This is a genomic window from Halobellus sp. GM3 (assembly GCF_052545375.1).
On sequence record NZ_JBQWLT010000008.1, the window covers coordinates 57,672 to 115,342 of the forward strand.

The 57,671-nt window shown below is 58.1% G+C and carries 53 protein-coding genes and 3 pseudogenes (2 of these 56 cut by a window edge); 19 read left to right on the forward strand and 37 right to left on the reverse strand.

Annotation, left to right across the window (positions count from 1 at the left end):
• The 6 genes from ACT3HL_RS13370 to ACT3HL_RS13395 form a co-directional block, all read left to right on the forward strand.
• Positions 1-423, forward strand: the end of a protein-coding gene (locus ACT3HL_RS13370) for a PAS domain S-box protein (protein ID WP_445087325.1). The gene continues 1,206 nt to the left of window position 1, outside the view; 423 of the gene's 1,629 nt are visible here — the last part of the coding sequence; its start codon lies beyond the left edge, outside the window; its stop codon occupies positions 421-423.
• A gap of 184 nt (positions 424-607) precedes the next feature.
• Positions 608-6,190, forward strand: coding sequence for a PKD domain-containing protein (locus ACT3HL_RS13375; RefSeq protein WP_445087326.1), 5,583 nt, complete (start codon positions 608-610; stop codon positions 6,188-6,190).
• Between the two features lie 276 nt (positions 6,191-6,466).
• Positions 6,467-8,143, forward strand: coding sequence for a transposase (locus ACT3HL_RS13380; protein ID WP_445087327.1), 1,677 nt, complete (start codon positions 6,467-6,469; stop codon positions 8,141-8,143).
• 459 nt (positions 8,144-8,602) lie between these two features.
• Complete coding sequence (locus tag ACT3HL_RS13385; protein ID WP_251331585.1) at positions 8,603-9,844, forward strand: tyrosine-type recombinase/integrase; 1,242 nt, start codon at positions 8,603-8,605, stop codon at positions 9,842-9,844.
• 384 nt (positions 9,845-10,228) lie between these two features.
• Positions 10,229-11,113, forward strand: a complete 885-nt coding sequence (locus ACT3HL_RS13390) for a ParA family protein (RefSeq protein WP_112077660.1) — start codon at positions 10,229-10,231, stop codon at positions 11,111-11,113.
• Complete coding sequence (locus ACT3HL_RS13395; protein WP_256309253.1) at positions 11,110-11,592, forward strand: hypothetical protein; 483 nt, start codon at positions 11,110-11,112, stop codon at positions 11,590-11,592. The genes ACT3HL_RS13390 and ACT3HL_RS13395 overlap by 4 nt, the downstream gene beginning before the upstream one ends.
• 254 nt (positions 11,593-11,846) lie before the next feature.
• Here ACT3HL_RS13395 and tnpA read toward each other — a convergent pair.
• Positions 11,847-12,254 (reverse strand): annotated as a pseudogene (tnpA, locus tag ACT3HL_RS13400) (IS200/IS605 family transposase).
• Between the two features lie 44 nt (positions 12,255-12,298).
• On the opposite strand from tnpA, the gene ACT3HL_RS13405 reads away from it, so the two are divergent.
• Complete coding sequence (locus ACT3HL_RS13405; RefSeq protein ID WP_256309252.1) at positions 12,299-13,603, forward strand: transposase; 1,305 nt, start codon at positions 12,299-12,301, stop codon at positions 13,601-13,603.
• A 350-nt stretch (positions 13,604-13,953) separates the two neighbouring features.
• Here the strand turns inward: ACT3HL_RS13405 and ACT3HL_RS13410 are convergent, their stop codons facing one another.
• Positions 13,954-14,499, reverse strand: coding sequence for a hypothetical protein (locus tag ACT3HL_RS13410; RefSeq protein WP_256309251.1), 546 nt, complete (start codon positions 14,497-14,499; stop codon positions 13,954-13,956).
• Between the two features lie 302 nt (positions 14,500-14,801).
• Between ACT3HL_RS13410 and ACT3HL_RS13415 the strand changes: the two genes are divergently transcribed.
• The gene (locus ACT3HL_RS13415; RefSeq protein ID WP_256309250.1) at positions 14,802-16,022 is read left to right on the forward strand and encodes a hypothetical protein; all 1,221 of its coding nucleotides are present in this window, start codon (positions 14,802-14,804) and stop codon (positions 16,020-16,022) included.
• 23 nt (positions 16,023-16,045) lie between these two features.
• Here ACT3HL_RS13415 and ACT3HL_RS13420 read toward each other — a convergent pair.
• A pseudogene (locus tag ACT3HL_RS13420) lies at positions 16,046-16,663 on the reverse strand (TSCPD domain-containing protein); the annotation flags it as partial.
• 338 nt (positions 16,664-17,001) lie between these two features.
• Here ACT3HL_RS13420 and ACT3HL_RS13425 point away from each other — a divergent pair.
• Positions 17,002-17,199 (forward strand): hypothetical protein, encoded by a 198-nt coding sequence (locus ACT3HL_RS13425; RefSeq protein WP_256309249.1) that lies wholly within the window; start codon positions 17,002-17,004, stop codon positions 17,197-17,199.
• A gap of 129 nt (positions 17,200-17,328) precedes the next feature.
• Positions 17,329-17,499, forward strand: a complete 171-nt coding sequence (locus ACT3HL_RS13430) for a hypothetical protein (protein ID WP_256309248.1) — start codon at positions 17,329-17,331, stop codon at positions 17,497-17,499.
• Positions 17,500-17,558: 59 nt separating this feature from the next.
• Here the strand turns inward: ACT3HL_RS13430 and ACT3HL_RS13435 are convergent, their stop codons facing one another.
• The 3 genes from ACT3HL_RS13435 to ACT3HL_RS13445 form a co-directional block, all read right to left on the reverse strand.
• Positions 17,559-18,380 carry an IS5 family transposase gene (locus ACT3HL_RS13435; RefSeq protein WP_256309246.1) on the reverse strand — a complete coding sequence of 274 codons (822 nt, stop codon included), beginning with the start codon at positions 18,378-18,380 and terminating at the stop codon, positions 17,559-17,561.
• Between the two features lie 145 nt (positions 18,381-18,525).
• Positions 18,526-18,936 (reverse strand): hypothetical protein, encoded by a 411-nt coding sequence (locus tag ACT3HL_RS13440; protein WP_256309245.1) that lies wholly within the window; start codon positions 18,934-18,936, stop codon positions 18,526-18,528.
• Positions 18,933-19,277, reverse strand: a complete 345-nt coding sequence (locus ACT3HL_RS13445; protein WP_112077666.1) for a hypothetical protein — start codon at positions 19,275-19,277, stop codon at positions 18,933-18,935. Before ACT3HL_RS13445 ends, ACT3HL_RS13440 begins: the two co-directional genes overlap by 4 nt.
• 158 nt (positions 19,278-19,435) lie before the next feature.
• On the opposite strand from ACT3HL_RS13445, the gene ACT3HL_RS13450 reads away from it, so the two are divergent.
• Positions 19,436-19,852, forward strand: a complete 417-nt coding sequence (locus ACT3HL_RS13450) for a hypothetical protein (protein WP_445087328.1) — start codon at positions 19,436-19,438, stop codon at positions 19,850-19,852.
• Positions 19,853-20,091: 239 nt separating this feature from the next.
• The gene (locus tag ACT3HL_RS13455; RefSeq protein WP_127341295.1) at positions 20,092-21,168 is read left to right on the forward strand and encodes a hypothetical protein; all 1,077 of its coding nucleotides are present in this window, start codon (positions 20,092-20,094) and stop codon (positions 21,166-21,168) included.
• A gap of 24 nt (positions 21,169-21,192) precedes the next feature.
• Here the strand turns inward: ACT3HL_RS13455 and ACT3HL_RS13460 are convergent, their stop codons facing one another.
• From ACT3HL_RS13460 to ACT3HL_RS13490, 7 genes are all read right to left on the reverse strand, one after another.
• Positions 21,193-21,783 carry a DUF6884 domain-containing protein gene (locus ACT3HL_RS13460; protein WP_256309243.1) on the reverse strand — a complete coding sequence of 197 codons (591 nt, stop codon included), beginning with the start codon at positions 21,781-21,783 and terminating at the stop codon, positions 21,193-21,195.
• 167 nt (positions 21,784-21,950) lie between these two features.
• Positions 21,951-22,538 (reverse strand): hypothetical protein, encoded by a 588-nt coding sequence (locus tag ACT3HL_RS13465; protein WP_256309242.1) that lies wholly within the window; start codon positions 22,536-22,538, stop codon positions 21,951-21,953.
• Positions 22,539-22,549: 11 nt separating this feature from the next.
• Complete coding sequence (locus ACT3HL_RS13470; RefSeq protein WP_251331593.1) at positions 22,550-22,783, reverse strand: hypothetical protein; 234 nt, start codon at positions 22,781-22,783, stop codon at positions 22,550-22,552.
• A 46-nt stretch (positions 22,784-22,829) separates the two neighbouring features.
• Positions 22,830-24,329 (reverse strand): hypothetical protein, encoded by a 1,500-nt coding sequence (locus tag ACT3HL_RS13475; RefSeq protein WP_256309241.1) that lies wholly within the window; start codon positions 24,327-24,329, stop codon positions 22,830-22,832.
• Between the two features lie 96 nt (positions 24,330-24,425).
• Positions 24,426-25,628: a DUF6610 family protein gene (locus ACT3HL_RS13480; protein WP_445087329.1), complete on the reverse strand. Its 1,203-nt coding sequence runs from the start codon at positions 25,626-25,628 to the stop codon at positions 24,426-24,428.
• A gap of 75 nt (positions 25,629-25,703) precedes the next feature.
• Positions 25,704-27,074, reverse strand: coding sequence for an XF1762 family protein (locus tag ACT3HL_RS13485; protein ID WP_445087330.1), 1,371 nt, complete (start codon positions 27,072-27,074; stop codon positions 25,704-25,706).
• A gap of 45 nt (positions 27,075-27,119) precedes the next feature.
• A complete protein-coding gene (locus tag ACT3HL_RS13490; protein ID WP_445087331.1) occupies positions 27,120-27,416 on the reverse strand; it encodes a hypothetical protein in 297 nt (98 codons plus the stop codon).
• 32 nt (positions 27,417-27,448) lie between these two features.
• Between ACT3HL_RS13490 and ACT3HL_RS13495 the strand changes: the two genes are divergently transcribed.
• Positions 27,449-28,297 carry a hypothetical protein gene (locus ACT3HL_RS13495; protein ID WP_313690553.1) on the forward strand — a complete coding sequence of 283 codons (849 nt, stop codon included), beginning with the start codon at positions 27,449-27,451 and terminating at the stop codon, positions 28,295-28,297.
• 108 nt (positions 28,298-28,405) lie between these two features.
• Here ACT3HL_RS13495 and ACT3HL_RS13500 read toward each other — a convergent pair whose 3' ends face one another.
• From ACT3HL_RS13500 to ACT3HL_RS13565, 14 genes are all read right to left on the reverse strand, one after another.
• Entirely contained in the window at positions 28,406-29,170 is a 765-nt protein-coding gene (locus ACT3HL_RS13500) for a hypothetical protein (RefSeq protein ID WP_123124688.1), read from the reverse strand.
• An 84-nt stretch (positions 29,171-29,254) separates the two neighbouring features.
• Entirely contained in the window at positions 29,255-29,740 is a 486-nt protein-coding gene (locus ACT3HL_RS13505; RefSeq protein ID WP_445087332.1) for a hypothetical protein, read from the reverse strand.
• A 173-nt stretch (positions 29,741-29,913) separates the two neighbouring features.
• Positions 29,914-30,447 (reverse strand): hypothetical protein, encoded by a 534-nt coding sequence (locus tag ACT3HL_RS13510; RefSeq protein WP_114450753.1) that lies wholly within the window; start codon positions 30,445-30,447, stop codon positions 29,914-29,916.
• Between the two features lie 347 nt (positions 30,448-30,794).
• Positions 30,795-31,139, reverse strand: coding sequence for a hypothetical protein (locus ACT3HL_RS13515; protein ID WP_123124687.1), 345 nt, complete (start codon positions 31,137-31,139; stop codon positions 30,795-30,797).
• Positions 31,140-31,196: 57 nt separating this feature from the next.
• Entirely contained in the window at positions 31,197-32,414 is a 1,218-nt protein-coding gene (locus ACT3HL_RS13520; RefSeq protein ID WP_256309232.1) for a deazapurine DNA modification protein DpdA family protein, read from the reverse strand.
• Positions 32,415-32,537: 123 nt separating this feature from the next.
• Entirely contained in the window at positions 32,538-32,915 is a 378-nt protein-coding gene (locus tag ACT3HL_RS13525) for a hypothetical protein (RefSeq protein ID WP_256309231.1), read from the reverse strand.
• Complete coding sequence (locus ACT3HL_RS13530) at positions 32,912-33,325, reverse strand: hypothetical protein (protein ID WP_123124683.1); 414 nt, start codon at positions 33,323-33,325, stop codon at positions 32,912-32,914. The genes ACT3HL_RS13525 and ACT3HL_RS13530 overlap by 4 nt, the downstream gene beginning before the upstream one ends.
• Positions 33,322-33,657: a hypothetical protein gene (locus tag ACT3HL_RS13535; RefSeq protein ID WP_112077683.1), complete on the reverse strand. Its 336-nt coding sequence runs from the start codon at positions 33,655-33,657 to the stop codon at positions 33,322-33,324. Before ACT3HL_RS13535 ends, ACT3HL_RS13530 begins: the two co-directional genes overlap by 4 nt.
• Positions 33,658-34,052: 395 nt before the next feature.
• A complete protein-coding gene (locus ACT3HL_RS13540) occupies positions 34,053-34,958 on the reverse strand; it encodes an N-6 DNA methylase (RefSeq protein ID WP_256309230.1) in 906 nt (301 codons plus the stop codon).
• Positions 34,955-35,896 carry a hypothetical protein gene (locus ACT3HL_RS13545; protein WP_256309229.1) on the reverse strand — a complete coding sequence of 314 codons (942 nt, stop codon included), beginning with the start codon at positions 35,894-35,896 and terminating at the stop codon, positions 34,955-34,957. Before ACT3HL_RS13545 ends, ACT3HL_RS13540 begins: the two co-directional genes overlap by 4 nt.
• A gap of 735 nt (positions 35,897-36,631) precedes the next feature.
• On the reverse strand, positions 36,632-39,625 hold the full coding sequence (locus tag ACT3HL_RS13550; protein WP_256309228.1) for a VWA domain-containing protein: 2,994 nt from the start codon (positions 39,623-39,625) through the stop codon (positions 36,632-36,634).
• Positions 39,626-39,723: 98 nt separating this feature from the next.
• The gene (locus ACT3HL_RS13555; protein WP_256309227.1) at positions 39,724-41,328 is read right to left on the reverse strand and encodes an AAA family ATPase; all 1,605 of its coding nucleotides are present in this window, start codon (positions 41,326-41,328) and stop codon (positions 39,724-39,726) included.
• 185 nt (positions 41,329-41,513) lie between these two features.
• Positions 41,514-42,047 (reverse strand): hypothetical protein, encoded by a 534-nt coding sequence (locus ACT3HL_RS13560; RefSeq protein ID WP_445087333.1) that lies wholly within the window; start codon positions 42,045-42,047, stop codon positions 41,514-41,516.
• Between the two features lie 5 nt (positions 42,048-42,052).
• A complete protein-coding gene (locus tag ACT3HL_RS13565; RefSeq protein ID WP_123124676.1) occupies positions 42,053-42,640 on the reverse strand; it encodes a DUF7437 domain-containing protein in 588 nt (195 codons plus the stop codon).
• A gap of 238 nt (positions 42,641-42,878) precedes the next feature.
• On the opposite strand from ACT3HL_RS13565, the gene ACT3HL_RS13570 reads away from it, so the two are divergent.
• The gene (locus tag ACT3HL_RS13570) at positions 42,879-44,273 is read left to right on the forward strand and encodes a protein adenylyltransferase SelO (protein ID WP_123124675.1); all 1,395 of its coding nucleotides are present in this window, start codon (positions 42,879-42,881) and stop codon (positions 44,271-44,273) included.
• Between the two features lie 249 nt (positions 44,274-44,522).
• Here ACT3HL_RS13570 and ACT3HL_RS13575 read toward each other — a convergent pair whose 3' ends face one another.
• Together ACT3HL_RS13575 and ACT3HL_RS13580 are read right to left on the reverse strand one after the other, a co-directional pair.
• Positions 44,523-45,713 (reverse strand): hypothetical protein, encoded by a 1,191-nt coding sequence (locus ACT3HL_RS13575; protein WP_390282486.1) that lies wholly within the window; start codon positions 45,711-45,713, stop codon positions 44,523-44,525.
• Positions 45,714-46,413: 700 nt separating this feature from the next.
• A complete protein-coding gene (locus ACT3HL_RS13580; RefSeq protein WP_256309296.1) occupies positions 46,414-47,292 on the reverse strand; it encodes a DUF6166 domain-containing protein in 879 nt (292 codons plus the stop codon).
• 374 nt (positions 47,293-47,666) lie between these two features.
• On the opposite strand from ACT3HL_RS13580, the gene ACT3HL_RS13585 reads away from it, so the two are divergent.
• Complete coding sequence (locus ACT3HL_RS13585; RefSeq protein WP_147270979.1) at positions 47,667-47,861, forward strand: hypothetical protein; 195 nt, start codon at positions 47,667-47,669, stop codon at positions 47,859-47,861.
• Positions 47,862-47,869: 8 nt separating this feature from the next.
• Here ACT3HL_RS13585 and ACT3HL_RS13590 read toward each other — a convergent pair whose 3' ends face one another.
• From ACT3HL_RS13590 to ACT3HL_RS13600, 3 genes are all read right to left on the reverse strand, one after another.
• Positions 47,870-48,886: a DNA polymerase sliding clamp gene (locus ACT3HL_RS13590; protein ID WP_251331616.1), complete on the reverse strand. Its 1,017-nt coding sequence runs from the start codon at positions 48,884-48,886 to the stop codon at positions 47,870-47,872.
• 182 nt (positions 48,887-49,068) lie between these two features.
• On the reverse strand, positions 49,069-49,278 hold the full coding sequence (locus ACT3HL_RS13595; protein ID WP_112077698.1) for a hypothetical protein: 210 nt from the start codon (positions 49,276-49,278) through the stop codon (positions 49,069-49,071).
• A gap of 98 nt (positions 49,279-49,376) precedes the next feature.
• Positions 49,377-50,564 carry a transcription initiation factor IIB gene (locus ACT3HL_RS13600; protein ID WP_390282483.1) on the reverse strand — a complete coding sequence of 396 codons (1,188 nt, stop codon included), beginning with the start codon at positions 50,562-50,564 and terminating at the stop codon, positions 49,377-49,379.
• 252 nt (positions 50,565-50,816) lie between these two features.
• Between ACT3HL_RS13600 and ACT3HL_RS13605 the strand changes: the two genes are divergently transcribed.
• Positions 50,817-50,951 (forward strand): hypothetical protein, encoded by a 135-nt coding sequence (locus tag ACT3HL_RS13605; RefSeq protein WP_445087334.1) that lies wholly within the window; start codon positions 50,817-50,819, stop codon positions 50,949-50,951.
• Between the two features lie 3 nt (positions 50,952-50,954).
• Here ACT3HL_RS13605 and ACT3HL_RS13610 read toward each other — a convergent pair whose 3' ends face one another.
• Positions 50,955-51,185, reverse strand: coding sequence for a hypothetical protein (locus ACT3HL_RS13610; RefSeq protein WP_445087335.1), 231 nt, complete (start codon positions 51,183-51,185; stop codon positions 50,955-50,957).
• Between the two features lie 48 nt (positions 51,186-51,233).
• Here ACT3HL_RS13610 and ACT3HL_RS13615 point away from each other — a divergent pair, with 48 nt between their 5' ends.
• From ACT3HL_RS13615 to ACT3HL_RS13625, 3 genes and pseudogenes are all read left to right on the forward strand, one after another.
• A complete protein-coding gene (locus ACT3HL_RS13615) occupies positions 51,234-52,199 on the forward strand; it encodes a hypothetical protein (RefSeq protein WP_256309290.1) in 966 nt (321 codons plus the stop codon).
• Positions 52,200-52,710: 511 nt separating this feature from the next.
• Positions 52,711-52,977 (forward strand): annotated as a pseudogene (locus ACT3HL_RS13620) (DUF7837 family putative zinc-binding protein).
• A gap of 67 nt (positions 52,978-53,044) precedes the next feature.
• Positions 53,045-53,467 (forward strand): TRAM domain-containing protein, encoded by a 423-nt coding sequence (locus tag ACT3HL_RS13625; RefSeq protein ID WP_112077703.1) that lies wholly within the window; start codon positions 53,045-53,047, stop codon positions 53,465-53,467.
• A gap of 221 nt (positions 53,468-53,688) precedes the next feature.
• On the opposite strand, the gene ACT3HL_RS13630 is transcribed toward ACT3HL_RS13625, so the two are convergent.
• The 4 genes from ACT3HL_RS13630 to ACT3HL_RS13645 all read right to left on the reverse strand — a co-directional run.
• Positions 53,689-54,465: an RPA family protein gene (locus ACT3HL_RS13630; RefSeq protein WP_445087336.1), complete on the reverse strand. Its 777-nt coding sequence runs from the start codon at positions 54,463-54,465 to the stop codon at positions 53,689-53,691.
• A 70-nt stretch (positions 54,466-54,535) separates the two neighbouring features.
• Positions 54,536-55,486, reverse strand: a complete 951-nt coding sequence (locus ACT3HL_RS13635) for a replication factor A (RefSeq protein ID WP_123124667.1) — start codon at positions 55,484-55,486, stop codon at positions 54,536-54,538.
• A gap of 196 nt (positions 55,487-55,682) precedes the next feature.
• Positions 55,683-55,985, reverse strand: coding sequence for a hypothetical protein (locus ACT3HL_RS13640; protein ID WP_114450771.1), 303 nt, complete (start codon positions 55,983-55,985; stop codon positions 55,683-55,685).
• 55 nt (positions 55,986-56,040) lie between these two features.
• Positions 56,041-57,671, reverse strand: the 3' portion of a protein-coding gene (locus ACT3HL_RS13645) for a hypothetical protein (protein WP_256309288.1). Its footprint extends 112 nt past the window's final position; 1,631 of the gene's 1,743 nt are visible here — the last part of the coding sequence; its start codon lies beyond the right edge, outside the window — the gene reads right to left on this strand; its stop codon occupies positions 56,041-56,043.

A 57,671-nucleotide genomic window follows, 5' to 3' on the forward strand; every position in this document is an offset into this window, starting at 1 on the left:
GTGTCGATTCGTGCCGAGAAAGGGTCGATCAGGGGAGTTCTGGGCGGGTACGGCGAGATACTGCGCTCGATTACCGTCTGTGACGGCCGTCTGAATCTGACCGTGGAGTTCCCGCGCCGGACTGATCTCAGTGCCATCGTCGACGCCGTACAGGACCACTGGCCCGAGGTGACCATGTACGCCTGTACCGAGCGCCCCGTCGACGACGACCACCCGAGCGCGTTCAGCGGGCTAACGAAGAAACAGGAAAACGCACTCCGGGCGGCCTCGCTGTCGGGCTTTTTCGAGCGCCCACAGCAGGCCAGTGCCGAGGACGTGGCCGAGACGCTGGACTCCTCGGCCTCGACGTTCCTCCATCACCTGCGCAACGCCGAACGGACCGTCTTCGAGGACGCCTTTTCACACGACCTGAGACTCGACTGAGTCGACCCCGTGCGGTTGTGTTCACGTACTGGTTACCTCGTTGTCACTGTTGCGTATATATGCAAGCCATCTTTACACCGATATGCTGCGTAGTTGCCAGCAACGTGTCTTTGGTACCGTGTCTCTATGGGAGTCGTTCTGTGGTCACGAGCCTGGAGTGTCCTGACGGCCGACGGCAGCACCCATGGACGAGCGGTCGAGCGCGCCCGAGACGGACTGCGAGGCGGCCCCAGTTCGGGCGGTGGTCGGTGTGACTCGCACGGCCGGCAGACTGCTGGCGGTGTATCTCGTCGGCCTAGTCGGCCTGGCGATGCTGGTGACCGGCACTGGTGTCGTCGGCGTCGCATCGGCGGCGGGCAACACGGCTCCGGACTGTAGCACGGTGAGCTACAACGACGGTGACAGTGACGGGAAACTCGACGTCGACACCATCGACCGGCTCCAGTGTATCGAGAACGAGGGGGTGGGCAAAGAATACGAGCTCACGGACAATATCGACGCCAGCGGGACGAGTAACTGGAACGGCGGCGATGGGTTCGCCCCTATCGGCGACTCCGGAACGAAGTTCACGGGGACTTTCGACGGGAACGGACACACCATCACGGGCCTGTACGTCGACCGGTCAGGTAGTGACGATGTCGGCTTGTTCGGATATGCCGGGTCGGGGACAACCGTGGAGAACGTCGGTCTCGAGTCGGTCGATGTCACGGGAGCCAATTCAGTCGGTGCGCTTGTCGGAACGACGGAGGGAACGGTTCGAGAGTCACACGCGACCGGGCCAGTTAGCGGCGACGAGAACGTCGGCGGCCTGGTCGGTGAGAATCTTGATGGGAGGGTAACCCGCTCATACGCGACGGGAAATGTGATCGGCACAGGCAGAGCGGGCGGGCTGGTCGGGTGGACGCGAAACGGGGGTACAGTGGCAGAGTCGTACGCGACGGGGACAGTCGACGGCGACGTTGCCGGTTCTCTCGTCGGTGAAACTAACTTCCAGGTCAGCGTGCGAGACTCCTACGCTACGGGCTCGACGTCCGGCAACACCTACGAAGGCGGGCTGGCCGGATATAGCTACGAAACCGATTGGAGCGACTCCTACTGGGACAAGGGAACCACAAACCAAGGGAGTGCGTTTGGGTACAGTGGTAGTAATACTAGGACCAATCTGCAAGGATTTGGGTCGACCGGCGACAGCTCGCCCGCTCCGGAGATGCAGGGGTCCAGCGCCTCATCGAACATGGGTGGGTTCGACTTCACGAACACCTGGGAGACAGTCGAGAGCGGCGACGCCGATACCACCGGGGACGGCTACCCGATTTTGCAGTCAGTCGACCGCCAGGCCCAACTGGACGCCCAGAACGTCAACGCCTACGCCGGCGGTGACGGAAGCGATGGCGACCCGTACGAGATAGCGAACTGGCACCACCTCGACAACGTCCGCCAGAACCTCGGCGGGGACTTTGTCCTGACGGCGGACCTCAATTCGGGTACCGCGGGCTACAGTTCCGTGGCCAGTTCGTCGGCCAACAGCAACAACGGCTTCGAACCCATCGGTGACTCCAGTACGGGGTTCACAGGCACTTTCGACGGTGACGGCTACGAGGTGTCCGGACTCACAATCGACCGAGCCTCGACAAGTCAGGTAGGCGTGTTCGGCTACATCGGGAGCAGCGGCCTCGTCAGGGGCGTGATATTCACCAGCGTCACCATCACCGGGAGCGATCAGACGGGTGGAATCGTCGGCCGGAACGCTGGTGGAGACATCGTCGAGACGCGGGTGACTGGTTCGGTCAGTGGCGACAGATACACTGGCGGCGTCGTCGGCCTCTCCAGCGGCGTCGTCAGACGAACTGGGTCGACGGCGAATGTCTCCGGCTCAGGGAATCAGGCAGGTGGACTCGTCGGCGAAAACCGAAACTTGATCGAGCAGTCCTACGCGAAGGGTAGTGTCAGTGGTTCGTTCGATGTCGGTGGCCTCGTCGGGAAGAACGACAACGGCGCCAACGTGAAGAACTCGTTCGCGACCGGTAGCGTCTCGGGAACCTCCACACTCGGTGGACTCGTCGGGAACAACGCCGGCTCAGTATCCAACTCCTACTGGGACGCAGACGTGAACGGAAACGGGCAAGACAGTGACAGCACAGGGTCCTTCGACGCCACCAGCCTCATTACTACCCAGATGCAGCGGTTCGCCCCACAAGTCAATATGGGCAATCTCGACTTCGACTCGGTCTGGGTCGTCACCACCGACTACCCGCGACTCGCTTGGGAAGGAGCGACGGCGCTCACCGTCGACAGCGTCGAGGCTACCAGCCCGACCGTCGCCGAGGATGGGTCGGGTACGATCACTGTGACTGCCAAGGAGAGCGGAACTGACGCCGGCGAGGGTGTCACCATCGAAATCGTCGACGACGACGGCCTGGACGGCTTCGCCACGAGTGACACGAGGGTCACCGACACCGACGGGGAGGCGACATTCACCTTCGACGAACCCGACGACGGCACCTACACCCCCGAGTTCGCGTGGGCCGATGATACGACCGTCTCGGCGGAGCCGACCGTCACCGTCCAGAACGCGCCCGAAGTCACCGCTATCGACCGGTCGAGTGGCGAATCGAACCCCACCAACGCCGACAGCGTCGAGTTCGTCGTGCGCTTCTCCGAGGGCGTCAGCGGCGTCGACACGGGCGATTTCACCGCGACGGGGGTCAGCGGTGACGCGAGCGGAGATGTGTCGCAGGTCACCAGTGTGGCTGTGAACGCGGTCACGGTCACGGTCGGTTCGATTTCGGGCGACGGTGACATCCGGCTCGATCTGGACGACGACGACGGCATCACCAACGGCAACGGCGTGCCGCTGGGCGGTGACGGCACCAGCGGGACTGCCGACGGCAGTTACGCCAGCGGCGAGACGTTCACCGTCGACAACACCGACCCCGGATTCAGTGCTGGCACCAGCAACAGCGTGTCGGTCGACGAGGAAAGCACAGCGAGCGATTTCCTCGACGTGGATGCCGGTGACGACGGTCCACCGGGCACGGAAGTCTCGGCGTACACGCTGTCCAGTGCTGCCAGCAGTGATGCCAGTGTTTTCAGCATCGACAGCAGCACTGGGAAGCTATCCCTCGATAGCGCACTGGACCACGAGAGTCCCGCAGACGACGACGGCAACAACGACTACGAACTCACCGTCACCGCGACCGACGACGTTGGCAACACGAACACCCAGACCGTTACTGTCGGCGTGACCGACGTGGACGAGCCACCGACCGCACCCGACGACAGTTCACAGAGCACCGACGAGGACACCACCGTCTCGGTCGCCGACGGCGACAGCGCCGACCTGCTGGTGCTGGCGAGCGACCCCGACGCCGGCGACACGCTGTCGCTCGACACCGTCGACGGAAGCAGTTTCAGCGACGGAAATCCCGTCACGCTCGACTCCGGTGCGACCGTCACGGTCGAGAGCGACGGAGGTTGGACCTACGACCCGAACGGCCAGTACGAGTCACTCGCAAGCGGCGATTCCACGACGGATACGTTCACCTACACGGTCGCGGACAGCGACGACGACACCGCGCAGGGAACGGTCACTGTCAGCATCACTGGCGTCAACGACGACCCCACGGACATCAGCCTGACCAGCACTAGCGTCGACCAGTCCGATGGCACCGACGCGGTAGTCGGGAGTCTCTCGGCCACGGACGTCGACGACAGCAGCCACACGTTCTCGCTGGTCGGCGGGACCGGGGACGCCGACAACGACGAGTTCAACATTGGCGGCGGCGACCTGCGCGCGGACGACGCCGGGTCGCTCACCGAGGGTGACTACGACGTTCGCCTCGAAGCCGACGACGGCAGCGGGGGAACATACCAGAAAGCAGTCACCGTCAGCGTCACCGACGGCATCGCACCGACCATCGCGTCGAGCACGCCGGCTGACGACGCAACTGGCGTCAGCGAGGGCGACGACATCACGATCACGTTCAGTGAGGACATCGCCTTCGGGTCTGGGAGTGTCACACTCCGAGAGGACGACGGCGGCTTCGGTGACCGGGAGGCCTTCGACGTGAGCAGCGACACTGGCAGCGGTGACGGAACGGTCTCGATTTCCGGACGCACGCTGACGATCACTCCCACGAGCAACTTCGCGTCAGACACGGAATACGCCGTCCGGATTGATGCAGGTGCACTCACTGACACCGCCTCGTCTCCGAACGACTTCGGCGGCATCAGCGACGACACCACCCTGAGCTTCACGACTACTGACTCGACACCGCCGACCGCAAGCGCTGGGCCGGACACGACCATCGACGAAGGACAGTCAGTGAGTTTCGATGGGACTGGCTCGATGGACAACGTCGGCATCGTCAGCTACGACTGGGACTTTGACGACGACGGGACGACCGCGACCGGGCAGACGACGAGTCACACCTTCGACAGCCCAGGTACCTACACCGTCGAGCTGACCGTCACAGACGCCGCAGGCAATACCGACACGGACACTGTCGAAGTCACCGTTGAATCGGCTAGCAGCGATGGTGGCAGTAGTAGTGGGAGTAGCGGCTCCACCGACACTGGCGGCGATCAGTCTACTGCCGACGATTCCAGCATTGGGACCGAGACCGTCGTCAGCGGCACCCAGTCTAGCGACGCTAGCGTCTCGTTCACCGTTAATGCTTCCGACGATGACGGCCCAATCACGCTCGACCTCAGCGAGACCGACGCCGACGGGACCGATGGCGAGGACGAGAGTGGCGGGAACGACGACAGCGAAGGCGAGGGTGAGAATACAGTCTCCGTCGACAGTCTGTCGATCACCCCGACAGAGAGCGGATCCCGCGAGTTCAATATCTCGGTGCGCGAGTGGGACGCCGACATCGATACCAGCGAGCGCGCGACAGAGTCCGACGACACTGGGACGGACACAACAGACGTGTCCGATCCGCAGGGAGCAACCGACGGCGACCGCGCCCACACGGATCCACGGACATTTTTGATCGAGACCGGCTTGTCCCCGCTGGGCTACGTCGAAGTGACCCACACCAACCCCGACTCGGACATCGACAGCGTCACGTTCCGCTTCCGAATCCGGAAAGATGCCCTGAACGAGAGCGATGTCGACCCGAGTGGTGTGGCGCTCTATCGCAACGGAACAGACGGGTGGACGCGCCTCCCGACCGACGAAGTCGGTGAGAACTCCACCCACTATGTCTTCGAGGGGACATCGCCCGGGCTGTCGCTGTTCACAATCGCCTCGGCGCAGCCAGCGTTCGAGGTCATGCGTGCCAGCAGCCGGTCGGAGACGCTCACCGCCTCCGAGGCAGTCACTGTCAACGCGACCGTCCGCAACCTCGGCGGTGCGGCTGGGACTTACACGGCCGAGTTACGAGCTAACGGGACAGTCGTCGCCACTAGCGATGTCGACCTCGCTTCGAATTCATCGCGGACTGTATCGCTCTCGTTCACGCCATCGGACCCCGGCGAGTACACGCTGACGGTCGGCACTGTGTCTGCCGGGGCCGTCTCGGTCCAGTCGGACGAGACGCCGGCTGAGTCGACATCAGCAGACCAGACGCTAACCGAGCCAACACCAGCAGAGCAGGAGACCACACAACAGGCCACCGTCGCCACAGACAACTCAAGCCAGACAGCAAGTGCCAACGGAACAAGGGAGACGACGACCGACGCGAGTGGCCCTGGATTCGGCGTTCTTGTGCTGATCGGTGCGTTCCTGATCGTGATCGTCTTCTTCCGGCGGCGGTCGTAACTTGAGTCCATGATAAGACCTGCTGTCGAACCAGGGCTTCTGGCGACCCGCCAACGAGGGTGGTATCGACGTGGCGACACGGCGGACGCTCCTGCGACGGTCACGGCAGACACAGACGGGGAGGCCGACATCGTCACCAATCTGGCGCGGTGTGGACTGTCTTCGGTCTAGTCAGTGTCGCTTAACCACGAGAGGCGATCGGGGAGGATAACAGTCCACCTCTGGTCTGTATCACCACAAACTGAGTCTTGAGTGTGGTGAATCTAGTATCTCGTAGTGCCACCAACTCGTGACTCTCGACGCGCTGTCTATCGACGAGTTGCACAGCGTCCCCATATCGACTGGCCAGCGTACGATTCGACACCGCTGTACGATCGAACGTCGCTCGCTGGACTGGAATCCGATATCCGGACAGTGTCGGAGATGTGGTTCGACCACGAGAGCCACGACTCGGTCGAGGAGTTCGTCTGTGCACTCCCCTTAGCCTACTTCCGGTTCAGTGCCCACGACTGGTATGAGGGGTCGACACGCTACCAGATGGCCACTCTCTTCCGGGTGTTCGTACTGAAAGAACTCTACGGGTGGGAGCACGAAACCGCACTCGTTGGCTACCTCAGGAACCGCCCTGAACTCCGCGAGCAACTGGGTTTCGAGACGGTCCCGGACCAATCTACACTGTGGCGAAGTTGGCACCAGAGATTCACCGCTGACCTCAGGGAGACAGTCGAAACGGCGGCTCGAACGATCCTCATCAAAGCCCAGAATGCGGGCGTTGAGGTTCCGCGTGAACCGGCACGAAAGCTCCGATACGACGGGAACGAGTCTGATGAGTCAGACCCGGACGATCAACCCACGTTGAAGCAGGCAGAGAAGGTCACCGACCACGTCAGCCGCGTCGTCTTCCCGGCATTTTCGCTGGATCGTGGAGACGGCTGTGAGATCCACGAGAACGCCTACTGGGACTTACAGACATATCTCGGACTTCGTGAGCGTCTCGCGGCCAACGAGGGCGCTCGTAGCTTCACCTACGAGTCGACTCGTGAGCGGACGCCGCTAGGGCACGCCCATCGCGAGCAGATTCGGGACCTCTCCATCGCGGAGATTCGCGAGATGTACCGGCAGGCCGTCAACAGGCTCCTGAGCGAAGTCGCGGAGACAGAGGAGTTCTTCCGAGCCAGGATCGTCGCGATCGACATCACCGAGGACGACCCCTTTACCGGTGACCGCACCGGCCGCGAGGACGAAATCATCGGCACGAAGGAGAAAACTGACGAGTACGCCTACCAGTGGGCCACCGTCCAGTTAGTCGGCAACGCCGTCCCGATCGTCCTTGACACGCGGCCAGTTCGGAAGGGTGAGTCCCGCTTAGAAATCGTCGAGGACCTCTTGGATTCTGCCGAGGAGCTGGTTCTCGTTGATAACGTGCTGATGGACCGGGAGTTCGACAGTCAGCACGTCTTGGAGATGCTCAGCCAGCGTGGCTTGTCGTATGTCGTGCCCAAGCGGATGCAGACCAGCGAGAAAGCTCAGGCCAAGCGGTTGCTCCAACGAGATCGGGATCGATACGAGACTGACCGGAAGCTGCATCTTGGCAAGAACGAATGGCACGAGACGACGCTGATCTACCGTCGGAAAGAGGACTCCGAGCACGATGATCACCGGCAGTACTCGGTATTCATGACGAATCAAGGGAGTGGACACCTCACGGAGTACGGCCACCGCTGGGAGATCGAGAGCGGGTACAAATCGATTAAGCGGTTCATGGCTGCGACGACCTCGAAAGATTTCGGGCTCAGGTTCTTTTACTTCGCATTCGCCTGTCTCCTCTACTCAATCTGGCGGGCTGTCGATCTACTCGTCCAAGCCGAGTTGACTGGCGAGTATGAGCACTCACCGGTGATTACAGCGGACAACACGCTGACGCTGCTGAAGAAGGAAACTGGAATCGGGTAGTGAGGAACTCTGTTCGGGTTAGCGTGCCGTCTGAGTGGCTACGCTGCTGGAAATCTCGAAAACTTGTCCATATAGTTGGGTGTATTACAAGAATAGCCGCTTGGAGGGCCATCTGGGGCAGTACCCGCTGACCGAATCGGTTAAATTCACGCATCACAGCCCTGCTAAACCCGCTGTAGTCTCAACTTCCAAGCAGAAATTTTCGATATAGCAGCATACCGTTTATTAACTAAATCTGGATCCCTAAAACACGGTATTTCTGCGTTAGTGGCTCTGTATCGTGCGTTTACCGAGTCATAGTTTCGAGATTCGAGTAGGTACTCTTAGTTCGATAAGAGTACGTACTTTCAAGCAGGTGGCCGCCGTCTACCAAAGCGAATCCCATGACTCCACCCGACATCCCAGGTATTCCCGCCCAGATAGCCCTCGAAGCACGGTTCCACGGAGGCGGTGAGTGAGATGAGTTCTTCTGGCAACGGCCAGGGCCACACGGACGGCCAGGATGATCGGCCGGTCGAGGTCGCGGACGTCGTCGAGGATTACCTCACGGACAAGGGCAAAGGAGCGGAAGGAAAGAGCGGGACGTACAGGAGGGATGCAAAACGCGAACTCGACCGCTTTCTCACTTTCCTCGAACATGAGCGCCCGCGTTCGCCTACGACATTCGAGGAGCTGACTATCCGGGATATCCGCCAATACGCTCGCCATCTCGGGACACAGGATTGGACTGAAAGCACGAAGCAGAACTATTACGCCCACATTTCAGCGTTCTGCGGATGGGCAGTACGCGAGGGATATCTCGACGAGAATCCGGCGTTAAAATCACGGGCGAAAGAGCCACTTCCAGAAGACGACGGACGTAAGACCGAGCGCCAACAGGCGTGGTCACCCGAGCAGCGAACGGCACTCCTGAAGTACGTCGACGAACAGGCACACGAAGCCATCGACGAAGTAGGTGAGAACCGCTACGAGGCGATCAAAGCGTGTCGCGACCGGGCGCTCGTCTATCTCCTGTGCTTCTCGGGCGTCCGCGGCGCGGAAGTCCTAGGCGATGTCGCCGACGCCCGGCGCGGTCGCGACGGTCTCCGGTGGTCGGACGTTTCCCTCGAGGACAACACAATCACCGTCCTCGGGAAGAAGGGTGAATGGAGCGATAGGGCTGTCCCACCGTCTGCGATCCCGTCACTCGAACGCCTCCGGTCAGTACTGAACCCATCGAGTGACGACTGGCCCGTGTTCACGACGCTGTCGTATCCCACCCTTGTCGAGACGTTCAAAGACGAACTCGTTGAGCGGGACTATACGCGCAAAGAGGCTGAAAGTCTGCATCGCGAGCGGGTGAACGATGGGGACGTCTCGATGATCGAACTCTGTGTCGAGTACGATGTCGACCCTCCGGCGTTGACGACCCACAGCGCACGGCGGATTTTGCAGCGACTCACAGAGGACGCAGACATCGAGTTGGATGACGACAAACACGGCTATCTGGCGCCGCACGGCGCTCGTCGGGGAGCTGGCGAGGTGATGGTTCGGGAGTTCGGGTACACGGAGGCTGCACGACACCTAGATAACTCCGAGGAGGTGGTTCGCGAGCACTACTCACATATCGAGGCGAGTGAACGCGCTCAGATGGCTGAGACGGCGTTTCAGAATCAGCGACCTAGCCAGAAAGATGTGCCCGACCAGGACTCCGACGGGTAGCACTCATCTATCCACTGTGCCCCAGTCGGTAGCGATCTTAATGTCTGTCATAGTAGTGCTAACATGTTGAATGTTCAAAATGTAGTTACCGTGAATAATGGAAATAGTGTAACAAATAGTACTAACAGCAATAGCCTTTTTAACGGTAATATCGCTGATAACGGTACTACTGACCATAGTAGTTATAATGGTAATACCGCATATACTGTTAAAATCGGTATTACCGTTATTATTGTCGCATCAGAATAGGCCCTACATAGGTTAAAATGCCGAATTGGAGGAATAGAAGCAGATCAATAATAGCATTATTAACGGTAGTACCGTTCTAAACGGTAATCGTCTGACGAACAATTATAACGGTATGAATTCAATTTGAGGGTAGTTATGACCGACACCTACCCAGAAGTACTCGCCATCTCGTTTCAGAAGGGTGGCACTGGCAAGACATTCACCTCGTTGAACATTGCGGGCGGTCTTGCAGCTCGCGGCTTCAACGTGCTTGCCATCGACCTTGACCCACAGGGCACTCTCACCGCAAACCTTGGGAAGCGAGACCTCTACAAAGACCTGGACGCGCTCTCACTAGATGAAATCCTTTTAGATCCGAAAAGTTGGGATAATGTGAACGACCTCATCCACACCGATCACGAAGAGTTCGATCTTATCCCCAGCAACCAGAGTTATAATGGAAATAAAACACCCCTAGACTCGGCTGATGCCGGCGAGAACCGATTGGGGCGACTCTTAGAACGACTTGAAGACGACTATCACTACGTTGTCTGTGATTGCCCACCGGATTTCTCACCATACGCGAAAAACGCGGTCACGGCCGGCGAGAAGATCGTCGTGCCGATGGAGCCGGAGACGGAGATGCCGCATTCGACAGATCTGTTGTTCGACCAATATGAGGTCCTTGGAATGATGCACGATCTCGAGATTCAGTATCTCGCATTCCTGATGACGGTTAACTCGACGAAGATGACCAACGAGAACAAGCGAATGGTCGAGTGGTTCAATGAAACTTTCGACGAGAAGGGCGTTATTACTGACCATCGAGCGGCGTTCGCGAGGGCCAAAAAGAGCCAGCAGTCAATCTACGCTCACCCAGAATCGCTCCGGAACGACGAAGTCGAACGATACGACGAACTCCTTCAATTGATTCTTAAGCAGACATCACCACCGACGCTCGGATTGGATGTTGAAGCGGCAAAGGCGATGACCGTCGAAGATATTCGCGCTGCGGCGGCCGACCAAGAGGTGGAAGCATGAGTGACGATTCCTCTGAAGACGACTTTGAGGCACAGATGAGCGATGTTTCAGAGCGGGCGCAGAAGCTCGGAGTCTCCGGTTCGGACCCAAGCTCGAGTTCGGGCGCTGAATCGTTGTCCGAAAATACCACGGGTGACACTGAGGAGATAGCCGAAGTGGATTCTGATGATCCATCGGCTGCTCAGCAGGCAGTTGAACAAGAGTCACGCACGACTGGAGGACCTGATACCCACGAATACCCGAACCCAGATAGGGAGCTGGGAGCGCTTGCTGATGTCTATGCAAATAATAACGTATTCCTCTCACCCGAGGTCGTCGACGCCGTTGAGGGCCTCTGGGATGACATCGAGTATGAATGGAAGAAATCTCACGACACGGAACTCAACAAGAACTGGGACTTCTACATGGCCTGCTTCCGGGTCATCTTAGACAATCCCAATCTCATCCGTGGCGAACTTGGTATGGACACTGAGGAGTAATCTCAGCGTTCTCTCCTGGCCAATAATATCACTTGTTTATGTGTTCGGTATATAGGTGTGAACACTCATATTGGTAATAGTGGTAGTAACGTTAGTATGATTAATACCGTAGATACCGCAAACAACTAGGCGGCCAGTGAGTTAGAGACTTCGCGAATCGATATCGAGATCTCGGGTTGTAGAGGTGGCGATAGGAATTCTAAACGAAAAGCAGCGCGAGTTCCCTGCCCCATCGTGGGCGGGGGTGGGGCGCGTCACTCCGGCGCGTGTTCCGTCTCTTCGATATACCGCTCAACCACTTCCTCCGACACCGCACCTGTCGTTCCCACGTAGTACCCAACCTTCCAGAATCCGCCACCCCAGAAATACGACTCCCGAATCTCGGGATACCGCTCCAGCAAGTGCTTACCCGAGTACGACTTGAACTGCCGAGCGAGGTCGGCTGGACTGTGTTTTGGGTCGCACTAGACGAACAGGTGTACGTGGTCGTCTGCAATCTCCAACGCCAGAATTTTGTGCCCGAAGTGGTCGGAAGTCTCACCAAACAACTCTCGCACATCGTCTTCAACCACGTTGAGAACCGGGTGACGGTACTTGTGACACCAGACAAAATGATACTTACAGGAACTAACCGAATGTGCATGACTGCGGTACTCCTCTATCTCTAATCCCTATATTTATGATGAGTTAGAACGATTGTCAAAGCATGGGTGAAGAAGCCACGAAGACGATCCGGACGCGCCTCCACATAGCGTCTGGTGAACGATCGTGGCTTCACAACGCCCGCCTCGCCTCACGCGAGATCTTCAACCAAACCATCCGCCTCAAACAACAAGGGTACAATCGCACCGAGATACAGAAAGGGGTTGACCGCAACGACTTCCTACGGAACAACAAGTGCGCGGTCGTCGGCAAAGCCCTCCAAACATGGGACTCCTACCAATCACTCAAAGACTGGTGGGAGAACCAAGACGACCCTGACGGAGGGAAGCCGACTCCGCCGAGTACGGACAAATCTGGTGCGTATCCACTTGTGATGGCGCACACGGAAGGCTACCGCCTCACCGTGGACGACGACACGAACCGCGTCCAGTTCCGCATCAGCCCGAAACCCTACAAGAACGTGAACGGACACCTGCGCGGCGAACCGGACGCAATGGACGAACTGCGAGACGCCCTCACGTCGGACGAGGTGGATGTTGGGCAGGCCGAACTCCTGTACCGCGATGGCGTGTATTACTTACACGTCACGGTTACACGCGTGTTCGACGTGCCCGAACCCGATACCGCCGATACGGTAGTCGGTGTGGACATCAACGAGCGCAACGTCGCACTCACCGCCTTCGACCGCGAGACGATGCGGACGAAGGGAACACTCGTCCTCGACTACGGATGGGTTAAGCAGGAACGCCAACGCTACCACACGATCACGAAACGCTGTCAGGAACACGGCAAGACAAGTATTCATCGGAAACTCGGTGACAAGGAGGAGCGGTTCACCGAGTGGGTGTTGCATCGGCTTTCCCGTGCTGTCGTGGAGCTCGCAGAGCAGTTCTCGAATCCGGTTATCGTGTTCGAGGATATGAGCGGTATCCGCGACGAAATCAAGTACGGAACATATATGAACCGCCGGTTGCACAAACTGCCGTTCCACAAGTTCGAGAAGTTTGTCTCGTACAAGGCGACGTGGCGAGAGATTCCTACGGATACGGTAGACGCGTACTACAACTCGAAGACGTGTTCGTGCTGTGGTGAACGTGGCAGTCGGCAGGGACGGCGGTTTCGGTGTACGAACAACGAGTGTGATGTAGCGCAAGACCACGCCGACCGGAATGCCTCAGTGAACATCGCGTGGCGCGAGAAGGCGAAGCTCGACGGTGACGAATCGAATTACCGGACTCACAAAACCCAACCGCAGGTTCGGTTGGTGCGTCTGTCCGGGTCGGGGCGTGTAAGCCGCCCAACCTCATCCCGCTCGCTTGCCGAGCAGGGAGTGTTAGCGCACGACTGAGGGAATTAGAAAAGCCTCGGGCGCGGTGGCCCGAGGCTGTTTACGTGAGTCCCACAATCATCAGCTGAGTCTCGTCGATCCTCCCCTGGAACAGCCTATCGGCTGTCGATTGGGCCAAAGGATATACCATGTGAGTCAGTATATTCAACTCCGACAGGACTACGACACCCGGTCAGGAACGTCTGCGCGGACGAGTGACAGGTTCGCTCCCGTTAGAATGAGAGTGGGCTTCGTCACTCAGGCACTTCTTGGAGGGTGTTCCCCTGTGGCCGATGCTTTTGGAGGAGCACAGGCCACTACGCAGCAGACGTCTCCGGTAAGTGTCGTAGTTTTGAACCTGTTGGCATAATTTAAGAGAGATCTGGTAAGAGTATCCTACTCTCGTCGAGGTCGTATCCTTCTGCAATGCTGACCTCCAGGAGGACCTCTACGAGGAACTCGAGGTCATGGATCTCCTGGTCGAGCTGGGCGCGTTCGAGTTCGCGAGCGAGGAGGGCATCGAGAAGATGCTGTTTGAGGATAGTGGCTTCTGCTGACCGAATCGCGTGAATCTCTTCGTCGGTTAACGCTGATTGAGTGGTATTGGGGAGCTTCCCATCAGGTCTGGGGACGAGGCCGGCTTGAATGTCAGTACGAACGCGTCGGTAGTGTTTGCAGCCACCTTCCGGTGGCTCATCGAGGCACGTACAGGTTCGTTGGAGTACGTCGACCTCGTAGATGCCCCCGGACGCCGATCGAACCTCGTAGATGCCACCCTGTCGGAGCAACGAGACGTCCATCTCTTGAGTCTGTGCCCGGCCCTCACGTCGGATTGCGGCGTTCTCAATAGACGGTGTCGATTCTTCTACTGGGTTGGAATCGGATGCTGCTGTTGCCATCGGGATATCGGTCTCCATGGGACGACGACACGTCGAGATGCTACACACGACTGGCAGGTGCCTCTAGTGTCGCCCCTCTACGCTCCGGGGGGAAAACAAAAATGGCGGGTAGAACCAGCCGGTTCGGCTGGAGGGGTGATTTGTCCTACGTTACAATCTCGGCTATATCGTTTGGATAGTTACGTAGGACAGTCGCCTACTGCGGCGAACGGACGGGTTTTCGGGGGGTTGTCGGGTTGATACCCCGAGTGCTATTTTACCGCATGGCGCGAATTAGAACGTGAGCGATACCAGAAAACACCCCCGCGAAGAATCCCTTCATGCCATACCTCGCCATGCGGCCGAACGGTGATCGGGTGCTCTCCTTAGACGTCGACGGCGACGACGACATTCTCTGTCCGCTGTGTGAAGAATCGCTGTTCCTCCGCCGATCGCATTACAACAATGGACGCTTCGTCTCGAAACACTTTGTCCACCACTCTGGGTCAGAGTGTCCGGGCGAGTCAAACCTCCACGCTAGATTCAAGACGATCGCGGCGATGAAACTCCGCGAGATTTTCGAGTCAGCAACCGTCAGTCACGAGTATACCATCCCGGGGACTGACCGAGTTGCGGATGTTGTCGCGACGTTTTCTGCGGAACTCTATCCGTTCGGGAAAGGCTTCATCGTCGAGATTCAGCACAAGCACGACGACAAGGAGATCGGCTCGCTCTCGTGGGACTACCTGGAAGCGGGATATTCGGTGTTCTGGGCGTATCAGTCTGACTTCGAGGGCCACGACATGAAGTTCGCCGAACATCGCGTGAAGAAACCGTGGCCCGATGCCGTCCCAATCGTCGAAGGTCTCGACGGCTACGCAGAGAGCGTGCGGCGGTTGATGAACCCGCCGGAACAGCCTGAGGTGAAGATGGAGATTCCGTTCCCAATGGAGTACCTGCGGGCCCACGCCCTCGAAGTGATCCCGCCGCTTCGGGGGTACTACAATAAGGGCGTCTCACCTGAGGGATGGAAGAAGGTTGACGCAATTTCCCTCCACGGAAAGGGGCGCGAACGGGCGTGGGTCAACGTTCTCCGCTCACCCGCGAACCACATCTTTCTCGAGTGGTGGAAGAAGGATACCGAGCAGGGCAATTCGGAGTACATGATCGTCCACATCGGGAGCGAGTTTCCCGAGAGATTTGAAGCGTTCATGGAAGAAACAAAGGAGTGGTTTGACTCGGGGAGTGCAGACCAACAGGTTGCACACTGGGTCGGTGGCGCATCGCTGAGTTTCCGAGGGACGGAGTTGTGTGAGAGCTGGATCTCTATCGCCAAAGTGCCATACTGTCCAGTGAAAATCGTGGTCGCTCGACGCGACAAGAAGGGAAACACGCGGACGTGGGCAGTGAATTACCGAAAGGGAGACCTCGGACGTCTGGCGGCGCTGCGCCACCCGATCCGACGGCTCTTCGGTGAACCCGAGAGGGATGCAAAGGCGGCGAAGCCGTCGTCGGATAGGAAGCGGTCAACGAGCAACCCGCCAGAGATGGTATGGGACTAGCGAGACGAACTGTTTTGACTACGTTACGAACATTCTGACCAGCCGCAGGCTCGGCAGGTTTTGCATCCCTCCGAGTAATACAGGGATATTGACCCACACTCTGGACACTCGGGAGATTCGCCGGCTTCGAGGAGTTCAGCAGTGCCATCTTCCTGCTTATCGTCTTCCCGGTCACTATCGTTATCGTTGGCGCCCGTATTCAAGTTCGCATCGTGATCAGCGACCGTGCCACCGTCGGCAGTGTGTGCGGCTGTGGCGTCTTCTTCGACTGCTTCCGCGAGGTTCTGCTGATGGGGGTAGTCGAGGTGGGGATCACCCTCAAGATAGCGCGCCATCGCGAGGCCGATGGCGTCCGGGATGGATTGCGTCTTGTCACCTTTATCCCACCCAACCTTCGGTGAGCGAATGCCTCGGAGTTCGCTGGCGATCTCCTCGGGATCAAAACCAGAACGGAGCCAGGTTGAGACAGTCTTCGCGAGTGCCTCGGTAAAGGAAGCGGTGAATCCGCCGGAGTTCCCGATATTCGCGAAGAGTTCGAACGGCCGGCCGTCGGCGTCCTCGTTGATAATGACGTAGAATTTGCCGTAGCCGGTCTGAACGCGCTGCGTGACGCCAGTGAGAACGTCTGGACATGGTTGCTTCACGGCCAGTTTTCAGGGGATTTGGAGTCGGTTTCGGTTGGTTCTGTGGTGTCAACCTGGTTGTATTTCATGGGGTTGAGTTCTGTTTTGTTGTAGGTCGTCTGATGATGTTTCGCTGTGACGACGGTCGACATGTCTCACCGTTCACCTAGGCAAAGATAGGGGCAGAATGGCTCTGTTGAAATCCTCTTCTTTAGACATGTGTTCCCGTGAATCTACTGTACACTACACATGCATATTGAATGCGGATCGCTGGCTGTCACTCGGATAATCAAACATCAAATCTGTGTGAAAACCTTCGGGGTTAATCCGTTTTCAGAACCGAAGTATAGCAACTCATGACAGAGAACAACATTCCAGAAGATGCATACCGTAATGACCCTGTTTCTACCGATGAGGACGTTGCCCGACTCCGCCTCCAGCTCAAAGATCACTCTCTGGAGCAATTAGAGGCCATTGGGTTAGTCGAATGGGACAGAGAGGCCAACATCGTACGTAAAGGCCCAGATTTTGGAGATGAGAAATTGACTGAATAAAGGGGAAATACAGAGTGATACGTGGCCTCTCAAACTACCTGCAACAGTCGTTCGCTGAAGACTGCGGATTAAACCCGCCATGGTGCACAATGCCCAGATATTATCCTCCTGTGCGACAATCGGTTAATAATGAGAAGACAAGGACCGACAACGAAAGAAGAACTCCGTCAATCTCTGGATGAAATCATCCAACAGGCATATAATAATGGTGTAGACCTGAACGACGGTGCATATCCCCTTCAACATGATGATCCAGATACACCAGACTTTGAACTCATGCTCTTTCAACTGAAATCATAGCGCTTCGGAGCAGACACTCCGTCGCCTCACAGTGTGCGGTTTATCACTTGCACTGGTCGTTAGATTGCTTGGTCAAGATTGTGGACAATACACGCAAGTGCGAGTTCACGGAACTGCTTCCACCAGCGTCGTGAACGGACGAACGCGCCGTACTTCCGCTTGAGCGTTGAGTTAACTGTCTCTGATTGACTCCGTTGGCCGTAGAGGTCAGCGTCTAAGCGTGTATTCCATGCCTTGTGAAGCGATGTGAACTCACGATGCTTGATTAGTGGCCGAATCTCGTGTTGACGGGCAAGCCGTCTGATCTTCTGGTCGTCGTAGCCTTTGTCACCGAGCAGGATGTCGATAGTCTCGGGGTTGCGTTTGATCAACGAAGGAGCGATCTGGCTATCGTGTTTTCGTGTCGTCGTCACGTGTAGATCAAGGATTGCGTTCACTTTGGAATCGACTAGCAGTGTTACTTTGAGTTGCTGAATCGTGAGTTCGGCTCGTTTCGTGTAGTGTTTGGAAGCGTGACTGCGGTCGAATCCCGAAGCATCGATCCCCGCAACGCCATTGGTCGGGAGCAGTGATACAGAGAGATTGAGAAGCACTCGCCAGACAGCCATATCAAGTCTATCGAACGCTTTGCACAGTGTCGATGGGGCAGGCAGTTCAGTGAGATTGATCGCGTTCCGAATACGGGGCATCTCGATGAGTTCGTCGAGAAGTGTTCGATACGTCGTATCCTTTCGAACTTTGAGACACAGGAGAACGATGTGCTGATGGAGCGTGTAGTGTTGCTTCGAGAACTTCGAGGAGTATCGAGATACGGCACGTTGCGCTAACTGAAAGGCTTCCTCGACAAACCGGAGCAACCGAGACTTTGGGAGGGTCTGCATCTACTCAAGCTATCGACTGAACCTGTAACTCACTAAGGATTTCAACAGAGCCGGCAGAATGAGGTTAAGAACATACGGAGAAATCGCCGGATAGGGCGGTTCTATGTGCGTATCCCCACGGGATGTCGGGGGTGACAAACGAGAGTTAGAGCTCATCCCACGTGGGTGGCGCGGGCGACGAAGCAATCTCGTCGTCTGACTCATTCCCGAGGCCGTGGATGTACGCAAGCAGCTCTTCCGGTGGCGACATCGGTGAGACCGTCTCGGCATCGGCGGTGGACATGTTGTCTCCTTCGTGTTCGCCTTCCGACTCCTGTTCCTGGTCCTTTTCTCCGGGCGGGATCTCGCCGTTTTCCTCGTAGATGGCGTCAATTTGCTCGGTGAAGTGGCGGACGATACCCGGCCGATCACGGTTCGCCCGCTCGTGTTCGAGGTATAGTTCAACGGTCGCGACCTCTTCCATCATCTCGATCGCGGGCGTGATGACCCGCGTGTTCCGTGTATCGAGGAGTTTCTCGGGCGGGAGCTGTTCGAGGAGCGATTCATCGCCACTCATGCTTGTCCTGGGAGTGTCGGTGGCTCGAAGCGGTTCCACTCGTCGAGATGGGAACAGATGTCTGCGACGACGTATTCAATGGCTTCTACCGTCGACGAGTCGAGAGGTGGTGTCTCGACGATTACAGCGAGCTCGAGGGCATCCTCGAATCGGATGTGAGGGTGTGCGTCGTAGAGTACTTTGACGACAGCCTTCGCAAGTGTGTCTCCATCGAGGGATCTGGGATCGTCGATAGCGTCTCGGGCGACGGCGGTGAGATGGTGCACACGGCGGGTGGCGGCGATACTGGCGTCGATGTCGCTGCTGGTGGAGATGCGCTGTGCGGTCGTGATAGTGTTCATCGGAATGAATCCCTCCACCGAAGCGGGGGACGACAAACGAGGAGTGGTGATCCGGCCCTACGTTACATTATTAGTACGAAGGTAGCGTAGGATAATACATGCCCGAACCTGACCCCGACGCTAGCGCTCCCGCCAGTCCTGAAGAGCGGGGCGAAGCAATGCCTACACCCCCGGAAGGGCTAGCAAAGCGCGTGTGGGAGCCCCTGCAGGTACAGACCGTGTACGATCTAGAGCGAGTCATCGACTACTGCGATGAACTCATCGAGCACAAGGAGCGACCGGTGTCTCCGGATGAGAAGGTCGGAGCGGGTGAGGTCGCAGTCGAGAAGCCACCGCAGAACCTATCCCGCGAAAAGCGGCGTGCAGCGAAAGAAGAGTTTGAGGAAATGAGTACGGAACAGCTAAAGGAACTGTCAGACGAGGAGTTAACTCGATATGGACACCTTCAGAAACGGAAGCTCCCGTGTGGGCCAGGATGCGATGGTTGCCCACATGGTCCGTATCGCTACACTGTCTATCGGGATCTTCGAGGAAAGGTGACCTCGAGGTATGCGGGGAAGGCTGATGGCGAGTAGCACGATCGCGTCGACGAGGCCACTTCTGAGGCTGTGAACATCTTGCTGAGCCCGTCGGATGTCGTCCTTTGACTCGCCTCGATGGTGTAGTCCCTTCGACGTGCTGAAAGGCTGGTACAAGAAGAAGCGTTGCGTAGCTATTACGCAACTCGGTTATTTTAACTTTCATCCGGTCTGATATACTACCACAAAACGGCAACTCGACATGATCGTCTTCAGTTCCTTGTTCAAAATCTGCCATGCCTGATGCAACTGATTCGGAACACTGTCCGAAGTGTTCATTCGACCAGCTAGAGGCATTATACCAGATCAACGTTGAAGCGAAGAAGTACGCTGAGTCGGCAAGCAATAATTACTCCGGGGGAGCTAAAGCGCGAGCGCGGCATCACAGTATTCGGAAAAAGGCACTGTATGCGTTCAAACAGTCAATTCTCGAATCGTTAGTTGAGCGAGACTGCGTCGATGAGGTTCGCCTTCACAAAATCGACAACAGAGAATACTACTGCCTGTATATTGGTGAGTTCTCGTTCCATTCTCCGGTCGATGACTGGAGCGATCCGCCAGCTGATGACTTGTCTGCATCTCCGACGGAGTTGGATTCATTTGAGTCCGCAGCCGGTAGTCGAAGTGACTCTCTTTCGGAGCGTGAAGCACTCACTCGTCTGAGCGATGTGTTTGGGACGCCAAACGACTATCTTTCAGCGCCGTTTGTTGAGTACCATCACCCCGAATTTGCTGGCTGGTCGTATCTCCCGGGGGCGATTGAAGAAGGTGACAAAGTTGACGGGCGTTTCGGTCGAGATACACAGAGTCCGTATGAAGAGTTTCTGTTTGTCGCTGGGGACGAATTTGACACGCAGAACGGACACTGCCGTATTCGTGACCGATACGAGGCGTGGCTGACACCACTCTGGGACCAATCTCCAATCACCCCAAGACCAGTCTACGACGTAGAACTTGATGGAGAGTTGCGAGAAGGCGTTCGACAGCGACGGCTTGTTGATGACTGGTATATTCTCGCTGAAACTCTGCATGACCCGCTTCCCGACGTAGAAGGGAGACAGGCGGAACTCGCAGGCAGCTCCTATGAACAACCCGTCGAGTTCGACCTCGGTGATATTGTCGAAATTGATCCTGACAGGGACGAAAGCGGGCCATATTACTGGAGGATTGTCCAAGCGTCCATCTCCTACAACTTGGTTCTCTGCAAGTTCGAGCCCGTTGGACCAACTGAACACTCCGAACCGTCACTTGCAGTCGAGGAGTTTGCTGATGACGTTGTCGCAGTCCATGATTCCCCACCAGCCTTGGAGTGACTCAGACAGACGCCCCGTTCGTATTCAGCCGTGGGTTGCAGTATCGACGATACGCCCGGAGTCACGACACGCGGCGAGCCACCCATTTTGGTAGCCGATCCCCGCGAGGTCGTCGAAGGGGAATCGGATCGTTACGTGATCGGGTGTAATGTCGGGGAGTTGCACACGGAGCGAGTGTTCATCCTGGTCGGTGGCCTCGAGGTAGTCACTTCCAGCAAGCGCATATAGCTCCCAGACGATGTCCCGACCGTCCTTGGTCGTCTCGGGCCACTCCACATTAGAGAGCACCGTGCGGACGTCCTCGACCCACTGAGCGGTGTCCACATCGTCGTCGGTGATGGCGACATCGTAATCGTCGATGACGCGGTCGGGATCAAGCAGTCCGAATTTCGCAGAAAGGATCCACCAGCGAGCACAGAGTGTCTCAGCGAAATCGCGCTTGAGGCCGAAGTATGTCGAACGGTATTTTTCGCGAGCAGGAAGCAAGCCGTCGTGTTTCGCGTCGCCACACCCGACGAGGGCAGCTCGGCGAACGAGGAGACCACTTCGATCACTATCCTCACGGCCTCCACCGTCAGTCTGAATCGTCTCGATTGTGGTCTGTCTCGTTGGCATCTGTCGTCTCGGAGCGGCGTGAGTCACCCCCGCCACGAACCTGTGTGCATCAGTCGGTGCGATTTTGACACCCGCTGGGGATGAATCTACCTCCGCGGGACACTCAGCGTCATTAGTAATCGGGTGACTCTGATTGTACCTAGGATTCGCTTGATATGGGAGCCGGATTAATAGTGGACGTCGACTGGCGTCACGTAGAACGAGGTCTCGTCGTTCCCTGTATCATCGGTCGCAATCTCGTCGAGAAGTTGTTCGTATTCGGCTTGGCTCCGAATCGCGGTTCCGTATTCGTTGTAGAGGTAGTAGACCGGGCCGGCGTATTCACCGACAGAGTACATCGCATACCGGACGTCGATTGAGTAGGAGTCGATGAACTCCTCTTCGCTTCGGGTTGGGCCGAGAGGGTTCCACGGTTCGACGTCGGCTTTAATACGGGGGCTTTCGAGGAGTTCCTTGTCGGTGTACTCTTCGAATCCCTTGCGGATGACGGCCATTCTTCGAGCGAGTTCGCGAGTGGTTGATACCCAGGCGCCCTCGAGAAGATCGTTCCCGATCTCGGAGTCGGCACGAGCGGAGCCCTCTTCACGGAAGATTTCAGGGAGTGACTCGCTCCAGCGACCACCATCGGTCATGAGTGTGCCGTAGTCGAACGTCGGGTAGAGCGGCGCGTCAACGCCCTCAAAGAGGCCGTGGGCGATGCCGGTCGCGTCTTCGGCGTCGTAGGCTTCGGAGACGACTCTGATGAGCATGTGCATAATGAATTTGGTCAGGGGTAGAGGGCGAATGCGGTATCGTCGGCGTCGATGCCGAATATCGCGCCAGGAGCGTTTCCTTCGGGATCAGTAGATGGATAGAGGATCGTCCCGGACTCGAGTTCGAGAACGACTGTCGATTGCCAATCATGGGCTTGCCAGCCTTCGCGTTCAAGTTCTTCGCTGGTCATTTCACGAACGTCGGCGATGCGCTGTCCGGCGATATTGTCGTCTGTGGTGGATTCCATTTTGAGTGGGCCTCCACCGCGTGGGGGCCCGACAAACGAGCACGAGTTAGTCCGCCGCGTCCTCGTTCTCGTTTTGGGAGTGCTGCACGGGAATCTCGAATATGATGTGACTCTCCGTATCCGTGGTGAGTTCGTCCACCTCGGTCCAGGTGTACCAGGCTTCTTCGAGGAGATCGGTTCGGTTGGGTGTCTCGGAGATGGCGTAGACCGAGGCGCTAATGCCTTCGGTGGCGAAGCGAATATCGACGGTGAGTTGGTCGGTGTCGTCAGGTGAGACACCCATCTGACGGGTTTTGCTATCCGGGACATCGTCACTGCCGCTGTCCTGGTCGTCGAGATCGCCCCGGTAGCGGTGGGGGAGAACGTGGTCGGGGATATCGTTCTGCTCGATCACCGCGTCCTCCCGCTCATCGAGTGTCTCCGTCAGGTCCGTGAGCTTCTCCTCGGCTGTCTCGATTGCGGTCTTCTTCCGGGCGTAGGTCTCATCCATGAAGTGGTACTTCCGGGTGTCGTCGTAGAAACGGATGCCCTCCGACCGCTCCCGTCGCTTGGTCCCCAGTATACCGTAGCCCGCCAGATAGTCAGTCCGATACTCGGCATGGGTGTCACTCACGGTCTGCTCCCGGAGCCGAAAGCGCCCGATTGTTTCAGGCCAGTCGATATCTTCCTGCTCGGCCTGCTGTTCGGCCCGGTCGCGCTCCTCGGCCCGAACCTCCTTGATGTGCGGAACGAGTTCGTCGAGCGCGTCCTGGGCGCTCTCGTGGAACTGCCCGCTCCCGTCCCGCCGGGTCCCCACCGGGTCGACGTATTCGATGTCCCACTCACCGGCGCCGGATGAGACGTCGTCGTCCCGAAGCCACATTTCGGCCAAGTAGCCGTCCGGATGCTCAACGAGGATCGAGGGCTCTTGCTCGGCGTCCTCGTGCTCATCGACGATTGTCCAGTGTTCGGGAACGTCCAGAGAGTCAACGATCCCCTCCATGACCGTCTGTTCGGTCACACTCTCGACGCCCTCGAGCTCATCGACGTCGCCGCCGGCATCCTCGGTTGCCTGGGCATTGACGTCGATGGGGAGACCGTGGCGGGTGATTCCACGGGCCTTTAATTTCGGTATCGTTGTCCGGATCGATTTGGCCGAAGCGTCCCCGATTCCCGGCCACTCCGATAGGTCCTCGGTGTTATCTTCGACTTTCAGGACGTGACTGGCACCCGAACCCATCTCTTTGATCGAGTTGGCGACGTTTCCAGTGACTTCGAAGGCTCGAGTGATCGTGGAGGGGGTCCATGAGCCGTTGGCCAGCGCATCGAGCGCACTCTCCCGAGTTCCACCATCGAGGTATTCCGGGTCCTCGGTCGCCTGGCTGCCGGTGAGATCCGTCTGCCCCTCGATCACCTCGGAAGCGAGGCTGGCCTGCTCGCCGGGGTTAGCAGGCGGGTCGCACACGTCGTTTCGGTTGTCGACGAACTCGTCACTCCTGTCCACGACCTCTCCAGTGGAGTTCGTCGAATTGTTGCTACTCGCGTCGGTCGGCGGTGGTGAGGGCATTCTGTGGGCCTCCGCCGTGCGGGGGCCGGACAAATCGAGCCCTACGCAACATACGGACACCGACAGTTCGCACCGTAACGTAGGACCGGGCGACCGTTACGGCCGCTCGTCCACGACCTCGTCCCAGAGCCCTTCGTGGTATTCGACGTAGTTGCGCTCGGTCTGTGTCCGATATGCGAAAGTGCGCCCGTCTTCGTAGGTGACGATGATGGCCTGCTCGATGGGATAGGGGCCATCTTCGTCCTCGTAGTCCACTAGTTCTGCCCACTCATCGGGTGACCCAAGCGGATCGGGATCGCTGAGATCCCCTCCGTTGGCAGCCCAGATCGGGTCGTCCGGTTCTTTGACGGCGGGCTCGAGGCGTTCGATTGGCGTCTTCCCCTCGGAGGGCCACACTCCACGTTCCTCCCAGAATGCTCGCATCTCACGGAGGCTTCGACGGACGGTCTCGCGGATGGTGAGGAAGTCAGCGTCTTGCCACCCGTCGCGTGACCAGGATTCGCCTTTGTAGGCGATACCCTGCGGGCCGTTCCAATCGAGACCGATGATGTCCGCAGGCGGGTCCCCTGTGAGATTCGGTTGGGTGAGCTCCTGGATGACGCGCCATTGCTTCGTCGGGCTGGCTCCAAGGAGATGCACACGGTGACCGCGCCAGTTGGCGATATCCGAGAAGTGCCACGCTTTGATATTTGAACGCCCCATCGCGTATCCGAGGACGAGCGATTCCCCGGGGATATCAGCGTTGGCGACGATATCGATGGCCTCGCGACACTTCGGGACGATGATGATGGTCGCGTCTGGGTAGTCAGATTTGAGTTCGCGGGCGGCGTCGACAAACGTGTGTGCTTCCTCAGGAGTGCGGGCATCGCCAACGACACCGATTTCGGGCTCAACCTCACGGAAGCGGGTGAGATACCGATCGAGGTCGGGCCGATTGAAGTCGTTGTCGAGCATGAGGATCGGGACGTCAACGTTGCGGAGATGGCTATCCTGAATCCGACAGTCCTCGCGAGCGCCGGTAACGAATCCGAGGGCGTATGCCTCAGTCGCAAACGGGGCTCGATGAAGGAACCCAATGTACTCGGCACGACGAGCGACTTCGATAGGAAGCGCGTCCTCTTCGCGTTCTCGTTCGGTGTTGCTGTCGGCCTCGATCTCGGACCGGTGGTCGGAATGCTCGCCTCCCGATGCCTGGTGTCTGTCCTCGAGTGTGTCAAGAGTCGCCGGCGAGAGGTACGGGGAGAGGTCGAGTTGGCCGTGGCCGATGCTCTCGGCTGAACTGGTATTGGAACTCACCATAGGAATTGGATGTCTGGATGGTCAGCTGGCGGCGCACGGCTCCGCCGCCGACAAAACTGGCGGACGAAACCTCGCCTACGCGGAAGACACAGAAGGGGAGCTCGACGACGATGATGCTCGTTCGGATGGCTCCACGGATGGGTCACGAAGATGGTCGTAGTCTATCTCGAGGCCAGCGATTCCCTCGACTGCGGCGGTCGCGACGTTTCCGGTGAGGCAGTTCTCGACAGTCGCGTAGCCGTGGAGCCGAGCCCACTCACAGGCGTCGGCGATGAGTCCCCGGAGAACGTTCACCGGGTAGGCAAGGGCGTCGGTCTGGGCGCCCGCTGTGGACAGCGTGACGGCTTCGGTGTTGTCCCGAGGGTTCTGCTCCTCGGAGTGGTCTCGAAGGCAGAGCGCGGCAACCAAGGCGTCTTCTGGAGTTCGGTAGGCGAAGCACGCGACGAGCGGTGCGGTGTCGTCAGGTTCGCCACAGTCGTACTCATCGAGGAACGCCTGGGCGTCGGTGGTGAGGGTGGTTTCTCGACGAGCCGGGTGCTCCTCGCGGGTCTGGACAAGTTCACCCTGGGCGACCGTGCGGGGAGAGGCACATGCGGGTCTGACTGGTGTGTTCTGGTCGGTGAGGCGGGCCTGATCGGGACTGACGCGACCGGCGGGCCGTCGGGCCTCGATCGAATGACTGGCGAGGACGTATCTGTAGCGACACTTCCGGTACGTTCCACCCCCGGCGCGGCCCTCACGAGAGTGCCATTCACTCCGGTCAGCTATCGTCGTCCCGAGGAGCTCGAACCCAGCGGCCTGATACATGGTTCCCTCGTTGCCGTTCTGGACACCGGCGTACGTGAGCAGGCGATCGTATCCTTCGAGGCGACTCCACGCACAGCAGCGTGAGAGGAGCCACGATCCGGTATTCGCGGGCCGGTCGGGATGGGCAGCGAAGCGATACAGTTCGACCGTCCGACCGTCGGCGTTGTGTCGCCCCCGCGGGCGTCCGAGGACCGCCATCGCAACCTCTCGGTCCTGGTAGGTGGCAGTGAGTGCGATTCGGAAGGGCGTGGTCACTGGGTCGTGCTGATACGCGACGTCGGGGTGCTTCAGGAAGCCGTTGACACGCTCACGGACTCTGGACCCACGCTCAGCGCGGAGCGATAGGTGCCCCGTTGACGACGCACCACCGGGCGAGACGAGACGGGGGTCACAGTCGCGGTATGTCCGATAGGCGTGGTAGGCGGCAAGGGAGTCGAATTCCGTCTCGAGTATGACGATCTCCCCGGAGTCGATCATCGCATCGGTCTCGTCTTGGTTGGGGAGGCGACCGATACTAAGTGGGCCCCCTGGCGGGACGTACCAGTTGAAGGATCCGATGGAGTCGTCCCCAATGCATCGCCCGATAGCGTTGAGGTAGGGGAACGCGATGATGTCGCCGGCGCGAAGCGGCCGTATCACTCTGGACGAGGGGTGGTGACGAGTACTCACGGGAAAGGAGAGGCGTTAGGCGGATGCCCAGCCAAAGAACAGGTACGTGTCTTCTTCGACGTGAATACATCCAGCAGGGCCCCACTTGCTGTCGATTCGAGAGTCCTGTTCGTCGATAAGCTGGCTGGCGTACTCGGCGGGGTCGGTGTCGCCTACTTCGTCGTCGGGAATACGGGTGAACGAGGTTTTCTCCGCGATGGTCCCGGTGTATCCACCTTGGCCGTAGTGGTACTGGGCGTCCTCGACGGCGTCGCTAAACGCGCTCTTGACGTCCTCGCCGTTCGCTCGGGTGAAAAACGTGTGAGCGCCCATCAGCGGTCTCCCTCTAATTCGTCTTCACTGAGGTGAACCGCCTCGGCGTCGTCTGGAACAAGTTCCTCATAGGTTCGGAATTCCTGGCAATCGACACAGAAGACTCCGTTCTCACCGATATCGGAGTCGGTGATGGGGCCATTCTTTGTCACTTCGACATCGATATGTCCGTTCGCAAAGCGATGCACAGCTCCGAACTGTACTTGATGGATGATCCACGAGAACCGTCCGTTTCCACAATCTGGACAGACAAGCAACTCCGATTCGGAGTTCATCTAACGACCTCGTATATTCGCCGGTTTGTACTGCGGCTGGTGGTTGCCATCTTGTTTGGACTCCTCCACCGTCTCGGGGGCCACAAACAGGGTAAAATCGATCTCGTATGTGAAAGGAGTCATAGAATCGTTCACAGCCGATTTACTGCGGTGCAAGCGGTAGAAAATGTTGAATCATATATGATTACAGAAGCCGCTGCAAGATACAGAGGACGGGTTCCGCACGCAATCTTGAATACAGGACACAGAGTGAGATGCTACATGAACAACAACATTTCGCTTGACGGACGGACAATGGTCGGAGTCACGAATACTGACGACGGAGAGGTGAGCGGGGACACGAAGTTCCATTTTGAACAGGACGGTGAACGAATCTACGCCCACTACGAGGGTGGTGATGTGGTGGATGGACACCTTGTTGGAACTGTTGAGGGCAACCATTGGGACATCCGATACACACAGATTAACCGGAACCACGAGACTGCAACGGGCCACTCTGTCGGGGTCATCGAAGTTCTAGAAGATGGCCGCCTGCGAGTTGAGGATGAGTGGAAATGGGAATCACAGAGAGGCAGCGGTGAAACGGTACTCGAAGAAGTCAAATAAGGTAGCACTGAGTGTGCAATGATACAGCGCGCGTATCTTGCACGCGAGTCTTGACAAGACTTGGATAGACAGAGAGCGCGGAGCTTTCTATGACAGGCTCTCTCGTAATCAACCGTCAGTAGTAGGATGGACACTCAGGGTGAATGCCGGGACGATCCATAGCTCCTCGTCAGTACTGCCGTACTCGGGCTGAGTGTAGTCGCTGGGATCATCAGGGACGGTGTAGCTGTCGATGAGGTCTATGAACTGCCCGGCGCGGCAGATTGCGGTTCCGTCCTCGTCGTAGAGGTAGATGTCAGGTTCGGGTTCGAAGTCAACTTCAGGGCCTTCAGAGAGGTGATCACCCCAGTTGGTGCGGTTGTGGGCTTTATTAAATAGTTCGAGGCCGCGTTCGCTCGCGACGGGCACGGCTTCAGGGAGTGCGCCCCAGCCGATATTGAAAGGACGGATATCCGGGTCGTCAGCTTCGTGGAGGAGCTCAAAGGTCATCCCGTCGAAGCCGGCGGGCTTCTTGGGGGCGTTCTCTCGAGCATCGAATGCAAGAGTGGCCTTGACGATCGCCTCGAAGCGAGATTTCGCCGGCACGACGGCGAACGCGAGTGCGTCAATTCGTTTCTCGTAGGTCACGGAGACGTCGTCGTGAATAGGTCCATAGGGATTCTCCGATTCGAGTTCCGTGTCGCGCTCACATTCCTTGCAGAGGGCCCGATCGGGATCGACGGGGCGATCACACTGGGTACACCGCGGGGCTTCGTCGACGGTGAATTCGCCGGCGTCATTGGGGCCGTAATGCTCGTCTTCAAAAGATGTGTCTCCGAAGTCGTCCTTGCCGTAGAATCTCCGGTCGTCGTCCCAAGGGCTTTCGGCGTTCATGGAGGGATTCCTCCCTCCTTCATAGATTGTTCTCTAATATAAACGAGCGCAAGCACTAGCGGCGAGCTTGAAGCAAAAGGGGGTTCATTGATAGGGTACGCGAGACGCGTCCTGGCAGCGAGAGTCCGCTTGTTGGCGGCGCTGGTCGGCCTCGAACATGAAGCGAGCGCTGGCTTTGTCCCCATCGAGGGTGCGCTGATCGACGGCGGTATCTGCAAACAGCGTCCTCTGGCGTCCGGACGCGTCCTCGGGAACCGTCTTCTCACCGTTCTGAGCACGGATAGCGGAGAGAGAACGGTTGTCGACGAACTCGTCGGAGCCGCCGGTCTCGATTCGTGAAGCTCGCTCCCGGGTATCAACGTTGACTCCGTGGTGAAAGAGCGTGGTCTCGAAGGGTTCGTCATCGAGGGCAAACAAACCGGCCTCGTCGATGATCTTCGTCTCGGTATTTTCGGGGTCATCTTGAGCTTCGTCTTCGTGTTCAGTTGTCACGAAAACAGACTGGTGATGCACAGTGAACGAGCGGTGTCGGTTCGGTACGCTGGCGCTGGTGTCGGTATCAGTACTCATAGATTGTAGTCCCTGCAGAACGGGTGATTCGACTGACATGATTCTCACGTCGTGCGGATTAGTGGGGTTGATGAGGCAGGCGATCCCCGCACCGCGTCCGGGGGCGACAAACGAGTAGGCCGTGGGCAGGCCGGTCTTGGATTTATATCGATGAGTTTAGCCATGACGGACCACTATATCCCAAATTCCATCGTGTCTGTAGAATCAAACTCGCCGAGGTTCTCGTTCCCGTTGAGGAGGATGATACGAAGTGTGTCGAAGTCTCCATCGAGGCTCCCCGTCACCGTAACAGGCCCGTACCAATACCCCTCTTCGTCGCGAACCTCACTCTCGGAGCAGGCAGGGTCGTGGCTGTACGCGAGGTAGATCGTCGCGGTGGGCCCCCTAACATAGAGATGATTGACGCCAAAGTATCCGCACTTGTTTCTGTAGTGGAAGCCGCCCTCTGCCGTGAACGCACCGTCGCCGTCGACGGTGAGCTCGAGGCCGTCCACCCGGTGCATCGTGTGGGGCGGGCTCACGACCCAGTCCTCGATGGTCGAATTGTGGACGGCAACGTCGGCGAGTTTCTTCCCAGGCTCGGGATCGTCGTAATGCGGATTCCAGTCGTTCGTGGCGGGCGAGGTGATCGGCCCGACATAGACGCGGTCAATTGGGTCGAAGCGTTCAGGATATCTGGTGTACGAAGGGGGGAGGTCGCCAGGCATCACGCCGGGACCGTTCGGCAGTCCACCAGGTCTATCGTCGTCAGGGTCAGGCTCGGGCGTTGGTTCGGGGGTTCCGTCGCTGGTGTCGGGTTGGTTCGTCGTCGTGGACGTTCGAGCAGGAGTCTGCCCACCACCGCTTCCGGGTCCGTCTTCGTCAGTCGCGTTCTGCTCGCTGTTGACGGGTTCTGCGCCGAAGACGCCGAGACATCCGGCGAGGCTGGCGAGGCCAACTGTCCCAATACCGCCGAGAACAGTCCGACGGGTTACTCGTCGAGTGCTGCCGGGAGTGACTGCTTTCGGTTGGGAGAGCGGATCTTGAGGGGTAATCATAGAGGGCGGTCCCGCTTCTACACCTGTTCGCGTTCGTCGTCGGACAGTTCTCCTTCTCGTGCTCGTTTCGCTCGGAGCTGTCGAGCCTCACATTCGGTGAGGGCTTCTTCTGGGACACTGAGATAATCGAGCGCCCACTCTTCGACCTCAGGGAGCGTCATCGGGTGAGGGAGTTCGTGATGCCCGACGGGGCGGGCGAGGAATGAGCCATCATCGTCGCGAAGGTCCTCATCATAGTACCCGAGAAAGTATCGCTCGAGGCCGTTCACCCCTGGACCATCCATGATGGTAATCATGGTGAAAGAGTCCGCCTCGAACTCTGATTCGAGGCTGAGGGTCGGATATTTGGAGGTGATATTCACAGGTACAGTAGGACGGGTCTGCTCATAAGTGAGACTGAATCACATCAAATGTGGCGGCTACAGTTCTTTCGAAGGGTATGGCTCGTCTGTCTCGACGCCGTCGGTGTCGTCCACACAGAACTGCCTGTTCCATAGGTTGAACTGGAGTTGCTCGCAGAATCGACACCAGGCGGTATTTTCCTCGTATGGATGCCGATTCGGGTCGATTAGGTTCCCACAGATACACTCAACCAACGGGTCGGCAACGTCAGGACGGCCCGGCTTCCCGGCAGCGAACGCGCTGAGGGGGACGACTCGCAAGCGCCCGGGTTCGGTTGCTGCGTCTGCCGACTCGTCGGCGTAGGCAGCTGCGATGAGTGCGTCGACGGCATCGCCGTAGTCCATGTACGCTTGGAGAGTGCGAATCCAGGCGGGGACGCGGTCGGCCCACTCAGGGTCAGTCACACGAGCGTGAGCGGCCTTCGACTGCCACGATGTCGTATCGGCCGAATCGAGTGCCCAGAGGGTCTCGGCGTCCTCGAGAACGGTCTTCGAGATCCCGAAGCCGTGGAGCGCATACTTCGAGGGGATAGCGTCGCGCAACTCCTGAATGATCGCACGAACTTCACTGGTTTTGTTCGGGCGAAGAATTGACCCGATGCCAAGCGTTGGTGAGGCGAGGCCGTGCTCTTTGAGGTAGTCGAACGACCACAGATACTCTTCGATGTCGTGCCCCTGCAAGACGGCAACGGGTTCGGCGGTGAGACCGGCTTCCTCCGCAGCTTCCAGGCAGTAGACGTGGTCGCGTATTGACCACTCCTGGTGGGTGCGGATATCCCGGTCGGCGTCGCGAAGAAGATCGAGGGCACACGCCCAATCCCGGAGCGTGTACTTTTCGATTTGATCGTCGTACTCGCTCAAGTAGGCAACATAGTCGTCAATGCTCGTCGGGTAATGGTTGAACTTCTTCTGAACGCTGTACCCGCCGGAATCGATGAACCAGTTCGGCCCCTCGAAAGGGCGATTGTCCCGGCGAGCGTAGGATATCATCGCGTATCCAGGGTGTGGGATGGCGTTGAGGTCGACACCAGCAGCGAGAAGCGCTTCCAGATCGTCGAGATCGAGTGCGTCGGGATTTGTGGCGGCAAGTGCAGCCGTCCCGATGGCTTTTCGCGATGATCCGGACCCGACCGTGTAGTGGAACTTGAACCGCTCACTCTCCTGTACTCCGGGCGATAGCGATTCACCATGAGAAGGCGATCGCTGACCGGGACTGGCGGGTGCTTCTGAGGACATCGTCTCTGATCTCGCGCACCCTCCAGCGAGCGACAAACGGAGGCAGTCGGGTGGCTTGGCGACCGAGCAATTCGGGGTTAACGAGATGCACAGTTTGTCGCGGATTGAATCGGAGTCGAAATCTCAGCTATTTGGTTCGTCCAGGAGTTCGATGGTGACGGCTGCCTCAAGATGATGCCACAGTAGACCAGACCGAAACGTCTCAGTAAGGGTTGTTGCGCAATCAGGGAATTGAGCAGGCTCTTGGACGTCGTGGAGATCGTACACCCGAGCAAGGGTCTGGAGCGTATAGGCGATGGCGACGAGATCGCTTCCAAAGGGGTCGCGATCAGTATGGAGGAGATCGTCGAGCGCCGAGTAGCGAGCCTCGAGCAGTTGGTCGGAATTCACTGTTTCGAGCGAGGTTCCCATCTCGTCGAGTTCATCGAGGACGTCGTCGACGAGAGATTCGGCGAGCGGTAGCGGTTCGGGGACCGGTGTTGGAATGAAGGTCTGAGTCATTCGGAGACTGCCTCCCCATCATTAGTGCCACTGTCACCTTTGGCCTCGGCTTTCTCACGGAGGCGAGCTTTCTCGGCACAGTGGTCGGCATACACCCGAGAAAAGCGATTTCGCTGACTCTCGAGGGTCATCTGGGAGCTCCGGGCTCGGCGAACTCGGTCGAACGCGAACGGGTCACGATACTGCAGATGCGTCGGGATACTGACTTTGGCGAGGTCACCCCCGGATGAGACACCGAGTTCTCTAAGATAGCGTCGGAGCAGCGCCTCCGTAGAGCCGATTTTCGACCGCAGTGCTCGAAGCGTGCGCTCGTGACCGGATGAGAGACCATCACGCGCCTCGTAGTCGATAGCATCGAGGTCGATATCCTCCCACCGAGGCACGTTATTGGGCGTAGAGTCACCGGTCATGCACTGGCTTGCGCTTCGTCCGGGATATTCGCGCTCGGTGCGTCTGGGGTGATGGGTGCGCAGACGGCGGGTGGGTCGGGATCGGTGTCGTTGTTGTTCTGAAAGCGACGGGCGATTCGGTCGTGGAGTGTTGTGCGCTCCCGATCGTCGTCCGTGTCATCGTACGGACGGCCGGTAGGGAGGGCGATTCGACCGGAGATCGTCCCGTCGCCGTGAGCGGTGAAGAGGACGTGGTCGGTGGCGTAGCCAAACGTGTTGACCGCGAGTTCGTGGAGCTGTTCTACTTCACTACGGGTGCGTTCAGGCGCGTCTTCTGCGACTTCATAGGTCATGTTTGTACGTCCCTCACCGGCACGGGGGCGACAAAACTGGTCCTACGCTACGCTCGCGTCCGTACTGTAACGTAGGACGCTGAACGCCGGAAGAACGATTCAAAATGCTCCGATCGAGACCTGTTCGGTAGTATCTCCATCTTCCTCGGTGGGCGTATCCGATCGATCTATGTCTTCGAGTGTTTCAGCGCAGATATCGAGTGGACACGTTCCGTAGTGGCCTTCGTCGACAGCGAGGCGGTCACGCTTTCCGTGCGGATGAACGAAATTACCGGCGTGCCCCGACGGGCGCTTGCACTTCGTGCCGATAGGAGCGCTACACGATGAGCACCCTACCTCAAGCACGGGATCGCGGGGCCACGTTCGATCACAGCCGTCGCGATTGCAGGAGATGGTCATACGAACTCGTCGAAACCAGCCTGGGAGGTGTCACTCGGGTCGAGCGTGACATCGAGGTTCGGTGCGAGTGTTGGTTCTTCGGGTGTTGGTTCCGGGTCGACGTCCAGCTCAGATTCGGTGTCCGGTTCCTCTTGTGCGGCGCCGGCGTCGGTGTCGTCGTCGACGAGGGATACACCGAAGAATCGGGCGAGGACGCGGTCACGCTCGCTCGTGTCGAGTTCTCGCACAGGATGGTCGCCCCCGATGAGCTGGGCAGTGCTGATGAACCATACCCGTCGGGCATCGAGTTTCAAGGCGTCACCGAGTAGGACGTACCCGGTCATAGCGTTGAGAACGAAATTGAGAACGGCCATCTTCGCGCAGAGAGGATCTTTGTCGTATCCGAGATAGACGGCTGGAGTCTCTGGTGCGAGGTCCTGGAGTCGATGGGCACTGTCGACGATGAGTCGACCGCTCCCGCACCCAGAGACATCACCGATCACCAGAGGGTCGTCCGGCGTGGCCTCACGGAGGCTATCGGTGTCGGGGAGGTTCATCTGGGCCATCGCTCGGCTCACCGCTCCGGGCGTGAAGTACTGGGCGAAGTGCTCGCTGGTGAGGCCGTAGTGTTCGTAGACGCCGCCGAGGACATCTTCTTGCGTTTCCTCCATCGCAAGGACGAGACCCCCGAGGGCGTTGGCGTGCAGCGTCGCGAACTCTCGAACCGTCTCCTCGTCCCGACCATCATTTCGATACCGGTCGAGCGGTTTCTGATAGGCGTCTTCGTCGCCGGAGAAGCTGGCGACCGCCATACTGATCCAATCGGAGAAGACCCGGTAGGTGGATTTACCCGTCTGCTGACTGATGTCGTCGAGCGAGTCAGTGACGAGTTCGCGGTGTTTGGGTTCCAAGAGTGTCGTCATGGCGACGGGTGACCTCCCGCTGTTCGCGGCTGGTGAGAAACGGCGATCTCGGGACTAGCGAATCGACGAGCGCGGTGAGGGACGTGGATACCCCGGGTGAGAGGGATGAATATTGAGTCGTGGTCGCCACAGACGATGGTCGCGAGAAGTTCGTGTTTACACATCACGCGGAAGGGAGCGGATTGCTTGTACGGGCACGAACAGGTGAGGGCGTCCCCCCACGGGATGAATGGGTACTGGCTCCCGCTGTCGTATTCTCCGACAAGGACGGGTGCGGGGAGTTCGATACCGTAGTCAGCGAGAGCCACTGGTTCGTCAGTGTTCGCGTGTGAGAGCACAGATTCCGGGAGGACGTACACCGAGTCGATGTCATGTTCTCGGGCGATTGCGTCGGGGTTGGTGTCGTCGTCAACGATGACCATCCCCACGAAGGCGTTGTGCTCGAGGAGGTGGTTGGCGTCGGGAGTGGGTCCGATGCACTTCTCGATCAGCGACCCATAGGACGACTCCTTGAGGATCTGGCGGAGATTCGCGCCGGGGATGAGTTCCTGATACCACTTCTCCCGGTCCTTACGCACCTCACGGACGGCTTCGTGAGGGTCGGATTGCTCACTAGCTTCGCGGATACGTGCGGCAAGGTAGGCAGGTGCGTCGACCAGAACAGTGTCATCGTCGGCGTGTTCGTAGAACTTCTCCTCTTCGCGAATCCGTACATCACACGATGCTTCGGCGTAATCGAGGCCCCTCGGCTTCTGTTTTACCCCCCGCCAGGGATGGGTTGTGGGAGTCTCGGCCTTGTATGACCAGGGATTGTAGTCTCCGAGGAGCTGGTCGCGGCGGACAGGCCCACCGCCCATGAAGTCGAGGCGAATCTGGTGTTCGATGGGTTCGACGTTCGGTGGATCGCGATCAACTTTGTAGTCGTAGTCACGGTCCATGTGGGCGAGTGCGCCTGGTGGCAACGCCAGGTGAGGCACACTGCCGTCGGCTGAGTGGATGGTTCGACAGGACATGATTGACGAAGGGCGGAATGTTGAAGTCGGTCGTCTGCTGGACGCCCCACTACCGACGCGGGGGGTGAAAAATTGGCTCGGAAGATGTCCTACATAACAAACCTGGTGTCTACGTAGCGTAGGACAATCTCATAGCGGTTCGTGGAAGTCCTCGTGCTTTTCAACGTAATAGATCCTCAACTGAATGAAATCACGTTGGCAGATATAGAGCGTGTAGTCAGTACTGCCCTATTCAAATGTGGCTGAGCGATAGCTTTGTGACAGCGGCCCAACTCATGTGGAGTTATGAGTAGAGGTGGGGGCGACCCAGTAGGACTAGTTATCGGACTTATCGCCGGGAATGTCGCGTACCTGTTGTTCACTCTGATTTTATCGATGGTTATCGGCGTTGCCCCGATGGACATCTTTTCCGGCCCGTTCTCTGGTGCAGCAAGCAGTCTCGTGATGGGATGGGTGGCTATCGGTGGGTTGCTAGGCGTTGTTGACGTACTAGCTGTCTTCGGGTTCATTTCATCGCTAACCAGTGGCTGGTAGACTGCTCAGTATTGTACATGTTTCTCGGAACGCAGGTGGTGACGGATATGCGCTGTGTATTCAGCAAACTGGATTTATCAGTGACAGAGTTATTAAGATAGAATGTATGGAATCTTCAGCTAATTATCACAACCCCGCTAGCAGACTCGCGAACTGATCGAGTCTGTCGTCGAGACGATCGGGTGTGTAAACGGCTTCTTGGCGTTCGTAGTACCGGGAGAGTTCGGAGGCGCTGTCAGAGAGCGACCCGGGTTGGCAATCGGTCGCGATAGTGAGCGAACACACGGGTGCGTGCGACCGCCGGATCTGGTCGATGACATCGTCCGTCGAAGAGGGGTTGTCATCCGTCACAGTGATTATCAGCGGCTCGTCGCGTTGTGCTTCGACGAGTTCACGGGCGAGGATAACCGCATCCGCGAGGGGCGTCCCGCCACCACACGTCGTATCAAGGAGATTCGCCTGGACGTGGCGCGTTTCTATGCTGAATGGCTTCACGAGACGTGCCTCGCCACGGTAGAAGTCAGTGATGGCGACGCGAATCCCGAGGTTCTCGGCGGCGAGTGCGAACCGGGCAAGGGCTTGCGTTGCGATCTCGATCTTCGGCGGTGACCCCCGCCGCATCGATCCAGATCGATCGAGGATGAGGACGAGCGCGTACTGCTTTTCGTCCCCAAGGGTTCGGGATTTACACACGCGGGGGTCACCGATAGCGAGGCGATGACCGGCCCGCGGATCGTACGCCCCAGAAGAAAGACCACGTCGCACGTTTTTGCGGCGGTCGAGTCGAAGGTACATTTCGAGAGTTTCTGCGACCCGATCAGCCCCTTCTTCGATAGCGCCCCACTCGCGATTGAGGGCGAGATTGTCGCTGATGGGGAGAATCTCGAGATCCTCGAGACTTCCAGGCCCACCGTATTGTCCACCCTCCCCATTGTTCTGATCTTTTCCGTTCTGTGCTTGCTGGCGGGCGGAGCGTTCGAGCTGGTCAGCTAGCGCGGAGAGTTCTTCTTCGAGGGCCTGTTCGTCGATACCTTCGCGCTCGGATTCACGGTGGGCAGCGCGTTCGTCTCCGGCAAGGGCATTCTCGTAGGTGGCTTCGTCTTCGTCGGGCGACCTCGTCGAACTCTCGGTATGGGCAGGTCCTTCCGGGATGTCTTGCCCCGATTCAGAGTCTGATTCTGCTTCGGGTTCTGAACCGGACTCCGATTCCGAACGTGCGTCGGTGTCGATGTCTCCCGCCGCGCTGCTGCTCGCCGTCTCGAGCGTCGGGGTATCCGCTTGGTCCGACTGGCATGCCTCATCTAATCCGTCCGAGGAGTGCTCGTCGTCGGTCTCGCCTTCGCTCGTATCGGGATTTGTACCCTCGTGATTATCCTGGGAATCGCCGCCGAATTTCCCGAGAGTGAGCTGGTCTTGGTTCTGTTGCTGAGTGTCGATGGAACTCGAAGCGGCGGATCTCGGGACGTCACCCATGTCCTCCTCAGGAGATGGTGACTTCGACGGCGCTTCTGTCTCGGTGTTCGTCCTCTGGCCTGGATTCCCACCCTGTCGTTCCTGCTCGCGTTGTCGGGCACGGTCAGCGGCCTGCGCGATAGCTTGAGCCCGACTCAACGGTTCGGATTCTGACTCGGCCTGTCCATCATTCTCTCCACCCGCCTTGTCTTTGACATCTCCCTCACCATCACTGTCGCCTCCCGTGTCCTGAGCGGCGTCAGTTCTCTCCACGTCGGCTTCTGCGTCACGTCCGTCTTTACCATCGCGGTGGTGCCCCTGTGCGCCCTCGCCAATGCTGGGGGCCTGCTCGTCGTTCTGTTCGTCCTCTTCCCCATGATTGTCGATCTCGCCGACGTCGGTGGGGCTGGGATCGTCCGTGACCGGCGGTTGTTCGAAGACGTTTTGATGGGGGTCACTCGTTGCTTCCCGCGATAGCGAGACGTCGGTCGGATCGAAGTCTTCGGGGAGTTGCGTCGGGGGCTGGGTCTGTGACAGCCGCTGTGAATCCTCATCTGTACTAGCGCCCTCTTCAGCGTCCTGTAGCCCTTCGTTTCTACTGGAACTGTCGTCGCCTGCATCAGAGTTGGATGGCATTTCCAGCAATTCTGCGGCCTCGTCACTCCCATCCCCGCTGGACTGGTCTTGATACCCACCTTCGTTCTTACCACCGACCTGTTGGTTGACCTGGACGTCCTGTTCCTGCTCTTCTTCGTCCTCTTTGTCGGCCTCGAGGACGGGCTGAATGTGGTCGGTCCATGTCTGGATAACTCGTCGCGCTCGACGGATCGAGGCGGTCTTGTCGTGGTTGTGAGTGATGTCTGATCGGTCGGCGCTCCGAATCGCGTGTACGTCGTCAGACAGCGTACACAGTTCTGTGTGGATCGCCTCGAACGCATCCCGATCCGCATCACTCTTGAATTGTATGCGAGAATCGTTTTCGTCGAGAAGAACATCGGTCGTTCCCGTCGGATAGATGGCTTCGTCGTACAGACAACTCGTCACAGCGTCCCAGAACGAGTAGCGAATTTCCTCACCGTCTGGGATGTCCTTGGGCGTCTGCGAGTGGAGCCGTCGAGTGAGTTCAAGTCGAATTCCGGCGTTATCGCTGAAATTCTCGCCGTGGATGGCTTCGGACTCGATGGCGCCATCCTCGACGATGTTGATGAGGTCGTGAACCTGGGCATGGTATTTGACATCGACCTCGGTCTCGAGGAGTTCTGATATCGCTGTGATGGCTGTCTTGAGTATGTGGAGCAGTTCGTGAAAGGCAAGGCCGAACTGGTGGGCGTGGTCGGCGGTGAGCTGGTCGTTGAGCGGGATGCGGGTGAGGTCGGCCTCGGTCCCAGTCACCATCACCAGGTAATCAGTGTCGACGCCGGCGAGCAACTGTTCGGCCTGAGCGCGTTCGATTTCGGTCGCATCTGAAGAGACGATAGCATCGACATCGACGGGGAGAACGGCAGCGGTCTGGACGCTGGAGGAAATGACGACGTCGACGGTCAGACCCCTTGGCAGGTGACCGAGGATGAACTCTCGGAGACGGTCGGCCCGCTGCGGAGAAATTCGTGATCTCACAGCGGCCTTGGGTTTGAGATCGTCGACGACCTGGTGATGTTGAATTGACATTTTTGGAACAGGACGGAGGCTGGGACGGGCAAGTAATGGACAGAGTGTGCAGCCCCCTCGTCGTCACGGGGGCGCACAAACAAGCGCCGCTGGTTCCTCTAGAGGTAGTCATTCAGGGTTTCGTAGGCGTCCTCGGGGTACTGGTTTGGTTCGGCTACTCCCCAGAGCACCCCCTTGACGGCGGCCTTCGGGTACACTCCGTCTTCGATGTGTTCACAGAGGATCGTGAGATTCCGCGTCGAGAGCGTGGGCCAGGACTCGTTCTCTCGGGTCTGGTGGGCGAACTGGACAATTTTCTTGAGCGTCGGTCGATCCACGACGGGTTTACCGCTGTTCACCTGCCTATCGAGCGTATCCACTTCTTCCTCAACATCCTGGATGTAGGGCTGCTCGAACGAGCGGAAGCGGCCTCTCGTCGCCGAGTTCATCGGCTCCGAATCCCGGTACTCGCGGGTCGGCGGGTTCATAGTGATGACGAGGCGGGCCGACGGGTGGGGCTCAACGAGTTCACCGTGACTCTTCACCAAGAGCGTCCCCTCGTTCAAGAGTCGGTGTAACGCGATGGCAGCGCCGGCCTGCATGACGGGGAACTCGTTGATGACAATCGTATCGCCGTTCAGAAGGCCCTGTTTCACGGCGCCGTTGCGAGGAACGATGACATCGCCATCCGGGACGAGCGGGCCGAAGAGGTCTTCGGGTTCGGTCGCTCGGTCGACATCGATTGACTGGTAGCCCCGGTTTGTCTTGTGGCACAGATACTTGAGAAGGTAATTCTTCCCCGACCCACGCGGCCCGACCACCCGAATCGGGACGAGGCCACGAGCGAGTTTCTTCGCGATGAGTTCATCGAGGGGGACCTGGAAGCGTGGGTCGATGGGGACGGCTGGTGGGACGACCTCGCCGTTGTCGTCGACCGAGAGCGCGTCATAGGCTGCGTCGGGGTGAGTCGCGGCCTTCGGGACGCTCGGGTAGTCGGGATCGTCAAGAATGTGCAGGCCTGTGGGGACAGGACTCCCGGCGTTGCGGCCGATGTCGGAAACGTACATTCCTCGCTCGTCGTCGGGCTCCCACCCCTCGGAACGGTACAGAGGTTCTCCGACGGAATCTGTGACGAGCGAGAGGTCGGTGACGCGAGCGGCAGCCCGTTCGGTGTCGGGGTCCATCCGCTGGTCGTAGTAGGTGGCGGCGTTCTTCGCGAGGCGGAGTCCAACGGGGACGTGCGTGGCGGCCTCTTTGAGGAGGTTCTCGGCGCGGCTCTCGGTGAGCGTGCTGGTGAGGCCGGCGATGTCGTCAACGTTGGCGTCCGCGAGCGACTCGAAGGCGTCGTACCCGGCGTCTTGGAGGGCGTCATTAATCGTGTCGGTCACGACTTCGATCATGCGGAAGTCAACGTCGGTGTCTTGTTGGAGTTCGCCGAAGGCATCGGTGATGACCTCGGGTTCCGTCCCCTGTGGTGAAACGCCGGTGATGGTGGCGTTCCCGCTCGAAGAGCGATCTAGCGTGTAAATACCGGCGTCGTCCCCCTCGTCGATGAGGTCGGCGGCGTCCTGGTCGGAGAGGTCGACGTAGTCGGACACTCGTAGCGCCACTCGCTCGACAGGGACGTTGCCTCCTTCACGCTGGAGGAGTCGGTTCACGAGGTGTGAGAGGACAACCTGGCCTTCGGGAGTGGTGTCGCCACTCGCGGTGGATGCTGAGGACATGAGTTCTGGTGGTAGAGGCGTTCTATCTGGGTCTTTCCAGCCCCTTCACCTGTCGGGGGGCGACAAAAATGGCGTTCCACCGTCAGAGAGCGTGCAACGGTCGGTTTCTAGAATCGAATTCCGAATAGAGAGACGAGGCACGGCTCTCGATTATTACTCCATTCGTCTAATTGTTGAAAGAGTGGTTATTTAGAGAATTGATATCTGTTCTCGACGGTATCCGCGAAATCGAACGCCTTGACTAACTGAACGTGATTCTCGTAGCTGTGTTGAGAGAGTGCTCGCTCAATCCCACGGAATGCGGCTCTGTCGTTCGTGTAGATCGCTATCGAGTTTGTGAGTCCGTCTTCCAAGAGCGTAGCAGCCGCCCCACCTACTTCTGCATCGGCTTGCTCTATCGTATGCTCGGGACGCTCGGTTGCGGCGGAGATATAGTGTCGAACCATATCCATCGTGGCTGAAACGACGGGGTTCGAGTAATCAACTTCATCCAAGACCTGCACCCAGCCGGATTCTATCGCATCGTCAATTGGAGGTTGGTCGTAGGGATAGGACTCTGGCGTGAGTTCTTCGTATACTCGCTGCGGGACCAAGAGAACGATATCGTGTTCGGTCACTGCTCGCTCAAGCAGGTCAATCGTCTCGTGGCGCTCGAAGCGAATGAAGAGATTCGTGTCAATGAGGTGGCTCTCGACATCGGGAAAGAGGTGTTCCGGCACGGTTACTACTCGCCGATTTGCTCGTCTACGTCTGCATCCAACGCCTCGATATCGATTTCCGTCGAAATCTCGTCCTCTACATCAAGGAGGATTTCCTGGAGTTCCTGGAGGATTGTTTCGGCTTCGAGGACGGGGATCTCCTGCTCTCGAGCCATAATCCGGGCAGTCATCTCCGATTTCGTGTAGGCCCGAGCGTATTCGATGGCCGTCGCCAGACCGCTGACTTCGTGGCGTTCGACGTAAAGTTCGATATTGTCGTTTGAGTCGCGTTGAGCCAGGGCAACGAGAAGCGTCGGGGTGATTTGAAACGTCTCTTCCCCGGTCTGTATGGTCATATCGACCCGACGAGCGCTATATCGGTGCGGCTGAGAGTCCGTCACGCGCTTGAGGACACCGATTTCCACGAGATGCTTGACATCCTCGTAGACCGTGGTTTGAGAACTCGCAGAACGGCTTGCGAGCTCCTCTACAGTGGGGGTGTCGAGTTCGAGTACCCGAGCGTACAGACGTGCCAACCGTTCGTTCTGGATCACGTCAGAAACTGCCAGCATCGTATCCAACGGGTGCGAACCCGAGAGAGCTGATTCGGCCATATATTTTAATTTCCGCGGAATACATAAAGTTGTATCGGTGGGCTAAGTGGTGCTTCCAACCGTTGATTGAGGGGTTTGTTATTCCTCAAACCGGAGAAGAGACTCATTATTTGATAGAACCGTGTGTAAGAGGTAGAAGACGTATGCAGCACGCGCCGATTTGAATCTCTACTGACCGGATCTCAATATCCTCAAAAGTAAGTTTATTAACAAGCAAAATAATACTACTTAAGACAAAATGACGTTTTCATTTGATACCACTTATAAAAATTTGGACCCAAGCCTCTATTCGAGAGTAACGCCGAAAAGTATCGCTAATCCAGAAATTGTAGTTCGTAATGACGGGCTCTGTGCTGATCTTGGATTGGATCCAGCGGAACTCAATGCTACCATTCTAGCAGGCCAAGACCTCTTGGAAGAACCAATCGCCCAAGCATATGCAGGCCACCAGTATGGGAGCTTTACCGTCCTGGGCGATGGAAGAGCGATGATACTCGGCGAACATGTACGCGATGGTGATAGATACGATATCCAATTAAAAGGCTCCGGTCGAACGCCGTACTCCGGGAGAGGCGACGGCAACGCAACTGTCAGCTCGATGCTCAGAGAGTATCTGTATTCATATGCGATGCAGAATCTACACATCAAAACATCGAGAAGCCTAGCTGTCCTCGAAACTGACGAAGCGATCCGACGACGGCGGAAGGAACCTGGAGCCATTCTTGTCCGAGTGATGAACAGCCATATTCGATACGGGACCTTTCAGTATGTTGCAAGCCGAGCAGCCGACGAACTACAGCGATTCACTGACTACGTTATCGACAGACACTACCCACAGCTAACTGCAGCGGATCGTCCATACCTCGATTTCTTTGATGCAGTCATGCAGTCGTCGATTGAGATGGTTGTCGACTGGCTGCGTGTCGGATTCGTTCATGGCGTGATGAATACCGACAACATGAGTATCGATGGAGAAACATTTGATTACGGGCCCTGTGCGTTCATAAATTACTATGATGAGGATGCGGTCTTCAGCTCGATCGACAAGCACGGGCGATATGCCTTCGGCAACCAGCGACCCATTTTGCGGTGGAATCTCGAACGTCTCGCAGAGGCGCTCCAACCGCTGTGTACACGAACGGCGCTCACGTATGATGAACTCGAAAGTAAACTGGACGAATTTGACGATCGATTTGATGCACAATACTACACGATGATGCGAAAGAAGCTGGGGATCACCTCGGATGATGAGGAAGCACTCGTCGATGAATTCCTGGAGTGGCTCCGCAAGTCGAACGCAGACTATACCAATACGTTCCTCGAATTAGAGACGACCGGTACGTTTGATGACCCAGCGTTTGCAACTACAGAATTCGAACAGCTCAGAGATAAACTGGCTGCTGTCGGCCTAGATGAGGAGTTGATGCAGGAGGCCAATCCGCGGTACATTCCCCGCAACTACCTGGTTGAACAGGCATTGGACGAGTATCTCGAAACTGGGACTCTTTCCACATTCGAACGGTTATTGAACGTGCTGGAAAACCCCTATATATCGAAGGATATGGGTTCACAATTCCAGCAACCACCGCCACGAGAATTCGATACGGAGTATACAACGTACTGTAATACGTGAGCCAATAGTACCAAAGTAGGTATACTCATCAACTCGCCATTGCTCAGGCGAGGACACTATCATCGGGCAAACGGCAGTTACTGTTGATGAACTGTTGGGCATCGCCGATTGAGAGAGCAGTATTCACAAATGCAAGACTCGCGCCCTCCATCTTGCACGCGGTGAGAGAATTATCTGCTATCTAATATTTGAGCGTATGATTATGAACTCACGAATCCACAGTTGAATGACCACTTCGTTCACGGTGAATCAGGAGATGTCACCGAGTCGTCGCTGAAGCTGATCCTGCACTCGGTGTGCTTGCTGATCCGAGAGGTCGGCCTCTGTATCGACGCTGATGCCCGGGATATCGACGATGTCTTCGAGAGAGTCACTGAGCGTCTGCTGATTCTCGGGAAGGACATGCTGGGAGTCGTCGTCCGTCCGCCGGTCGTGCTCTTGCATGGCGAGTTGGATCATCATCGCTGGCTTTCTGAACAACTCGCCAGCGACCTCAAGGTACTCCTGATAGGTATCCGAGGCCATCGATCCCTCGTATTCCTGTAGTACCGCGATGAGCAAGGAGAGCTGAAGGTTGAACACAGTTGGTCGCGAGGAGGGCTTTGCGATCGAGATCGCTCGGTCGGCGGCCCGCTCTGCGTATTTGAATGCGATCCCCCAGTAGGTGTAGCAGTCTTCGACGGAGAAAGGGAGGTCCTCAAAGTCGTACGCGATGGCCCGTGTCCGACGAATAGCGGTATCGACCTCGATCATCCGAGTGTCGATGTCGTCGTAGATAGAGCGCCACCACTCGCTAATCGGGACACGGCCCTGACTGCGTTCGTGATCGGCATTCGTGGCTTTCCCGTAGTGCCGCCGTGTGTACCGTTCGCCCATATCGGGAAGGACGGTCCCGCTGTCGGGGAAGAAGAGGACAGGTCGCGCCCAGAGCGTCTGCGTGCCTCGGAAGTCGTACCCGGTCTGGAAGCCGCCGTAGATGATGGTCTCCGATCCTTCCTCGTCTTTGTTGGAGTCCTCATCGGAGTCGCTATCGTTACTAACAGCGATGGTGATGCCGTCTTCTTCGACGTCGTCTTCGATGTCCCCCTGATCGCCGGAGACGACGTGACGGAGGCTCGGGCAGATGACGACCATCTTGAACAACCCACCCCAATCGCGGTAGGACACCCACCCGAAGGGATTGGTTTCGCCGCGCTGCTGGAGTGCACTGATGATGGGGAGATACGCCTCCTGTGGGTTGATAATGGAGTACGAATCCGAGGCGATCTGCCACCGGAACTTAACATCGTAGCCGAGCGCGTTCAACGCCTTTCGGCGGTCGTCGACGATATCTTGATGATCATAGACACGCACGACTGCGTCGGCCTCACTCGCGGCGGCGAGGTCTTCGATCGAACTTCCGGTATAGGATTCAAGTGCGTCGACGTCGAGGCCATGCACACGGCGGATGACGGCAGTGTCGACACGCCCGGATGTCTCGACGAAATCGTTGGTCGCCCAGAGTTCACCGGAGCTCGCCTTCGGGAGGGCTTGGATAGCTTCCTTAAACGAGCGGGAGTTCGCTGCCGAACACCGGGTTTCCGGTGGAACTTCATCGGGATATTCCCGGGAGTCGTTCTCAGTGAGGCCGACGAATTTTCGGTCTGTCTCTCGGGTTAGGAGATCGGCAAGCGGAATGGGCGGGCGGTCGGTATCGGTGCGACTGGCGCTAGTATCGTTCTCGTCCCCACTGGTGTTCTCGGTCTCGTTCTCGTTCGAGTCGGAGCCGGGGGAGCGAGGCTGGCTGGAACTGGATTTGGATTCTGTTGACATGGGTGAGTCCTCGGTATCGAAAATGCCGCGGGAGTACGCACACGGCTGGGAGTGAACGGAGAAAACGCAGAGACGAGACGGCCGATCCCGTATCATGGGAGTTTGCCGCACAGTACTACAGCTACGAAGGGGAGTGGAGCGTGGAGAACCGCTAGAGCCGAGAGGAGAAAGATGGGGGGTGGTGGAGAGCCCGAACAGAATCCGTCCCGGTGGTCGTCAATCGACGCGCGGAACGCTTGGAGTGTTCTGTTTGGACATCCGATCCCCCCACCGAACAGGGGGGAACAAACAGGTGAGAGGGAAGCCGAGTCGGTCAGGCTGCTGTGGGTTACTCGTCTGCCTCACTAAGAGTACTTGTGAACGTCTGCTGGGCGGTGTCGCCCCGAGTGTTGGACATCTCCGAGAGCGACATTTCACGGGTGTCGTGCTCGGGGATGTGCTCTGTACCGCCGAAGTACTGGACGAAGCCGGGGCGAGCGTTAGGGATTTTCTTCGCGGATGCGTCGCTGATCCCCGCGAGCTGGGAGTGATTGCGCCCATAGCAGACCCAGGCTGCGAGTTCGCCCATCGAGTCGAACTGCTTGACGAGCGTACTGCGGGCGTTCGAGGGAATGTCGAGGCCTTGAATTCGATAAAGTGTCCCCGAAGCGACGGCGTCGCTGGCGGGATCTTCCTCACCGCTCCAGATGGCTTTCAGCCGTCGAAGGTTCTCGCGACGGTTCCCCGACTGCCACAGAACCTCCGCGTACTTCTCGGCGAGAGCGATCTCCGCGGCGTACGTGATGGACTCGAGGTCGGCATCCTCGAGATCGGGAACGTCTTCGGGGCCGGGGGCGGTGTTTTCGGGGTAGTCGCGACCGTCGATGGCCTCGACGTACTCATCTGAGCGGTAGTCTTGACGTTTGATTTCCCAGGTATCGTCGGTTAGTTCACGCCGGACGAAGTTCTCCGCGAATAGGTGGTAGTGTTCGACAGCGTAGTCCACGCCTTTGAGCGGGGCGAGGAGTGCGATAGCGAGTTGACTGGCCTTCTCGTCAGAGGCGTCAGGCCCCCAGTCGAATCCGCCGGGAGCGAGTCGGTGGACGAACAGATGCTTGTCGAGCAGGTTATCGCCAGCGTAGACGAAGTTTCCGCCAACGCCTCGTTCGCCTTGGTACGGTTCGTTCTTCCATTTCGTTTTTCGCGAGTAATCGGTTTTTGCTGGCATGAGATTAAGTCTGAAGGTGGGTTATCCATCAGCGGATTGGTGGGACTGCGACGGGTCCGAGGCGGGTCGTGCCTCGGTCGATGGTGTGGGACTCGGTTGTGATTGCTCTAGGTTGGTCGGAGACGAATGGTAGATGAGGTACTCGTCGTCATCGGCAAGTGCCTCGAGAACGCAGGACGCGCAGCCCGCGTAGTCGTCTGGCCAGCTGTCGAGTCTATAGAGTGAGTTCGTCTCCCAGCGACAGTACGGACACTTCCGCTGGGTTTCAGTTCTCGTATCGATAATCGAGAGAGGAGCCGCGTAGCGTCCAGGAGCCATCGATCGAGTAACTACCCAAGAGCCAAATCGCTGTTCGTGGTCGGGTCAGTCCCGGTATGTGCCCCAACGGTGGTCTCGTCGTTTGCTCCGTCAGGACTGAGATCGAGGCAGTGTTCGCCGATGGCGGTCTCCGGTTCGTCCGGGTGGAATACCCGGATAGTGAGTGCATCCTCGGAACGATCGACAGAAACGATGAACGTCTCGCCAAGCCGTATATCTGCATAGGTATCGCCGTCGCTGAGGGAGGTTAGCGAAGTCATTAGTTGGACCGGATTCGGGGGGCAATCATCGAGAGAATCTCGCACTCGCCGTCTGCAAACTCGTATTCGATCATCATTGGAAAGTCCGTCCCGAAGGTGATGCTGATTGCAGCGTTCTTCGGGAATTTCCGGGAGATGTCCTTAACGTAGTCAAGCGAAAACAGCGCCTCCGCGTCGACGGCGGTCAGCTCGGTATACTCCTCCTCCGTAAGTTCTAGGGACACGTCGTCGGTGTCGCCTTGGGCTTCGATGAAGACGGCCTGCTCGGTCTCGTCACAACGGATTTGGATGTGGTCGGAGACCATATCAGCTGCTTTCACCCCCCGCCTGATCTGCGATTCATCGACAGTGAACGACGCGGGGAGATCCATGTCCGGAATTTCGGGTTCCGACCTGATGCTGTCGGGGTCGATACACGCCATCGTGAACTCGACGCCATCGATGTAGATGACGAGTTTGAACGTATTCGTGTCGAACGAGAGTTCGACGAGATCATCCTTCTTCGCGAGTTTTAGGACCCCCTCGAGACGTTCGAGATTGAGGCCCAGAACACCCTCGGAGGCGTCGTAGGACTCGAAAGCCCCTGCGGACAGCACACCGTCGTCCATCGCGACGTTTGCGGGATCGACCGCACGGACCTGAATGCCATCAGGCTCAACATTGAACTTCACCTCGTCGACGATGGCGCGAAGCGTACCGACGAACTCCTTGATGTCACCGCCCATGATGGCGGCCTGGAACTGGCTCGGCGGTCCGGTGCCGACATCGGCCTCTTCTTCTGCGTCTTCCTCGACGTCCTCGTCGGCTTCACCGTCGGTGTTGGATTCTTGCTCCGGTTCAGAATCTGGTTCCGATTCCAGATCTGGTTCGGGCTCGCCTTTGGGTTGGGTATTTTCAGCGGTTTCTGCGGTGGTCGCGTCGTCGACGTCCATCTCAGATTCTACGTCTGAGGATCCGTCGTCGGGTGTGGTCGCTGGCTGTGCGTCCGCGCTTTCGGATTCGGTGTTGGTACTCATGTTTGAGTGGAGTCGTGGTCGCGATACTGTCGGTGATCGAGCTGCTCACGAAGGGAGAAAATCGAACCAATAATAGTAATAATAACGGTAGTACCGTTATGAACGGTAACCGTCATGAACTCTTCTACCTCCCCCCATCCCCGTGGGGTGGGCAAAACCGAGCATGATGGTCGCGATCTCGGTCACTCGGGGAAGTCGATAACGTCGGGGTTGGTCGAAAGCTCCCTGGCGACGCGGTCGAGTTCGACATCGTCGAGAGTGATTTTGATGAGCGCCTCGAGTGCATCGTCGTAGGCTTGCTGTACTTCACTCTGATTCGAGGCAGCGTCAAGGCGCTGCTGGAGTGCGGTCTGGAAGCGATTCGCTGCACGGTGGCGTGCGAGTGAGCCCATTTCGAGTTCCCCCACCGTCTCGGGGTGCGACAAACGAGCGGGGGTCGCAGGTTCCGCGTCCCGAGTGTTGGTCCTACGTAACGATTCGGATGGTTCGATTAGGACTGTTGCGTAGGATATAGGGGTGTCATCCGATCCGTCTCGTCGCCTACCACCGTTCCACAGGGTAACGAGAAATGGTCGAGGTTGCCGTCCGGATCGGGAAGTTCTCCGTCATCGGCAAGGCCTTGGAGCTCCCTCCAGAGCTTGCGAATCGTTGTCGGGGTCGTGTAGCCTTCCTCGGCAAGAGTTTGTTGGGTAAGTCGGAGGTTGCTTTGCCCACTCTCTTTGAAGGCGTGATAGAGACAGGCAACGGCGACGCCGTTCGGTTGCCGGCCGTTCGCGAGGACACCCACAGCGTTCGATCTGGAGAGCTGGTAGGCACGGCGTTCGAGACGAGGGGAGGCATCAACGGCACTCGCGAGTCGTGGGATGTAGTCCTGCGGGAGTGGTGGAGGCGTTGCGAGCTCAAGATCTTGATTTAGGCACTTGTAGTCCTGATTGATTTCTTTAATATCGACACGAGCGACTTCACCAATCTCTTTGAGCGTGCGTGGCAGGCGTTCGAGACGGCAAGCAGCGTACACACAGGCACTCGCCATACCTTCGACGGAGTTGCCGGCGAGCATCCCTTCTGCGCTAACCTCGCGGTAGAGGTCAGCGGCGCAGTCGTGGATAGAGCCGGAGAGTTCGAGCGCACTGACGAGGCGAGCGATTTCGCCGAGGCCGAGGCGGAGCGAGCGGTCGCGACTCGAGCCGGTTTTCGATCGACTATCCCACTTACGGAGTCGACGGAAACGCCGTTTGGTCTGACGCGACAGCGGGCGGTCGTACCCGTCACTGTTATATCCGATCTCCGTCGGGAGCCCCTTATGATGGAGGCGATGTGTGGTGGGAGCGCCGCCACGTTCGGGTTCACGGCCGTCCCCAGTATCGACCCAGCGAAGGCGCCGGTCGAGGATATCACGGAAGAGTACGAGGCCACATTCCCCACAGTAGGTTTCCTCCTCGTCAATGACGAGGTACTCGTCGGTTGCGCACTCAGGACACTGTATTTCATCGGTCGATTCCGAGTCCGTGGCTTTCGACTGCTCGTCTTCGGAGGCAGTCTCGCTGGAAAATGACTGAGTCTGCTGCTGGTTCTGCCTGAGGCGCGTCGAGACGGGAGTGGGAGACCCCGACCCGGCGGAAGACGAGCCGGTACTATGGGTCGTAGTGTCAGTGTTCTCGAGGGCATCTTGAGACATATGGAACGGGGGCGTAGACCCCCCAGTTCCTCCGGGGGAAGACAAACTGAAGGCGAGGAATCTGGTCGTAAGCAACCGAAGAGCACGATTCACGGTCCTTCGAGTTCGCTGTGTTCGTGTTCACTCATCGACGTCATCCCCGGAGGAGCGTGTCTGGCGGTGCTCACCGATCGGGATTAGTGGCTCGTCCATCCGAAGGATGAACATCCCCTCACTAGTAGTGATGACGTCGTCGGCGGGGGTCGGCTCATGGTGAGCATAGTGCTCGATATCGTTGCCGAGCAGGACACGGTGGGTGTCCGAGTCGTGGACGCGCAACTGGCGTTCGTAGCCATCGTCAACGTGGGTGCCGGCGAGGGCGAGGACGAACCACCCCGAGTCGGGTGAGCCTCACGTGGCTTCGAGAACACGATAGACACGGCCGGTGTCCTCGTCAAGGAAGTACACAGTCGGCGGGTTCTCGCGGTCGATATCGTGGGCTTTCGAGAGCGTCTGGAGAACGCACTCGTCGTCGAATTGATCGCGAAAATCAGCGAACGTATCGAGAGCAGTGCCTATGTCAGTATTCGTTTTGTTCGCACTTGAGTCTGTATTTGCGTCTGGGTCAGTGTTCTGGGTCATGGGTTCGGGAGATTGCATAGTTTCGGCTCTTGGTCATCCGGGTGGCCCGTGCGCGGATTCGAGAATCCCGAGGATGTCTGGGTCGTGCTTGTCGTGGAAGGCATCGAGGACATCCCACTGCCACTGGAAGTGACCAGGATCGCCGAATTGGTTGACGCCGAGGCCCTGCGTACGGGCGAAGTGTTCGAGGTCGATACAACGGATAGAAGAGACATCACCACCCTCACCAGGCGGAACGTTGGCGGCTTCGGGAAGCGGGGTCTCGATCCAAGCGTCGAAACACGCGTCGTTCGAGGACGTGACTACGACACCGTCGGTCGCCCCAGCGAAGAGTTCGGTGGTGATTCGACCGAGATTCTGGTACACACCAGCGGGAATTGCGAGGAGGTTGCGATCGTGGTCGATGGTAGCGTCAGTGCGGATCTCCCGGGGGTGACCTCGGACGAGCCACTGCTCGTCGTCGTTGAGCCAAGCGCCTCGCCTGAGGCGTTCGATGGCGGCGTCAAGGTGGTCGTGCGTGCGGTACTGGAGGTAGCCGGAGATTCGCGCGTAGAAGCTCATGCTGGATGGGGGATAGGAGATGGAGGCGAGTTGCGGCGAGCGTCGTGGCGAAAGATTCGAGCCGACTGCTCATCCCAACTGGATATGGTCAATTTTTCCATCGGGATCGACGCGGTACTGGTAGCCGACGTGGGGGAATCGACATTTCTCGTAGCCGACGGTCTGGATGACAAAGGGCTCGGTGAGGAACGGCGAGAGTTCGCGAAGGAAGTCCTCGGTGTGCTCACCGGCGTAGTCCCAAAGGAGTTCCTCGGTTTCGTCGTTGATGACGACCTCGCGTTCGTCTTCATCGAGATTGTCGTCGAGGCCCTCGAGGACGGCCTCGCGAACGGTCGGCCGATGCGTCGGGGAGAACGAGGCATATCCGTAGAGCGTGAGGTGCGGCGGGTCTGCCTCGCCGGTATCGGGATCGCGTTCGGGAACCGCAATCTTCACCATGATGTCGTCGAATGAGCCCGTGCCGATGAGCCATTCGTCGAGAAACTAGCGGAGTTCATCGACCTGAGTGGGGTCGATAGTCGGTGCGTTCGAGGCGGTGCTGAGCTGGAGTGTAGCCATTTCGTGTTGAACCCTCCACCATTTCAGGGGAGCACAAACGGGGGGGTCAATAGTTCTGTCACAGTACCCTTAGCCGTCACTAATTTTTTGACTATCGGCTTGCCTCGCGTCGATATCGAACCGATCTATCCACCGCGCGACGATGGTCGCACCGCAGCCGCGGTGTTCACCGATTGCCTCTCCGGAGAGAGATTTCTCCCAGTGTAGTTCGTACAGGAGATTCGGATTGCGTCACGGGGCCTCAGAGTAGTCGTGAGACCGGGGTTCGATTCTATGCCGTCTCAACCAGGAGAGTGCCGTGTTCTGCGCACAGCTCATCCGCTTTTCGGCGACTTGTTCGACAGAGAGGGAGTTCTCGGCGCAGAGTTCGCATAAATACTGCTCATCACCGGAGATCGGGTTGCGAGTGATTTTTTGCGACTACGCTCGTCTCAGGTACGATTCCACACAAAGCTTACACCGAAACATAACTCTACAGCCAGTTGGAGGGGAATTGTCACACGCTCCCTTCCTTCTCCTGATAACCTACGATACTCCGAAACACGGGCAATGTCCGGAGTGTGGTGAGAACATTTCTGCTGCACACGTCTTGGTTGAATATGAGTAAAACAACGGAACGACTGGTATCTGGGCAGAGTGTCCCATCTGCGACGATGTCGTGAGTCCCGAGTGAATTCTGAGCAACGACACGACAGCAGAGTCAAGTGTTCTGCACTATTACGCTGCCAGGAGGCCGACTAATGAAGATTTCTGAAGAACTCCAATGTCTGTTTTCAGCTTCGATTGAGGAACAGGACGGGTCGTACGTGATCGACGTTCCAGAGCGCGAGCTACAACTGGGTGATCTACAGCAAGGAGAAACATATCGCGTCGCACTCGTGTCTTCCCCGACACAGAGCGAGCCAGAACAGAGCGAACAGGCTGAAACGGGATCACAGTCCCAGCGTGAGCCACAGGAACCACCAGTTGAGGAAAGTGAGACTCGAGAAGTCGAGATTGAGGACATCGGCGAACAGGGTGATGGCATCACTCGGGTCGAACGTGGTTTCGTCGTGATCGTCCCGGATACGAAAGAGAGTGAGCGAGTCAAAATTGAGATTACCGATGTACGGCAAAACGTCGCTTTCGCCGAGGTCGTCGAACGGTTGAGTTACTACGAGTAATTCCTCGATTTTCGGTGCGAGAAGAGGACGAACAGACACTCGCAGTTATTGTAAGAATAGGTTGTCCGTAGAGTCAAACTGCACTTACAGCTCAGGGAAGGTGGATTTCGGCGGGGAGGAACGAACGACGGAGTGGGGCGGGGTGAAAGCCCTCCCGAGAGAGTTGTGCGACCACGTTAGAAAGTGTGGCCGGGAGTGAACGGAGGTGTTCCTACTTGGGCTTACTCCTCGAACCTGGCGTTTGCGACGGCAGCGGCGATTTCTGCCTCCTCAACCGTCGCTTCCTTGGTGACGCCGTCTTCATCTATGCTGACGTCGTCGTTCTGGTTCTCGGTCGTGGTCTCACTATTGGATCTGTCCGACCGGTGGTCCATGTCAATTCCGAGGTCCTCGCGAGCGTCGTTGACGGCCTCCCGATAGTTATCGAGGTCGAGACTGTCGCCGTACTGCTCGCGGCTCATCGCGGCGAACTCGCTGTCACTATCGGGGAAGGCGTCGAGTCGGGCTTCGGTACATTCGATGGTCTCGGAAACCCACTGATCACGGGTTTCATTATCGACGCGGGTGGTGGTCTCGGGCCGGAGCGAGACGTACGTCTCGCCATCGCTCTCGAACGCGGATGGCTTCGCGGTCACAGCGACGTACGCCGGGGGTTCGAGGCTGGAGAGGAGCGCAGCGGCCTGGGGCTGGTACTGCCCGGCGTAGACGAACATAGTGCCCGTAGGGTCGACCACGCGAGCCTGCAAGTATTCGTCCTCGTTCCCGACGTCGTTGACTTCGGTTATCGTGCCGACGAGGAAGTATCGGTTGGCGACCTCGCCCGACGGAAGCAGCGCGAAGTTCGGGGCTCGTTCCTCATCAGACTGTTTGAAGACGTGGGTAGCGTCGTTGATTTCGGCGGCGAAGGCACGCTTCGCTACCTGGCGACCTTGCCGGCCGGCATTGCTGTTCTCGGTGTCGGTGCTGTTGGATGTCGCTTCTGGGTTGGATTTGCTCATAAAGTGTTTAGTGACGGTTGTGGAGTCGAAAGTCAGGCTACTCGGGTCGCGTTCTGGTTCGGATTCGAGGTTACCCGTGCTGTTCAGCCTCGTTCACGAGCAGATATCGACCGACAATAGAGCCTTCTACACGGTAGTACCGGCCCACGAGCGCGTCGATGAGGGCGTCCTCGACAACGCTGGTATCGAGAGCGTCCATCGCCTGCTCGATGGCCTCATTGAGCGTGATACCCGCGATGGCCTCAGTCGCTTCGCGGTCGAAGATTGCGTACTGGACGGTCTCACCGTCGTCGAAGACCGCTTTGATGCGAAGGTCGAATTCCCCTTCAACGTCGCCGTGTTCTGCACACCGACCATTCTGGAGGACGCGCGTGCAGTCCCCGTCGGGACACCGCTTGATGAGTCCCGACCCGGACTGGATTGCAACCATCGGGACAGAGAGTTGGACATCTTCGATATCGGCTCTAACGTCGATGTCGCCGTCGACAGGTTCGATGTTCGAGCGCGAGTTGAGGTTGATGCTGTATCGCCCCTGGTACTCGCTGGTGATGACGTTCGAAAGCTTGTAGACGCTACCCTCCTCAAGGGTTGGGAGTTCGGCCTTCGTCCACTTGGTGAACTTGAGGCGACCGCTCTCGTCGCCGATGAGCCCGACCTGGTCGATGCTGTCGTGGGTGGGGTCCCAGAGTTCGACGATTTTTACGGTCACGTCCACCCACTGCTCGTGCTGGTTGATTGAGGCGAGGGTGACGTCGCCGGCGCTCTGGCCAGGGAACTCGAGGTCATCGTATTCGAGGCCGAACACGTCGCGATAGTGGCTGACCGCGGCGCGGCGGGCCTCGTCAAGAGGAACCTTGTACTGGTTGGTCATCTTCTCGAGACGGCTCGCGACTTCCTCTACGCTGGGGAGGTCGCCATCAAGGTCGTCTGGGAACTGTTCGAGGATGCCGGTTGCAGCCTCCGAGAGGTCTGTGTCGGAGACAGTTACGGCTAGTTCTGCGGATTTTGTGTTGCTTGACATTTTCTGGAAGTGGCGCGATTGCTGTCGCTGGCTGGAATGGTTCGACTGGGTGAACGAGACTAGATAGAAGATGAGATTCGAGTGGGAGTGCCCAGAGGACGGCTGCTGGAGCAGCACCCAGGATGTTTGCTCCTCCTCCGATTCCCCTCACCCCCTTGGGGGAGCCAAAACACAGGTATTGGTGGCCGATCGCGACTCACCGGACTTCATCGAGGTTGATGGTTTCCTCGGCACTGATCCAGCCGCCGACGTTCCCGCGCTCGATGAACGCCCAGGTGCCGTCGATGAGCCTGACGAACCGCATCGTTCTTGGAAGGGGACCGGGTCCCGACGGGTACGGGTTGAACTCGTTCTTGTCGTCGGTGACGGGCCGGCTGGGATCTTCGCCGTCGACGATGTCAAGATGGAAGTCGACATCGTCGTCGCCGGTGAGTTCCTCGTTCGTGAGTGGTTGACTGTGACTGTTCGTCGGACCGTGGTCGGAGTTGTTGGTTGACATCGTTCTATTGGAATAGTGAGACTGGATGCACGGAGTGAAGTGCTGCTTCTGTCGACTAGCTGTCTTCGCGCCATCTCTGGCCGCAATTCACACAGGAGAGGAGTCTCGTCGGTGGTTCGTCGATGGACCGGAGTTGAACGAGGCGATATTGCGCTCGATCGTGATCACACTCTGGACACCGGCACGTGGTCGTTGGAAGTCCAAGACCCGGCTTGTCGTCGCTCGCCACGGTAGTCTCCGAGGTGTCGGGGGTTGCAACGCCAGTGAGTACGCTCTCGTTCGTGTCGTCCGCTGTCTCCGTCTCTACCTCTCCCTCCTTGTCGTCATCAAGGGCGGTTCCGAAAAGGTCGAGGTCACGGATAAGCGCCCAGAGACGACGCTTACCCTGGGGAACGGGAGTAACGGGAACAGGCGTGGATTCGGGACGGCCCGTCGAGACGACCTCCCGGATGGCCGCGCCGATCTCGTCCCCTTTGGCGTCGACGTCGACGATTAGGGAGACCACGTTCGCTTGTTCGCGCCACCAAGTTGGGAGTGGTATCTTGCTATCGTCCTCGTCGAATATCTCGGTGGCTTTGAGCCATTCGAGGGCGTCCAGCTTCTCGCCCTTCTCTTGGTCGAGTCTGTCGACGGGAGCATGCACGGGACGGGAGACTTCTTCGACGCCGGGAGCGCCCAAGGGGGGAATCGTACACGCGCTGTGCACTTGGAAGGGCTGTTCGATGCCCTGTTCGCGGTGACGCTTGGCGTATTTCTCCCAGTCTACGTTCGGGATGTCGCCTCTGGGAGCGGGTCCGTCGCCACGCTCGAGAACTTCGATATGCGTCTCGGAGTCAGCGGCGAGAGTGGCCTGTCCCTGGTACTTCCCGACTTTCCCGGCACGAATCCGAACGAGATCGCCTTCGTGGAGGATGACACCCTGTTGAGAGCGTGTCCACACGGTGAATTTGATGGTATCGCCGGCGTCGTCTTTGATGAGGCCGACCTGCTGTTGGCTCCCTGATTTGGGTTGCCAGAGGGTCGTGACTTCGCCCTGGATGTCAGCCTCGACGTTGTACTTCGAGGGGATAATCGGCACGGACGAGATAGGTTGGATGACGCTCGCCTCCTGATAGAGCTGGTCCAACGTGTTGGACTGAGCGGTGAAGACGTCCTGACCGCTCCGGACTTTGCGTGCGAGCAGGTGTCGGAGTACTTCGTCACCGGGGCTGGTGATAAGGTGGTCTTCGATTCGAGCAGCGGCCTCGCGGACAGCTTCAGCCTCGTTATCGTCGATATTTTCGAATGCGTTGTTGCGGATGATTCCCTCCCCGAGGACGCGCTCGTTGCGCTTGGACTGGCGTTCCTCGCGCTCTTCGACGAGCTCCTTACGGCATCGTGTCTCGCGGTCGATGCCGACCACGTGGGCGGCCAAGGCCTTCTCGCGCTGGCGTTTGCGTTCCTCACGGAGTCCGTGTAGGCGTTCCTGGGCTTCGAGTGGGAGTCCAGTGAGGTCCTCGTCGGCGAGGTCGATAGGATCGACGTCGCGACCTTCGGTAGTGCGAAGGCTCGCACCGATCCAGTATGCGTCGAGTTCGTAGTTTCCATTTCCTTCGATTTCGAGGCCGAACTCGTCGTATTCGGGCTCACGACGGGCAGCCATCATGAGCTCGCCAGCGTTCTCGAGGCGGATGCCGAGGCAGTCGC

Coding starts and splice junctions, on each gene's coding strand:
- ACT3HL_RS13375 (WP_445087326.1), top strand. CDS start 608: ATGGACGAGCGGTCGAGCGCGCCCGAGACGGACTGCGAGGCGGCCCCA.
- ACT3HL_RS13385 (WP_251331585.1), top strand. CDS start 8,603: ATGAGTTCTTCTGGCAACGGCCAGGGCCACACGGACGGCCAGGATGAT.
- ACT3HL_RS13390 (WP_112077660.1), top strand. CDS start 10,229: ATGACCGACACCTACCCAGAAGTACTCGCCATCTCGTTTCAGAAGGGT.
- ACT3HL_RS13395 (WP_256309253.1), top strand. CDS start 11,110: ATGAGTGACGATTCCTCTGAAGACGACTTTGAGGCACAGATGAGCGAT.
- ACT3HL_RS13405 (WP_256309252.1), top strand. CDS start 12,299: ATGGGTGAAGAAGCCACGAAGACGATCCGGACGCGCCTCCACATAGCG.
- ACT3HL_RS13410 (WP_256309251.1), bottom strand. CDS start 14,499: ATGGAGACCGATATCCCGATGGCAACAGCAGCATCCGATTCCAACCCA.
- ACT3HL_RS13415 (WP_256309250.1), top strand. CDS start 14,802: ATGCCATACCTCGCCATGCGGCCGAACGGTGATCGGGTGCTCTCCTTA.
- ACT3HL_RS13425 (WP_256309249.1), top strand. CDS start 17,002: ATGACAGAGAACAACATTCCAGAAGATGCATACCGTAATGACCCTGTT.
- ACT3HL_RS13430 (WP_256309248.1), top strand. CDS start 17,329: ATGAGAAGACAAGGACCGACAACGAAAGAAGAACTCCGTCAATCTCTG.
- ACT3HL_RS13435 (WP_256309246.1), bottom strand. CDS start 18,380: ATGCAGACCCTCCCAAAGTCTCGGTTGCTCCGGTTTGTCGAGGAAGCC.
- ACT3HL_RS13440 (WP_256309245.1), bottom strand. CDS start 18,936: ATGAGTGGCGATGAATCGCTCCTCGAACAGCTCCCGCCCGAGAAACTC.
- ACT3HL_RS13445 (WP_112077666.1), bottom strand. CDS start 19,277: ATGAACACTATCACGACCGCACAGCGCATCTCCACCAGCAGCGACATC.
- ACT3HL_RS13450 (WP_445087328.1), top strand. CDS start 19,436: ATGCCTACACCCCCGGAAGGGCTAGCAAAGCGCGTGTGGGAGCCCCTG.
- ACT3HL_RS13455 (WP_127341295.1), top strand. CDS start 20,092: ATGCCTGATGCAACTGATTCGGAACACTGTCCGAAGTGTTCATTCGAC.
- ACT3HL_RS13460 (WP_256309243.1), bottom strand. CDS start 21,783: ATGCCAACGAGACAGACCACAATCGAGACGATTCAGACTGACGGTGGA.
- ACT3HL_RS13465 (WP_256309242.1), bottom strand. CDS start 22,538: ATGCACATGCTCATCAGAGTCGTCTCCGAAGCCTACGACGCCGAAGAC.
- ACT3HL_RS13470 (WP_251331593.1), bottom strand. CDS start 22,783: ATGGAATCCACCACAGACGACAATATCGCCGGACAGCGCATCGCCGAC.
- ACT3HL_RS13475 (WP_256309241.1), bottom strand. CDS start 24,329: ATGCCCTCACCACCGCCGACCGACGCGAGTAGCAACAATTCGACGAAC.
- ACT3HL_RS13480 (WP_445087329.1), bottom strand. CDS start 25,628: ATGGTGAGTTCCAATACCAGTTCAGCCGAGAGCATCGGCCACGGCCAA.
- ACT3HL_RS13490 (WP_445087331.1), bottom strand. CDS start 27,416: ATGGGCGCTCACACGTTTTTCACCCGAGCGAACGGCGAGGACGTCAAG.
- ACT3HL_RS13500 (WP_123124688.1), bottom strand. CDS start 29,170: ATGAACGCCGAAAGCCCTTGGGACGACGACCGGAGATTCTACGGCAAG.
- ACT3HL_RS13505 (WP_445087332.1), bottom strand. CDS start 29,740: ATGAGTACTGATACCGACACCAGCGCCAGCGTACCGAACCGACACCGC.
- ACT3HL_RS13510 (WP_114450753.1), bottom strand. CDS start 30,447: ATGCCTGGCGACCTCCCCCCTTCGTACACCAGATATCCTGAACGCTTC.
- ACT3HL_RS13520 (WP_256309232.1), bottom strand. CDS start 32,414: ATGTCCTCAGAAGCACCCGCCAGTCCCGGTCAGCGATCGCCTTCTCAT.
- ACT3HL_RS13525 (WP_256309231.1), bottom strand. CDS start 32,915: ATGACTCAGACCTTCATTCCAACACCGGTCCCCGAACCGCTACCGCTC.
- ACT3HL_RS13530 (WP_123124683.1), bottom strand. CDS start 33,325: ATGACCGGTGACTCTACGCCCAATAACGTGCCTCGGTGGGAGGATATC.
- ACT3HL_RS13535 (WP_112077683.1), bottom strand. CDS start 33,657: ATGACCTATGAAGTCGCAGAAGACGCGCCTGAACGCACCCGTAGTGAA.
- ACT3HL_RS13540 (WP_256309230.1), bottom strand. CDS start 34,958: ATGACGACACTCTTGGAACCCAAACACCGCGAACTCGTCACTGACTCG.
- ACT3HL_RS13545 (WP_256309229.1), bottom strand. CDS start 35,896: ATGGACCGTGACTACGACTACAAAGTTGATCGCGATCCACCGAACGTC.
- ACT3HL_RS13550 (WP_256309228.1), bottom strand. CDS start 39,625: ATGTCAATTCAACATCACCAGGTCGTCGACGATCTCAAACCCAAGGCC.
- ACT3HL_RS13555 (WP_256309227.1), bottom strand. CDS start 41,328: ATGTCCTCAGCATCCACCGCGAGTGGCGACACCACTCCCGAAGGCCAG.
- ACT3HL_RS13565 (WP_123124676.1), bottom strand. CDS start 42,640: ATGGCCGAATCAGCTCTCTCGGGTTCGCACCCGTTGGATACGATGCTG.
- ACT3HL_RS13570 (WP_123124675.1), top strand. CDS start 42,879: ATGACGTTTTCATTTGATACCACTTATAAAAATTTGGACCCAAGCCTC.
- ACT3HL_RS13580 (WP_256309296.1), bottom strand. CDS start 47,292: ATGCCAGCAAAAACCGATTACTCGCGAAAAACGAAATGGAAGAACGAA.
- ACT3HL_RS13585 (WP_147270979.1), top strand. CDS start 47,667: ATGTGCCCCAACGGTGGTCTCGTCGTTTGCTCCGTCAGGACTGAGATC.
- ACT3HL_RS13590 (WP_251331616.1), bottom strand. CDS start 48,886: ATGAGTACCAACACCGAATCCGAAAGCGCGGACGCACAGCCAGCGACC.
- ACT3HL_RS13595 (WP_112077698.1), bottom strand. CDS start 49,278: ATGGGCTCACTCGCACGCCACCGTGCAGCGAATCGCTTCCAGACCGCA.
- ACT3HL_RS13600 (WP_390282483.1), bottom strand. CDS start 50,564: ATGTCTCAAGATGCCCTCGAGAACACTGACACTACGACCCATAGTACC.
- ACT3HL_RS13610 (WP_445087335.1), bottom strand. CDS start 51,185: ATGACCCAGAACACTGACCCAGACGCAAATACAGACTCAAGTGCGAAC.
- ACT3HL_RS13625 (WP_112077703.1), top strand. CDS start 53,045: ATGAAGATTTCTGAAGAACTCCAATGTCTGTTTTCAGCTTCGATTGAG.
- ACT3HL_RS13630 (WP_445087336.1), bottom strand. CDS start 54,465: ATGAGCAAATCCAACCCAGAAGCGACATCCAACAGCACCGACACCGAG.
- ACT3HL_RS13635 (WP_123124667.1), bottom strand. CDS start 55,486: ATGTCAAGCAACACAAAATCCGCAGAACTAGCCGTAACTGTCTCCGAC.
- ACT3HL_RS13640 (WP_114450771.1), bottom strand. CDS start 55,985: ATGTCAACCAACAACTCCGACCACGGTCCGACGAACAGTCACAGTCAA.